The following is a 55,833-nucleotide window of genomic DNA, read 5'->3' on the forward strand; positions in this document are numbered from 1 at the left end:
CAAAATCTCTTTCCCTGTCCTATGCTTGAACAGGTGACCGATGCTTAAGGAAAGAGGTGGCTATGGGTAACGAACAAAACCGGCGCGATGAACCAGAGCGTGAGCAACCCCAGCGGCAGCGCGAAGAGGAAAAGCCGCAGACCTGGAAGCATCCGGACGACGGTACGGAGCTTTCCGAGCGCGATCAGGAGTTTCCGCTCAAGCCCTGAGCAACCTGTCCGCCTGTGATGCTGACTTATCGGCAATTAAGCGCATAGACGGCGTGCGCCGCGCTTTCTACACTGCGACCTGTCTTGGTGAAACGGGCAGGCGCCGATGAATCGCAATGAATTACGCAAGGCCGACATCAATCTGATGGTGGTCTTCGAAGCACTGATGCTTGAGCGCAATGTGACGCGGGTGGCCGAAAAACTTTTCCTCGGCCAGCCGACCATCAGTTCGGCCCTGAACCGTTTGCGTACCTTGTTCAATGACCCATTGTTTATTCGTGTAGGCCATCGCATGGAGCCCACCGCGCGCGCCGAGGAAATCATTCAGCATCTGTCCCCGGCCCTCGATTCCTTGTCGTCGGCCTTGAGCCTGACCCACGATTTTGACCCTTCCATCAGCACCATGACGTTTCGCATCGGTCTGTCCGACGATGTCGAGTTCGGCCTGTTGCCTCCGTTGCTGCGCGCGCTGCGCCAGGAAGCGCCCCAAGTGGTGTTCGTGGTGCAGCATGTGGATTATTGGCGCATCCCTGACCTGCTGGCGTCCGGCGATATCACCGTTGGCATCACCCAGACCCGTGGCCTGCCGGCGAATGCCAAGCGCAAGTTGCTGCGCCATATCCGTCCGCGACTCCTGCGCGCGGATGCCTCGGACACGCCGCTGACCCTGGATGAATATTGCTCGCGGCCCCATGTGCTGGTGTCCCACACTGCCAACGTGTCGGGTTTTGCCGATGAGTGGCTGGCCGAGATTGGCCGTAAGCGCCACGTGGTTTTATCGGTACCGCAATACAGCGCGTTGCCGGCGTTGCTGGCCGGCACCGACCTCATCGCCAGCCTGCCGGACTACACCGCCGAAGCCATGGCGGTGTCGGGCAATCTGTTTTGTGAGCCGTTTCCGTTCGAGACACCAACGTTGGATTTGTCCATGGTTTGGCTCAGCCATGTGGACACCGACCCCGCCGAGCGTTGGGTGCGGTCGAGACTGGAGGCGTTCATGAGCGATAGAGGGTTGGGCGCCAAGGCGTGACGCTATATATTCAAGAATCTTCCTACAACAAGCCTCGGAGCAACCCATGCCGCATCTGCACCTGGAATACACCGCCAACCTGACAGACCTGACCGTCGATAAAACCCTGTTGCGGCTCAACAATGTGCTAATGGCGTCCGGGCAATTCGGCTCCGAGTTCGATATCAAAAGCCGTGCGGTGAAGCTTGAGCATTTTCAGGTAGGTACCTCCCTCAATCCGCGCGGCTTTATTGCGGTGAAGCTGTCATTGCTCAGCGGGCGTTCGCCGCAGGTCAAGCAGCAGCTGTCGGAAAGCCTGCTGGCGGTGTTGCAGGACCTTAGCCCGTGGCCCGAAGGCGTGCAGGTACAACTGAGCGTTGAACTGCGCGACATGGACCGCGATGCCTATAGCAAAGTCGCTATCGGCTAAGGCTTACAACAAGCCCTGATCGGCACATACCTTCACCACCTGCTCGCGAAACCAGGTATTGGCACTGTCCTGTTCACTGGTTTCGTTCCACTGCATATCAAGGGTGAACCCCGGCAATCCGTTGGGCGCCTCGCAATGGCCGAACACCGGCTCCGGCGCCAGTAGCTTTTGCACGCGGCGGGGCAGGGTGAGGATAAAGTCGGTGCCGGTGATCATCTTCAATGCCGCGCTGTAGCTGTTGGCACGGGCGACCACCTGGCGCTTGTGGGCCTGGCGCGCCAGCCAGCCGTCGATCATGTTGGTGTCGGAGGTCCACGGCGTGGGGAATACATGTCGCCGTTCGACGAAGGATTGCAGGCTGAATGCTGGCTCCCTGGGCGCTGAGCGTTTATCGAAGACACACACCAAATCGTCCTCCAGCAGCATCTGGGTCTTGAAGTCTTTGTGGGCGCGATGAAAATGCGGGCCGAAGCAGATCACCAAGTCCAGACGGCCTTCGCGCAGGTCATCGGCGGGGATGTCGGTTTCCAGCTTCTGCACATTGACGATCACCGGCAAGTCGGACCGGTCGAAGGTTTTCAGCAGGCGCGGCAGGATCAACTGTTCGAAGTATTCCGGTGCACATACGTTGAAGGTCACGGCTTTTTGCGTGGGGTCGAAGGCCTGGCCACCGGCGTGGCACAGGTTGATGCTTTCGAGGATCTTCTGCACATGGCCGTACATGGTGGTGGCCTTGTACGTAGGACGCATGCCCGCTCGGGTGTTGATAAACAGCTCGTCTTCAAAGCTGGTGCGCAGCTTCTTCAGGCTGTAGCTCACGGTGGACTGGCTGACGAACAGCGTTTCGGACACCTCGGTAACGCTGCTCTGGTCGTAGACGGCGATAAACACCATCAAGTCCTGCATATCGAGTTTTCTGAGCAAGTTACTGTTTAACATCGGTTTCGTCCGTAAACCCTTTGTACCGAACTCAGTACAAGACAGCCCAAAAGCTTAACGGAACGTGCGTACCAATAGAAAGCTCTGTAGGGCGTTTCTATGTTTGCAGTGGGACAAATACTGTTTGCAACACGACCTCAGCGGATATGTTGCGCGTAATGCCTCGGGTTGAAGCGCGTGACGATCAGCAACATCAATACGATCACCGCCGTCAGCGACCACCAGGCCCATTCGAAACTGCCCAGTTGGTCACGGATCATCCCGGCGATCAGCGGCGACAGACCGGCAATCAGGTAGCCGATGCCTTGCACAAAGGCAGTGAGGCCACCGGCACGGCGCGGGTTGTCCAAGTGATCGAGGGACAGGATCAGGCTCATGGGGAATAGGCCGCCGATGCCCAGGCCGAGCAGGCACGGCCACAGCAAACTGAGGGATTGCGGGCTGAGAATCAGGCCGCAGAAACCGATGATGATCAGCACCAGCAGCACGGCTACCACGCCGCGTTTGTCCTGGCGGCGGTTGGCGATGGCGGGTGTGATCAGGCCAGACACCACTTCCATGGCGGTCAGAAAGCCCAGCAGCAGACCGGCGTCCTGCTCGCTCCAGCCTTGCTCCACGTAGTACGGCGCCAGCCACGCGAGTACACACGTGTAGGACGCGGTGCCCAAGCCAAAAAAGATCGCCAGCAACCAGGCGCGGCGATTGCCGAAAAATGATTCCTGCGGGCCGGAACCGGCCTCGGGTAATGGCGGCATTACCGAGCGCTGGGCGTACCAGAACACCAAGGCGAGCAACGCCAGCACAGCCCAGATCGCCAGGCCGATACGCCAACTGCCGGTGTGCGTTTGCACGAAGGGCGAGAACGAAGCCGCCAGCGCCGCGCCACCCATGATGGCGGTGACGTACAGGCCCATGAACAGTGAAACGTTATCGCTGAAGCGCGACTTGATCAGCGCCGGCATCAACGCCTGGATCATCGCAATACCGATCCCCGCCGCAATCGCGCTGACGATCAGCTCCAGCGCCGAATCCAGGAACAACCGCGACAGCGTCGCCACGCCGATCACCAGCAGCGACAGGACAATGCTGCGGTGCTCACCAAAACGCTTGGCCAGGCCCATGCCAAAGAACATCGCCAGGCCCATGGTCATGACCGGCAACATGGTCAGCAACGCCGCGCTGCTGAAACTCAACGGCACATCGCCACGAATCGAAGACAACAACGGCCCCACGGCAGCCATCGACGGGCGCAGGTTAAGGGCGACCAGCACCACGCTGATCATCAGCCAAACGGCAGTGGTGGGTTTTGCGTGAACGTTTTCCATGGGCCTGCCTTGAGTGAACAAGGGTGAATCAGGCCACGCATGGGGCAGGGGGGCAAATGAGAAAGTCGCAGGCACTATCTAAAAATTGCAGTTCCCACAAACACCGCAAATCAAGATGTGGGAGGGGGCTTGCCCCCGATAGCCGTGTTTCAGTCTAAGCATCTGTAACTGATCCACCGCTATCGGGGGCAAGCTCCCTCCCACATGGGTCCACCTTCTACAGCAGGGGTTGCAGTGTCAGTTAGACCGAATGACGTGCTTTATCTCCTGAAACGCCGCTAACCCCCAAGGCCCCAGCTCGCGTCCGATGCTGCTCTGCTTGTAACCCCCCCACGCCGTCTGCGGGAAGATCACCTGCGGCGCGTTGATCCATACCAGTCCGGCCTGCAGGGCATTTGCTACTCGCTCGGCGCTCTCGACATCGGCGCCCACCACACTGGCCACCAGGCCGAAATCGCTGTCGTTGGCCAGGCCAATCGCCTCATCTTCAGTTGCGAAACTTCGTACACACAGCACCGGGCCGAAGATTTCCTCGTTCCATAACGCACTGTCCAACGGCACAGCGGTAAACACGGTCGGGCGGATGAAATAACCCCTGGCCAGATCCGCCGGACGTTCACCGCCACACAGCAACCGCGCGCCGTCCTCGATGCCTCGCTGGATATGCCCCACTACCCGCTGATACTGCGCACGGTTGATCAGCGCGCCCATTTCCACGTCCTCGGCAAACGGGTCAGCCACGCGAATCCCTTCAGCCCGCGCCCGCAAGCGTTGCAGGAATTCGTCCGCCAAGGTGTCGGCCACCAGCACGCGGCTAGTGGCAGAACACATCTGCCCGGCGTTGAAAAATCCACCGCCGCAGGCCAGTTCCACGGCCAAGTCGAGGTCAGCATCTGCCAGCACCAGCAACGAAGATTTGCCGCCCAGTTCCAGACTGACGCCCTTGATGGTTTCGGCGGCGCGTTGCATCACCTGCACGCCCACCGCATTACTGCCAGTAAAGGAGATTTTCGCCACACGACGGTCCGCTGCCAGCGGTGCACCGACCGCCAGGCCCGTGCCGCAGACCAGGTTGAACACGCCTGCGGGCAGCCCGGATTCGGCGATGATTCGCGCCAATTGCAGCTCTGCCAGGGGCGTGACTTCCGACGGCTTGAGCACCACGCAGCAACCGGAGGCGAGGACGGGGGCGAGTTTCCAGGCGGTGGTCACCATGGGGAAATTCCACGGCACGATCAGCCCCACTACGCCACATGGCTCGCGGCGCAGGCGAGCGCTGAACTCATCGCTGGGCAGTGCCACCGGCCGGTCTTGCCCGGCGTCCAGGTCCTCGGCAACACCTGCGTAGTACTCGAAGGTGGCGATCACGTCGTCCACATCGATGCCCGCCTCAAACAGCGGTTTGCCGTTGTTGCTCGACTGCAGGTGCATTAAGGCTTCGCGCTGTTCGCGCACGCCTTGGGCGATTTTGCGTAATAGGGCGCCGCGCTCACGGCCGGTGCTTTTTGACCAGCCGGCAAACGCCCGGCTGGCGGCATCCACTGCCTGTGTCACGGCAGCCATGTCCCCTACGCTGACCTGGGCCAAGCGGGATTCGGTCGCCGGGTTGATCACCTCCAGCACGTCGTGGCCAGCACGCCATTCGCCGTCGATATACACACCGTTCAATACTGCGTTCATACCGCGACCTCCTTCATCCAAAGCTCTTGGTCAATTTCAATCAGCGTCGGCCCCTGTCGATCAGAGGCGGCCAGCAATGCGTTGCGTAACGGCTCGATGCCCTCGATGCGTTCAGCCGCGCAGCCCAGCGCCTTGGCCACGCCGACAAAATCCGGTGTGTAGATGTCCACGCCGACCGGTTCGATGGCGCGGTTGACCATGTATTTCTTGATCTCCTCGTAGCCCTGGTTATTCCACAGCAACACGATGATCGGCGTGCGTGCCTCCACCGCGCTGGCCAGTTCCGGCAGGCTGAATTGCAGTCCGCCGTCACCGATCAGGCACACCACCGGTTGCCCATCGCCGCGCCCCAGCCAGGCGCCGATCGCGGCGGGCAAGGCGTAGCCCAAGGTGCCGTAGCCGGTAGAAGAGTTGAACCAGCGGCGTGGGTGGTCGAGGTTGAGGGTGAGGTTGCCGCTGTACACCGGTTGGGTGGAGTCGCCCACCATGATGGCGCCGGGCAACGTCTCCAGGATCGTACTGAGGAACAGGGTTTGCGCACGGGTGGCGGCGTCCCAGGATGGGGCCAATTCAGCCCACAAACGCGCGACGCGTTGGCTGCCCCAGTCGGTGTTGCGCAGGGGTAACTCCTTGCTGTCCAACTCGGCCAGCACGGCTTCGGTGGCGATCTGCGCATCGGCTACCAAGGCGACGTGAGGTGTGTAGTTGCGCACGGTCTGGTCCGGGTCGATGTCGATGCGCAGCAGTGCGCCGGGAATTTCAAACCCGCCCGCGAAGGTCACGTCGTAATCGGTTTCCGCAAGTTCTGTGCCGATGGCCAGCACCACATCGGCTTCGGCGACTAATGCGCGGGTGGCCACCAACGTTTGGGTGGAGCCGATCAGCAACGGGTGCGCGGCGGGCAGCATGCCTTTGGCGTTGATGGTCAGCGCCACTGGCGCACCGAGGGTTTCGGCGAGGCGGGTCAGCGCGGGCGCGGCATCGATGGCGCCGCCGCCGGCGAGAATCAACGGGCGCTTGGCGCACGCCAGCAACTGAGTCATCTGCTTGATCGCCGAGGGTGCGGCACCGGCGCGCGCGACGCTGATCGGCTTGCTGCCCAGCAGTGCGTCGGCGTTTTCCACCAGCACATCCAGCGGGATCTCGATATGCACCGGCCGCGGCCGGCCGGCCTGGAACAGTGCAAATGCCCGTGCCAGCACCCCGGGCAACTCCGCCGCCGACATCAAGGTATGGGAGAACGCCGCCACGCCCGCGATCATCGCGCTCTGGTTCGGCAGCTCATGCAACTTGCCGCGCCCGCCGCCCAACTGGCTGCGTGATTGCACGCTGGAGATCACCAACATCGGGATCGAGTCGGCATAGGCCTGGCCCATGGCCGTGGTGATGTTGGTCATGCCTGGGCCGGTGATGATGAAACACACGCCGGGCTTGCCGCTGGTGCGTGCATAACCGTCCGCCATAAACCCGGCCCCTTGCTCGTGGCGTGGGGTGACGTGACGGATACTGGAACGGGCCAGGCCGCGGTACAACTCCACGGTGTGCACGCCGGGGATGCCAAACACCTGTTCAACGCCATAGCCTTCCAAGAGCTTCACCAACACTTCGCCGCAGGTCGCCATACAAGTCGCTCTTGTTATTGATTCGAGGCGGTATTGGAACGGCTGGCCCGTAGCGGCAACAATCGATAAAAAGTCATACTAGCCATGTCCTCACGTCATGGCTGAGCCCGATGAAACGTCTTCCACCACTGCCCGCGCTGCACACTTTCTGGGTCACGGCCCAGTGTTGCAACTTCACCCGCGCCGCCGAGCAACTGCACATCACTCAGGGCGCGGTGAGCCGGCAGATCGCTGGGCTGGAGAGCCACTTGGGTTACGCGCTGTTCCAGCGCCAGGCACGGGGCTTAAGCCTGACCGAAGAGGGGCGCGAGTGGTCGGTGCGTGCGCAGCAGGTATTTGGTTTGCTTGGTGATGCGGTGGAGCAGATCGGCAGTCGCCGCCAGACCCTGCAGCTCAAGGCCTCCACCTGTGTGATGCGCTGGTTGCTGCCGCGCTTGATGCAGTGGCAAAAGGAGCGCCCGGACGTGCCGGTGGAGCTCACCACCACTGTGGCTTACACCGTGAACTTTCGCCGCGAGCAGTTTGACGCAGCGGTGATCTACGCACCCATTGCCGAACAATCAGCCGAGGCGCGGCATTTGTTCGATGAGCAACTTACGCCCGTTTGCGCGCCGGGGTTATCGGATGCCTTGCACACGCCGCAAGACTTGCAGCACCAGGTGCTGCTGCATCCCACGCGGGATGAACGGGACTGGGCGTTATGGTTGAAGGCTGCTAACACGCGCTTGAGCAATTTGAGCCAAGGCCATCATTTCGAAACGCTGGACTTGGCGATGACGGTGGCCTCCCAGGGTTCCGGGGTGGCGATAGGCGACAGTGCGTTGATTGGCGAGGATGTGAAGGCGGGGCGGTTGGTGATGCCTTATGAACTGCGGGTACCGACGGGGATGGGGTATTACCTGGTGTATCCGCCGGGGACGACGCCGTCGACCGGGCTCGAAGCTCTAATGGATTGGTTAGTCAGCCAGGCACAATCTCCAGAACACTGAAGGGCAAATGTGGGAGGGAGCAAGCCCCCTCCCACAAATGTCAGTAACCGACGGTGAAACGCTGGCGCGAGTGCTTCGGTGTTTCCACTTCGTCAATCATCGCGATGGCATAGTCGGCAAAGCTGATCGAGCTTGTACCTTCGCTGCTCACCAGCAAATCATCCTGGCCCAGGCGGAATTTACCGGTGCGCTCGGTGCCATCGAACAGAGCCGAGGGCGACAGGAAAGTCCAATCCAGTTCTTGTTCCTGACGCAGGGTTTCAAGGAATTCAGCTCCTGCGCTGGCCTCTGCCTTGTACTCAGCAGGGAAACCTTCGCTGTCGATCACGCGACCGCCACCCGGCAGCAACAGCGAACCCGCACCGCCCACCACCAGCAAGCGTTTGACACCGGCCTTTTTCACCGGCCCGATCACGGCGCTGGCGGGCAGGGTGGCGAAGTGCGCGGCACTGATCACCACGTCGTTGCCGCTGATGGCCTGTTGCAGGGCATCGGCGTCCAGCGCGTCCACTTGTTTGACAGTGACGTTCGGGCGCGCTGCCAGTTTGTCGGTGTTACGCGCGATGGCGGTCACGCTGTGCCCACGACGCAACGCTTCTTCCAGCAATTGGCTGCCGGCACGGCCCGTAGCCCCAATGATTGCGATCTTGCTCATGACGTTCTCCAGTACGGTTAAGGTTTGAGAGTTTTCACCACTTCATTTCGCCCTTGGCGACTTTTGCGCTCAGTTCCAGGGAGCTTTCGTCCGCCAGGGTGGGGTAACGCTTTTTCATGGCCGCGATGAGGGCGGCGGAGTCTTTGGCCTTGGAGGTTTCTACGTCGAAGGCCTTGATGTAGTCGGCAGTAAAGGTGACCGACGCCACGGACGGCGTACCCAGGTAGTGACCCGGAATCACGGTACGCGGTTTCAGGTTTTCGATGCGTTGCAGGGTGGCCAGCCAGTCTTTGTGGGATTGCGCGCCCTGGGTATCTGCCATCCACACATGGATGTTTTGGGCAACCACGACGCCACCGACCACCGCCTTGATCGACGGGATCCACACAAAGCTGCGATCCGGCTGCGGGCCGTCCAGGCCGATAACGTCCAACTGTTTCCCTTCAAGGGTCAGGCTATGGCCTTGCAGCACCTGTGGCACGATGGTTTTAGCCGGTTTGTCGGCGCCCATTTTCGGGCCCCAGAACTCAAGTTTGCCGGCCACGGTGGCGTTGATGTGGTCGACCACCGGTTGCGGAGCCAGCACCTTGGCGTCCGGGAACGCGGCCGTCAGGGTGTCGAGGCCAAAGTAGTAATCCGGATCGCCATGGCTGATGTAAATGGTGGTCAGGTGTTTGCCGCTGGCGCGGATCTTTTGCACCAGTTGCTCGGCCTGGCCCTTGCCGAATTGCGCGTCCACCAGGATCGCGTCTTTGGCGCCGCTGACCAGCACCGAGGTCACCGGGAAGATCGCCGCTTCGCCAGGGTTGTACACGTCGAGGGTCAAGTCGGCCGCAGAGGCATGGGCGGCAAAGGCCAGGGCGGCGGTGGCTAGGGTCATGCGCTTGAGGGTTGAAAGCATTGGGCAGCTCCAGCAATCGGTTCAAAGGATGCACAGAGCTTAGTTGCACTAAACGAGACTAAAAATGCGATGCTGGAACATAGTTTGTTTCTGAAATCGGGCAAATCATGGATCGTCTTCAAGCAATGCGCGTGTTTGTCACCGTGGTGGACCTGGGCAGCCAGTCCGCCGCCGCGGACCATCTGGACCTGTCGCGGCCGGTCGTATCGCGTTACCTCGCCGAGTTGGAAGACTGGGTCGGCGCGCGCCTGCTGCACCGCACCACGCGCAAACTTAGTCTTACGGCGGCGGGCGGTGAGACCTTGCCGCGCTGCCGCCAATTGCTGGAGTTGTGCGGCGACATGCAGGCCGCCGTCAGTGAGCCCGATGACGCGCCCCGTGGCCTGCTGCGCCTGAGTGTCAGCACCTCGTTCGGCCAGGCGCAATTGGCCGAGGCGATTGCCGAGTACGTCAAACGCTACCCTTTGGTCACGGTCGACCTGCAAATGCTCGATCGCACGGTGAATCTGGTGGACGAGCGCATCGACCTGGCCATCCGCACCAGCAATGACCTGGACCCGAACCTGATCGCACGGCGCCTGACCGTCTGTCGCTCGGTGGTCTGCGCCACCCCCGCGTATCTGCGTGAGCATCCGGCCCCACAAAAAGTCGAAGATCTGGTCCGGCACAACTGCCTGACCCACTCGTACTTCGGCAAAAGCCTGTGGCATTTCGAAGAAAGTGGCGAGCACGTGTCGGTGCCGGTGCACGGCAATATCACCGCCAACGAGGCCAGCACGCTGCTACGCCTGACGCTGGCCGGCGCTGGGGTGGCGATGTTGCCCAGCTACCAGGCCGGCGATCACATTCGACGTGGTGAGCTGGTGCGCCTACTGCCCCGCGCCGAACCCCGGCAGATGAACATCTACGCGGTCTACGCCTCACGCAAACACATGCCGTCGGCGTTGCGCAGCCTGCTGGATTTTCTGGTGGTGAGGTTCCCTGAAGAGCCTGCGTGGGACATCGGTCTCTGAGGCGACATAACCCTGTTGAATGTCGTCCAATAATGGCAACTCGCCCTGACTGGCCTATGCTTTAAACAGCGTCATGTAGATCCGTCCAGAGGTCTCTGTCATGAGCATAAAAACCAGAAAGTACCTGATGATTTTCACTCTCTGCGCCTTGGCCAGCGCACTGTACGGGACTGCCGCCTACCGTGTGGAGCAGACCCGTATGCAGCCGACCTTTGCGATCAGCTGCAATCAGGACCAATGTGTCCCCCACACCGGCAGTTTCAGTGCGCTCAGGTAGTGGTCGATTCGGCCTTGAGTTGCTCGCGAAACGCCTTGGGTGAGAATCCGACCCGGCGGCGAAACAGCCGGGAAAAGTTAGTCGGGTCGGAAAACCCCAACACTTCCGACATTTCATTGATGGTCATGCTGGTGTAAGTCAGCAGGCGCTTGGCCTCCAGCAACTGGCGGTCATGCATGATCTGCAGGGCGGGCTGGCCACCGAGTTCCCGACATGTCCCATTCAGATGTGAGACCGAGATACCCAGCTTGTGGGCCAGATCCTCAATCTTTGGGTGCTCACGGTAGTGCTGTTCGACCAATTGGGTAAACCGCCGGAAATACTCGCGGCCTCTTGGCGCGCGCGGATGGCAACGCTGGATGGCCTGACGGCTGATCCACACCAGCAGCACGCTGACCAGGGCGTGCATCATCATGTCCCGGGCCGGTTGCTCTTCTGCATATTCGTCCTGCAGGCGGGCGAATTGGCTATTGAGGTAGTCACTGTCCTTGCCCGCCGGGTAACTGCCCAGGGTCTGCAAACCGCCGGCCGTTGCGCCCAGTTGGGCCTGCAAGTGGCTCACGAGTGGCGCCGAGAGTGTCACTACATAACCTTCGACATCTTCGGCAAAGCGAAACCCATGCACGCACAACGGCGGCAATATCTGCAGCGTGGCTTCGTTGAGCGTGGTGCGCTGACCTTCTATTTCCAGTTGAGCCTGGCCTTTGTGCACGTACAACAACTGGCACAGATCCGCGTGCCGGTGGGGCTGGATTTCCCACTGGTATTCCCGGCTGCGGCGGGAAATGGTTTCGCAGTGCAACAAATCGGGGGTCGGCCATTGCTGGTTTTCCCCGTAAAGCTTGAAGACCGGAATCGCGGTGTTGGTCATGGTTTCAATCCGATACTCAGGACGGTTGTGCGGTAATCGCCCAAATTGGCAAAAAGCGCAGGGTTTGTCGCAGTTTTCACCTTCTTATGCCAAGCACTCAAGTGAAAAATGTCAGCCACAAGACCAATGACAACTCTTTCACTCAATCCGTTCGAGTGGAACTTGCGGGCCATAAAAATAATGAAAACGCTGAAAACCCAAGTCGCCATTATCGGCGCCGGTCCTTCCGGACTGTTGCTCGGCCAACTGCTGCATAACGCCGGCATCGAGACCTTTATTCTAGAGCGCCAGAGCGCTGACTACGTGCAAGGCCGCATCCGCGCCGGGGTGCTGGAGCAAGGCATGGTCGACCTGCTGCGCCAAGCCGGCGTTAGCCAACGCATGGATGCCGAAGGCCTGGTACATGATGGCTTCGAGCTCGCGCTCGACGGACATCTCACCCATATCGACCTCAAGGCGCTGACCGGCGGCCAATCGGTGATGATCTACGGCCAGACCGAAGTCACCCGCGACCTGATGGCCGCCCGCTCGGCTGCCGGCGCGGTTACGCTCTACGACGCGCGTGACGTGCAGCCCCATGATCTCAAAAGTGATCGACCCTGGCTGACCTTCGAACACCAGGGCGAGGCGTTCCGTCTGGAATGCGACTACATCGCCGGCTGTGATGGCTTCCACGGCGTGGCGCGTCAGTCGATCCCCGCTGAATCACTGAAAATCTTCGAGCGCGTGTACCCCTTTGGTTGGCTGGGCATTCTCGCCGACACCCCGCCGGTGCACGACGAACTGGTGTACGCCAAACACCCCCGCGGCTTTGCCCTGTGCAGCATGCGATCGCCGACCCGCAGCCGCTATTATCTGCAAGTGCCGGCTGAAGAACCGTTGGATGAATGGTCGGACGCACGCTTTTGGGCTGAGCTGAAAACCCGCCTGCCCAGCAACCTGGCCGAGCAGTTGGTCACCGGGCCGTCGATTGAAAAGAGCATCGCGCCGTTGCGCAGTTTTGTGGTTGAACCGATGCAGTACGGGCGCCTGTTCCTGCTGGGTGACGCTGCGCATATCGTGCCGCCCACCGGCGCCAAGGGCCTGAACCTGGCGGCCAGTGATGTGAGTACGCTATTTAGGATCATGCTCAAGGTGTATCGCGAGGGGCGCGTGGATTTGTTGGAGCGCTATTCCGCCATCTGCCTGCGCCGGGTGTGGAAGGCCGAGCGGTTTTCCTGGTGGATGACCTCGATGCTGCATCAATTCCCGGAGGCGGACGGCTTCAGCCAGCGCATTGCCCAGAGCGAACTGGAGTACTTCATCCACTCCGAAGCCGGGCGCAAAACCATCGCGGAAAATTACGTCGGGCTTCCTTACGAGGCTATCGAATAGCCTGCTATCGTATTGAGCATTGCCGTGGGCCGACTTTTCCCACGGGCCTTGCTTGAAGGTTCTGTCGTGACTCAGCTCAATCAGCCCGCGCCACCGCTTCCCGCGGTGCGCAGTATTCTCGCCTCGTTGATGATGGCGATCTTCCTCGGCGCACTGGACCAGACCATTGTCGCCGTGTCCATGCCCGCTATCTCCGCGCGGTTCCACGACGTCAACCTGCTGGCCTGGGTGATCTCCGGCTACATGGTGGCAATGACAGTGGCGGTGCCGATCTACGGCAAGCTCGGCGACCTGTATGGGCGCCGGCCGATGATGCTGATCGGCATGGGCTTGTTCACCGTGGCGTCGCTGTTTTGCGGCATGGCGCAAAGCATGGAGCAGTTGGTGCTGGCACGGGTGCTCCAGGGGATTGGCGCTGGCGGCATGATCTCGGTGAGCCAAGCGATCATCGGCGACATTATTCCGCCCCGTGAACGTGGGCGTTATCAAGGCTATTTCAGCAGCATGTACGCAGTGGCCAGCGTGGCCGGTCCGGTGTTGGGCGGCTACATGACCGAGTACCTGTCGTGGCGTTGGGTATTCCTGATCAACCTGCCGCTGGGCGCTGGTGCCTGGTACGTGGCCCATCGCACCCTGGTGGGGCTGCCTGTGCCGCAGCGCAAGCCGATCATCGATTACCTCGGCACCGTGTTGATGATCGTTGGCCTGACCGCCCTGTTGCTGGGTATCACCGAAATTGGTCAGGGTCATCATTGGCGTGACAGTGGGGTGCTGGGGCTGCTGGCCTGCGCGCTGGTGGCATTGACGTTGTTCGTGTGGCACGAGCGCCGTGCGCGGGAGCCGTTGCTGCCGATGCACTTGTTTGCCAACCGCAGCGCGGTGCTGTGTTGGTGCACGGTGTTCTTCACCAGCTTCCAGGCGATTTCCCTGACGGTGCTGATGCCCCTGCGCTTTCAGACCGTGACCGGAGGCGGGGCCGACAGTGCCGCCTTGCACTTGTTGCCACTGGCCATCGGCTTGCCCATCGGCGCGTATTCCGCAGGGCGCATGACCTCGGTGACCGGACGTTATAAACCGATGATCCTTGGCGGCGCACTGTTAAGCCCGCTGGCGATCCTGGGCATGGCCTTCAGCGCGCCCCAGGACGTAGTGCTTACCGGCGTGTTCATGTTGTTGTGCGGGATCGCCGGTGGGATGCAATTCCCTACCTCCCTGGTGGGCTCGCAAAACTCGGTGGAACAGCGCGGCATTGGCGTCGCCACCAGCACCACCAACCTGTTCCGTTCCCTTGGTGGTGCGGTGGGCGTGGCGTGCATGTCGGCGCTGCTGCTGGCGTTGTTGCAGGATTCGAGCTTCGCTCACTTGGCCAGCGGTTCGCTGGTGGCCGAGGGCAGCTCCGGCAATGTGCTGTTGGATGGCCTGAACGCCGCTCCCGGCCCGGCGCAAGATGCACTGCGCGGGGAGCTGGCGGTGACGTTCCGACATTTGTTGATGGTGAGTGCGGCGGTGTCGTTGCTGGGGTTGGCGGCGGCGATTGCGATGCCTAACCGGGTGCTGCGCGGTCGGGAGGATAAAGTTAAGTAACTGACACGATAGCGATCAAAGTGTGGAAGGGGGCAAGTCGAACCGCCCCTCCCACATTTGACTGCATTCCAGTCCAGATCACGGGCTGTAGTAACCCACCGCAACCATGAAATGCCCGGCCTTGCGCACATAGGCATGCTTGTTCTCAATCTTGTCGGTCACCGGGTTTTTCCAGCGGTACTTGTATTCCCCCTGGTCCTGCTCCGCCATCAACTTGAGGATCGGCTCGCCCACCGGCTTGCCGTCCGGGTCCTTGATCTTGCTGAAGTCAGTGTTGACCAGCCGCAGGTTGGTGCCGTGCGCCACGTAACGTTGGGTGTTCAGGTCCACCACAAACACGTAGAGGTCATCCTGCAGGAAGCCGCCCTGCAATGAGTTGATGGCCTTGAGCGTACCGGGTTCATCCTTGAGCAGCGCGTTGACCGCTTTGTTGCGCAAGGCTCGCGCCTGTTCCGGCGTGGCCCGTGGGAGGTAGTAGCCCACGGCCAGGATGCGATCACCCACCCGCTGATAAAACACATGTTTGCGCTCTACCTTGCCGTCGTTCCAGTTCTGCCAACGGTAATCGGCCTGCTGGATACCCTGGTCTTCAGGCACCTTGAGGGCATCCTTGAATGACTGGCTCAGGTCCGGCCCCAATACCTCGTTAACGTCCCGGCCGATCAACGCGGAGGAGGGGCCACCACTGGCCAGTAGCACGCCCTTGGTATCGATCACGAACACATAACGGTCCTGGTCGATAAATTCCCCTTGGCGGCTGAACACGGCGAGGGCTTTGTCGCCATTGGTCTTGTAGTAAGCCAGGGCTTTTTCCAGCAGGGCCTTGGCCGCCTGGGCGTCCTCATCCTGAGTCGTTTCGGCGTGCACCTGGCTGAAACACAACAGCAGCAGCCAGGTGATGCGGAGCAATCCCTTCATGTTCCGTCCTCGTTCTTATTGGTGTGACAAGAGCGTAGTCGGCCTTAGCTCACGGCGCTGCCAACCATTGGTCGACAATGCCCTGGTACACACCGGTCGCGACACTCAGGTGCAACCACTGGTCGACATAGCTTTTCCAGGCCACATCATCGCGGGGCAGCAAAAAGGCCTTTTCGCTGTACTGCATTTGCCGCTCAGGGTTAACCGCACACAGCCCGGGCTTCTGCTTCTGCTGGTAACGGGCTTCGCTGGCGTCGGTGATCATTACGTCCGCCTTGCCGTCGAGCAGTTCGTCGAAGATGGTCACGTTGTCGTGCAGGCGGATCTGCGCCTGGCCCAGATGGGCGCGGGCAAACACTTCATTGGTACCGCCCGCCGGTTCGATCACGCGCACCTGTGGCTGGTTGATCTGCTCGACGGTCTGGTAGCGCTGTACATCGGCGCAGCGCACCAGCGGGATCTTGCCGTCAACGCCGAGGGACTGGCTGAAAAAGGCTTTTTTCTGACGCTCCAGCGACACCGAGATACCGCCCACGGCGATATCGCAGCGTTGGGCGAGGAAGTCCGGCATCAGGGTTTTCCAGGTGGTGGGTACCCAGGTGATTTTCGCATTGAGGCTCTTGGCCAGGGACTCGGCCATGGCAATGTCGATGCCTTCATAGGTGCCATCTGCGCGCAGCTTGGTGTAGGGCGTGTAGTCGCCGGTCGTGCACACGCTGAGGGTGCCGCGCTGGAGCACGTCGTCGAGGCGTGACGGGGCAGTGTCGGCCAGGGCGCTGGTGGCCAGGCTCGCAAGTACACACAGGGCGAAGGGAGCTTTCATGCGGTCGAGTCCTTGGGGCATGGTCGGGGCGGTCATTATTTCCAGCGCGGGGCAGGGTGGCAAGGCGTGGCGAATGTTTAGCGTGGGTGTAACCAAACTCCGTCATCCCTGAATTTAATAGCGTATCCAGGCGTGTGAGGCTGCGGGCATCTTCATCACCGTGATTCCCCCATGGACGGTTCCGCCGCCACCCACCTCGCGACACTGCCGTCCATACTGGCGTTCTGGGCGCTGTTCCACTGTCGGCATGCGCGCCCGCCGGATTCCTTTCTCCTACGTTGATCTACCCCATGGATGACGCGGCCCCCTGCGCATCTGCCCGGCAGCGCCTGTGCGCCTGCCTGACGAACACGTATGAGAAACCCAATGAGCGATTTCGCGCGCCTGCAAGAAGCCCAGTCCTTCCTTGAGCAACACCCGGACATCGAGATGTTCGAGCTGTTTATCCTCGACAACAATGGTGTACCCCGCGGCAAGTTGCTGCACCGCGATGAACTGCTGGCGGTGTATGAAAGCGGCCGGCCCCTGCCCAGTACGATCCTCGGCCTGACCATCAATGGCGACGACGTGGAGAACTCTGGTCTGGTGTGGGAGGTGGGAGACATCGACTGCCGCGCCTATCCGGTCAGTGGCAGCCTGCAACCTATGCCGTGGCGGTTGATCCCGACCGCGGCGGTGCAAGTCAGCATGCACCCCACCGAAGGTTTGCCCGCCACCGTGGCCGACCCTCGGCATGTGCTGGCGAAGGTCATCGACGGGCTTAAAGCCGATGGCTATTACCCGGTGATGGCCGCCGAACTGGAGTTCTATTTGCTGGACCAGAAACCCGACAGCCACGGCCGCCCGCAACCGGCGCGGGATGTGGACGGTGGTCGCCCACGCTCGACCCAGGTCTACGGCCTGCGCGAACTGGAGCAGATCGAACCCTTCCTCGCCGACCTGTATAGCGCCTGTAAGCTCCAAGGCATCCCGGCGCGCACGGCGATCTCCGAATACGCTCCCGGCCAAGTGGAAATCACCCTGGAACACCGCGCCGACGCCCTGCAAGCCATGGATGAAGCGGTGCGCTACAAGCGTCTGGTCAAGGGCGTGGCACACAAACACGGGATGGCTGCCTGCTTCATGGCCAAGCCCTTCGACGACCTGGCGGGCACCGGCATGCACATGCACGTCAGCCTGGCGGATGCCCAAGGCAATAACCTGTTCGCCAGCGAGGCTGCCGACGGCACGCCGCTGCTGCGCCAGGCCGTGGGTGGCATGCTCAGCACCTTGCTTGATTCGCTGCTAATGTTTTGCCCCAACGCCAACTCCTATCGCCGCTTCCAAACCAACAGCTATGCGCCCCTGGCCGCCACGTGGGGCGTGGACAACCGCACCGTCAGCCTGCGCGTGCCCGGTGGCCCGGCAAATTCCCGGCATATCGAACACCGCATCTGCGGCGCTGACGCCAACCCATACCTTGCCGCTGCCGCGATCTTGGCGGGTATTCATCGCGGGATCCGCGAACAGCGCGACCCGGGCGCACCAGTGGAAGGCAACGGCTACGCCCAGGCCACGGAATTTCTGCCCACCGACTGGCTCACCACCCTGCGCGCGCTGGAAGCTTCAAGCTGGGCGCGCGAGACGTTTGGCAGTGAGTTCCTGGGGGTGTACCTGGCGGTGAAGCGCGCTGAGTATCGGCAGTTCATGGGCGAGGTGGGCGAACAGGATTGGCGTTGGTATCTGCATCAAGCCTGAATGGATTGAAGGGCGTGGAGGCTTCGACCTTTTTTTCACGTTGCGGTGGTTAAGCTGCGAATCAAGGTCGTTCACCACTGTTTAAATCCAATGAGCCCGTGATGTCGCCACAACCACCATCCTCCATCGAGATCGAATACGCAGAGCGCTGTGGCCTTGAACATGCCAAGGTCTGTGCGGACACGCGCCCACCCGGAATGCTGCGGCGCCTTGCGTCATGGCGCGACGAGTGGTTGGTTCGCCACGCACTCAAGGTTGCCGGCGAACCGGGGCTGATCCTCGACCTGGCCTGCGGCTCGGGACGGTTCTGGCCGGTATTGGCCGAGCATATCAACCGGGTGATCCTCGCCTCGGACAACTCCCAGGACATGCTCGACCATGCGCGCACCCACCATCCGGCGACGCTGCTAAAGCGGATCAAAACCTTTCAGGGTTCGGCGTTTTCCATCGGCTTGTCGGCAAATGCGGTGGATTGCATCTTTTGCCTGGAGTTATTTCGCCATGTGCCCAGCAGCGAAGGACGTCTGGCGTTGCTGCGGGAGTTTCACCGCGTCAGCCGCGATACGGTGATTGTCTCGGTCAATTCGCGAACGGCGGTAGACGACGAGTTTCGTCAGGCTGGCTTCAAGGTCCTGAACCAGCAGGAATTCATGCCAGGCTCCAGCCTGTGGCGCGTCTATGTGCTTCGTAAGAAAGGATAACTCTGGCCTGTAGGGCTATTCTTCATCCCCTGTCTGAGTTTTCATGGTTGCCAGTGCACTGCGGATGCTCGCTAGCCTCTTTCGCGATATATACTGCGCGCCATTCTTCAAGGGAGAGCCGTGTGGCCATCGATATTCACTGGATCTGCGACAACGATAGCCTCGGCCAGCATTGCGCCGAATGGCAGCAGTTGCCATTCGTCGCCCTCGACACCGAATTCATGCGGGTCGACACCTTTTATCCCATTGCCGGGCTGATCCAGATTGGTGATGGCGTACGCGCTTACCTGATCGATCCCCTGACCATCGACAACTGGAAACCCCTCGCCGATCTGCTGGAAAACCCTGCCGTGATCAAGGTGGTGCACGCCTGCAGCGAAGACTTGGAAGTGTTGCTGCGCCTGACTGGCAGCCTGCCAGTGCCGTTGTTCGACACCCAATTGGCCGCCGCTTACCTGAATCTCGGTTTCTCCATGGGCTACTCGCGCCTGGTACAAGCCGTACTCGACATCGAGCTGCCCAAGGGCGAGACCCGCTCGGACTGGCTGCAGCGGCCGTTGTCCGAAACCCAGATCAGCTACGCCGCCGAAGACGCGGTACACCTGGCCGAGGTCTACATTCGCCTGCGCCCGCAGCTATCAGACGATAAATATGCCTGGGTGCTGGAAGATGGCGCCGAACTGGTGGCCAACCTGCGCCGGGAAGTCGACCCGTACGAGGTGTACCGCGACGCCAAGCTGGCGTGGAAACTGTCCCGCGCTCAACTCGCCGTACTGCGTGAACTGTGCGCCTGGCGCGAACAGCAAGCCCGCGCCCGTGACCTGCCGCGCAACCGCATCGTTCGTGAACACTCGTTGTGGCCCCTGGCCAAATCCCAGCCGGATAACCTCGCCGCCCTGGGCAAGATCGAAGACATGCACCCGCGCACCGTGCGTCAGGATGGCCAGTTCCTGCTGGACCTGATCAAACGTGCCGGCAGCGTGCCCGCGGACCAATGGCCGCCGGCTGTGGCTGAACCGCTGCCGGTGGATGCCGCCACGCTGATCAAGCAACTGCGCGCCCTGGGCCAGACATTCGCCGAACGCCTGGAAATGGCGCCGGAACTGATGCTGCGCAAGAAAACCCTCGAAGCCTTGGTTAAAAGTGGCTACCCCGATGGGCCTTATAAATTGCCAGACTCGCTGCGTGGCTGGCGCCGCGAGTTGATGGGCCAGGCGCTGCTCGACAGCCTGGCCACTGCCGGAGAACAGCCTTGAAACGTATTTGCTCCATCTACCGCAGCTTGAAAAAAGACGGCATGTACCTCTACGTGCTCAAGAGCGATGCACTTGAGCGCGTGCCGGAGCCATTGATGGTCGCCTTCGGCAAGCCGCATCACGCCTTCGACATGGTGCTGACACCAGAGCGCAAGCTGTCGCGCGAAGACATCGTCGTGGTCCTGGAAAACCTCGATAAGCAGGGCTACCACCTGCAAATGCCGCCGGCCGAGGACGAGTACATCGAACACTTGCCCGAAGAGCTGCTGCGTCGTAACGACCCGATGTAATCGGTCAGTGCCCGCTTCAGGGCACAGGTTTCAATGGAATCGTATTAGTGGGCGGTGGCCGTAAGGAAGCGGGCGGCCGTCTGCACTGTTTTTGAAAGGTTTGAACCATGCGTGTTCTGATTGCTGAACAGGATCACCCGCTCTACGCCCAACTGCTCAATGACGTGGCGCCGGACCTTGAGGTGCTCACCAGTGGCGACTCGGCCGAACTGTCTCGTCTGGCCGCCGATTGCCCGGTCTGGCTTGGCCAACCGGACCTGCTGGCCACTCTGTTGCGCCAGGGCCACCAACCACAATGGCTGCAATCGACCTGGGCCGGTATCACCCCCCTGCTGGCCGAAGGCTTGCCCCGCGATTATCGCTTGACCCGCGCCGTCGGTATTTTTGGCCAGGTCATGGCCGAGTTTGTCCTCACGTATATGCTCGGCCACGAACGCGAAGTACTGGCGCGGTTGGTCAGCCAGGTCGAGCGCAAGTGGGACAGCCGCACCGGCCAGAGCCTGGCGGGGCGTAAGGTGTTGATTGTGGGCACCGGCGATATTGGCCAGAGTGTGGCTGAGTTTCTGGTGCCGTTTGGCGTCAAGCTGTATGGCATTGCCAGTACTGAGCGTGAACAGGCCCCGTTTATCGAAGTGGCCGGGCTTGATCAGATCGGGCGTCTGGTCGGTGAGGTGGACTACGTGATCAACCTGCTGCCCAACACGCCGAACACCCATGACCTGTACGACGCCGCGCTGTTCAAGCAATTCAAGCCGACGGGCTTGTTTATCAATGTCGGCCGTGGTGTGGCGGTGGTGGATGCTGATCTGGTCGAAGCCCTGAAGGAAGGGCACCTGGCCGGCGCAGTGATCGACGTATGTCGCCAGGAGCCACTGCCGCAGCGTCATCCATTCTGGACCGCCTGGGGGTTGCTGTTGACCGGGCACAGTTCCGCACCCACGTCGCCGCCGATGATGGTGGAGTTGTTCTTGGAAAATATCCGCGCGTATAAGGCCAAGCAGGCATTACGCGGAGAAGTGGATTTCGAGCGCGGGTACTGACGCCACCGCGCCGCTCGCTGGGCCTACATAAAACCTGACAGTCAGGATGGAACCGCATTGACGGCGCGTTCCACCCAAGGGCCGCAAAGGGCGCAAGGTCGCGCCTTTAACGGACTCCTTTTGGCTAAGGACAGGTATTTCCATGACGCCCCTTATTTCCCCCGCTGTTCAGCCGCGCCCGATGGCGCCCGCCCACCACAATGACGTAACCCGCACCCCCGACCGCGAGCCTGACCCGTCGCGTCCGGTCGATGTCCCTGCACCGCTTGAAGACTTGTCCGGCTTTGACCTGACGCGTAGCGACCATTGGGGGCAACCGCCTTCGGTCGTCATCCAACGATTGGCCAGCCATTTACTCGAAAAAGGCGGTGCCAGCGTTCAAGCAGCCCACCAGGCCGCGTATCGCTTACTGATCAATTCCGCACCTGAATATTTGGTCAAGGACATTCCCGCCAGCGTGACCTGCGCCAGTGTGCTCTGGGCTCAGTTGGCGATGGCTGTGGGCAGGATCGAAGCTCACGCGCCAGGCCGCACGCTCGGTATGGGGTATGCCGAAATTTTGCTGAACGCCGAATCGCTCACCCTTGACGCTGCCACTCGCCAGCGCATCGATGGGCAGGCCCTGACGGAGTGGGGCGTGGCCAACGGTGTGCTGACCCGCACCGATGAGATGCCATCGGCCAGTGCAATGGAGCGCCTGAGGGCGGCCTACAACGAACAGCTCAGCGCGCTGAAAAGCACCAGCGCCCTACTGCAAACGCCAATCCCCAGCCGCAGAGCCATGGCGCTGGCCCTGCTTGAGCGGGCGTTTCCTGACGTCGACCCGAGCCTCTTCGAAGTCAGGCATTTTCAAAAGGCCAGGCTCACCAAAGGGCGCCCAGGCATCCATCCCGGCTCACGCTCTATGCTGGATATCGTCATGCACGGCGGTCCATTGGCGACCGATGAGCATTGGGTGAGCAATAACAAACGCCTGCCCATTGACCGTTTTTGCAGCCTTTACCAACAAGGCAAGCTGGAGGTCGCCAGCGCATTCACGAAGGCCTACGACCAGGCGATCAGCGCCCATCAAACCGGGCAACAGAGTCGCGTGCGGCAGATGATCGCCACGTTGCCCCTGGAGGACCGCAATAACCTGGAGTTCGGCAAGCTCGAATTCTTCCACACCAACCAGTACACAATCGCCAAAGACCTGTTTACTCCGCCGGCGCTGCACGTGCGCGGCCATACGCTGGAGGTGAAGGCGACTCGAAACGGCGAGGTCAATCTCTATACCCTCGACACGCGAATCGGCACCGTTGAGAAAGAAAACTTTCTATTGCGCCGACGTACTCCGCCTTACACCGCTGCGAATATGGAATCGCGCGATGCGAATATTCTTTCTAGAACCGTTCAGTTTGAGCCCGACAGCGATTTCCCGGCGCAACCCCAAGGCACCCAAGCCTCTGACAGTCTCAACTCGCGGCGCAGCCATGCCATTGCTGATGTGTTCGTCAAATCCCTCGACCTGAACAACGACGATCTGATGAACGAGGCCCGGGGCCTGACGTCCTTTGATCAAGACAGCGCCCGCAATGAAGCCATTGGTGAATTCTTCCTGAACTTGATCCCGTTGCGCTCGGCTATCGTCAACTTCCAAAACGGCAACATTGGGCAGGGCGTGTTCGACCTGGGCCTGGATGCGGTTGGCCTGGTTACGTTGGGCGCCGGCAAAGCCGTGCAGGCGGGTAAGGTGCTGGGCGGCGCCTTGACCACTGCGCGCCAGGCGGCCAAGGCGGTGAGGTTTGTTGGCGCAACGGCGGTGGAGGCCTTCAACCCCTTGAGCGGCGTCGGCGATCTGCTGGTGAGCGGCGGCAGGTGGGTGACCAGGGGCAGTGCTTCTGCCGGTGAGCTGAGCAATGGGCTGTTTCGTCATTACAGGGCACCGGAGTCGAGCCTCGCCGGGCTCTCGCGCAATAATCAGGGCGTGTACGTTGCTGCCGACGGCCATCGCTCGTATGTGCGCCATCTCGACGCTTCCGGCCAGGCTGGCGTTTATGAGGTCCGGCAGGTGTCCCGCGGCGCGGACGGCAGCGTGCAGGCGCGGGTGTACCACAACAACCGGCAAACTCCGTTGTTACTCGAACGTGTGCAGGATGACCAATGGCGGCGACTGGGTGCGCGGGGCGGCCAGCCGGTTGCGGTCAAAGCCGATCTCGGCCCCGAAATCGGCCGTGGGGGCGAAGGCGTGGTGTATACAAGCCTCGACGGTAAGAGTGTTTATAAAGATTTGGGGCCGACCCGCTTGACCTCGGTAGAGGGCTACGTCGACATGGAAGTGGTCAATTTGAACAAGTACTACGGAGAGGGCTTTGCCGAGGTATTGATCGAGGACGGCCGCAAATACATAAAGATGGGCAAAGTTGACGGGGTTGATCTTGCCCATGTCGAAAAAGGCAGCCTGCCCGCCGAAGCACGTTCGTTACTCGACGACGCGGTAGCGCAAATGGAGGCCAGGGATATTTTTCATAACGACCCGCAGTTGAGTAACTTCATGTACTCAAAAACAGACAACAAGCTCTATCCCATCGACATGAACGGTATGCCCGCCGAGTTCATGGTGCCGGCGGTCAAGAACGCGTATGACCGGCAAATCACGCAGCTGCGCTCGGCGTTCAGCGAACTGATCGCCCGGTAGTCCTCAAGAGACACCCTGCCGCGTTCAGGCGGCAGGGTACTGGCTGTCAGAGGCCGAAATCACCTTCGGACACCAGCTCGCTCAGCGGCTTGCGCGGGCTCGGCACTTCACGCCCTTGCAGGTACTCCGGCAGGGTCGACTTGTCTCCCAGCTTGCCAACGGCCACGGCCGCGTGCAGCGCGTAACCTTCCGGAATCTTCAACTCCTTGCGTGTCAGCTCCTGATCGAAACCGGCCATGCCGTGGGTGTGCCAGCCACTGAGGCTGGCTTGCAGTGCCAGGTGGCCCCAAGCAGAGCCAGTGTCGAAGGTGTGCCACAGCGCTGGGGTTTCTTCGGTGGCACCGGGAGCGACGAAGTCGGTTTTCGAGGCGATGATCACCAGGGCCGAGGCATGCTGCGCCCAACCGCGGTTGAATTCATTGAGCAGGCCCAGGAAACGTTCCCAGTCCGGCGTGTCGCGGCGCGCGTAGAGAAACCGCCACGGCTGCGAGTTGTAGGCCGACGGCGCCCAGCGTGCGGCTTCGAAGAAACTCAGCAGCGTCTCTTTCGAGATGCTCTCGCCGGTGAAGGCGCGGGGCGACCAGCGGTCGGTGAACTGGGTGTGGATCGGATAGTCGGCAACACGTGTCATGAGCAGGTCCTGATCGTCAATTCGGCGCTCAAAGCTACTGCGCGCCCGCTAGACTGACAAGTGTTGTAACACCGCCAGTCGTAAGCGCTTGGTTCCAAGGGGCTTGGGCACTAGACTGGCGGCCTTTTCACCTACCGATACTGATGCAGAGCCATGGCCGCCAAAGTCGAACCTTTCTGGATACGCAAAACCCTTGAACACCTCGACCAGGAGGAGTGGGAGTCATTATGCGACGGCTGTGGCCTGTGCTGCCTGCAAAAGCTTGAGGATGAAGACGACAACAGCGTCTATTACACCCGTATCGCCTGCAAACTGCTGGACCTGAAAACCTGCCAGTGCACCGACTACCCCAACCGCCGCGCCTCGGTGCCCGACTGCATCCAGCTCACCCCAGGCCAGGCCGATCAGTTCAAATGGCTGCCGCCCACCTGCGGCTACCGCCTGGTCAGCGAGCGCAAGGATTTACCGCTGTGGCACCACCTGGTCTGTGGCGACCGCGACGCCGTGCACCACGAACGCATTTCCCAGTCTGGACGCATGCTCAGCGAAGGCAGCGTGCCTGAAGACGACTGGGAGGATTACCTGATCTTCCGCGCAGGCTGAAAAAGGAGTGTGTATGAAGGTGGGAACCCAGCTGGCGGCATGCCTGGTGCTGCTGGCGCTGAGCATGCCTGCGTGGTGCGCCAGGAAAGTCGACCTGGATTATCACGTTAAATTGCTGCCCCAGAGCGATCAGGCTGAAGTACGCCTGAGCCTGTCACAAGGCTCGGCCGTGCGCAGCCTGGACTTTGACCTGGGCCCGGCAGGCAGTTACAGCGACTTCAAGGCCGACGGCCAGTGGAAGGTCAGTGGCCAGCGGGGCGTGTGGCAGCCCAGCGCCGACAAGGCCAGTCTGACCTACCGCGTGCACCTCACCCAGGCGCGCAAGCCGGGCAGCTATGAAGCACGTATGACTGCGAGTTGGGCGCTGTTTCGCGGCGAAGACCTGGTGCCGACCGCGCGGCTCGACCAGCAGGATGGCGTCGAGTTGATCTCGCGCCTGGTGTTCGAATTGCCTGCGGGCTGGAAAAGCGTCGAAACCGCCTGGCCCCGTATCGGCAAGAATAAATTTCGCATCGACAACGTTTCCCGCCTGTTCGACCGGCCCACCGGCTGGATGCTCGCGGGCACGCTTGGCAGCCGCCGCGTGCGCCTGGGCGAAACTGAAGTCACCGTGGCGTCGCCCAAGGGTCAGGCCATGCGCCGCATGGACGTGCTGACGTTGCTGACCTTTGTCTGGCCCCAGGTCGAAGCCGCGTTCCCGCGTCATCCGGCCAAGCTGTTGGTGGTGGGCGCCAGTGATCCGATGCGCCGTGGCGTGTTCTCGGCGCATGACTCGATCTACCTCAACAGCCGCACACCGCTGGTCAGCGAAAACGGCAGCAGCCCGTTGATTCGTGAAGTAGTGCAGGCGATCGGACGTTTCAACGATCACGACACCAGTGACTGGATCAGCGAAGGGCTTGGGGAGTATTACGCCATCGAACTGGTGCGCCGTGCCGGTGGGATCACCGATGAGCGGTATCAGGCGATACAGGCGCGGTTGAGCAAGGAGGGCAAAGATGTCACGACGCTACGCGGCGAGCATGTCAGTGGTGCAACCGTGTCGCGGGCAGTGGTGATATTGCAGGAGCTGGACAGCGAGATTCGGGTGAAAACCCATAATAAACGCTCGCTGGATGACCTCGCGCAAGCGGTGATGCGGGCGAACAGCATTACGACGGCGGAGTTCGTGCAGCTGGCTGAGAGCATTATTGGCGAGTCGTCGGTTGTGCTGGATACCAAGCTACTGCGCTGATTTTCAACCTCTGCATCAATCAACATGTGGGAGGGGGCTTGCTCCCGATAGCGCTGATTCAGGCACAACATGTGCTGACTGACATTCTGCTATCGGGAGCAAGCCCCCTCCCACTTTTGGATCTCTAACCTACCGAAAGCCAGGTTCAGCCTGTGGTTTTAACGGCCTTCTCAGCCGCCACTTCCGCCTTGGTCTTCAGGTTTTTCAGCTCTGCACCTGCACGCTCGATCTTCGTACGCACGCTGTTCATTTCCTGGCGACCCTGTTCCAGCTTGTCCTTGAGCGAGCTGTGCCCGGTAAAACCACGGGCCAGTGCCACACCGCCAATCGCCACCTGGATCAAACCGAAAATCCCGCCACGGCGCAGGCCTTTGCCGACCATCATCACGCCACCGGCCACCGAGCCGATGCGTTCCCAGCCGTGGACGTTTTGCGTCGGCTGGCTCTGGAAGGGCGTGTGCTCGATGATAGGTCGCACGTTTTTGCTGTCGCTCATGATCTGTCTCCAACAAGGGCAAGTGTAAGTAGCTGACTGCTGGCGGGCGTCGGATGTTCCCAAAAAATCAATACTTGGGGCCCGAACGGGTGTTGTTGCCCTTGGCCAGGCGGTCATAGAGCACCACGTTGACCGTGGCGGCCAGGTTCATGCAGCCGGTGGTCGGGATGTAGACCACGTCTTCGCACCAGTCCCGGATCTCCTTATCCAGCGAGCCGTCTTCCGGGCCGAAGATATACAGCGCGCGGTCGGGGTGGGTGTACTCGGGCAGGGGACGGGCGCCCTCCACCAGTTCCACGGCGACGGGGATACAGCCCAGGGGCAGGATTTTTTTCAGGTCATCGATGCCGATCAGCGGAATATCGTGATGGACCTTCTTGGTGTCGGTGATGAAGTCCCGGGCGCGCTCGTAACGCACGCCGGTGTAGAACACCGAGGCCACGCCGTAGCAACCGGCGGCACGCATGACCGAGCCGACGTTTTCGGGGGATTTGGGGTTATACAGACCGATGCAGCTGTAGCGTTTATTGCCCACGGGGAAGGGTGCCTTGGAGAAAAGCGGCGATTATACGGCTTGAAGGTGATGTATTGCTTGGGCTAACGCTATCGGGAGCAAGCCCCCTCCCACATTTGAAAGTGTTCACAACTCAAAATGTGGGAGGGGGCTTGCTCCCGATGACGCCAGGACAGACGACGACACTCTTCAGTCGTCTTTCTTCATCAACCCCGCCAGCGCCGCAAACGGGTTATGCGTGGCCTTGGCAATCGTCGGGCTGCTGGTGGAGCCTTCGCCGAAGTACTGCTGATCGGTGTAGCGCGAATGTTCGTTGTCGTGGCAGTACAGGCACAGCAACTCCCAGTTGGAGCCGTCCTGAGGGTTGTCATCATGATTGTGGTTGCGGTGGTGTACGGTGAGTTCGCTCAGGCGCTTGCCGGCGAATTCACGGGCGCAGCGGCCGCACACGTGGGGGTACATCTTGAGGGCTTTGTCGCGGTAGCCCATTTCCCGGTCACGCTGGGCATCGGCGAGGATGCGGTCCAGCTTGGCGGTGTGGGAGGGCGGGTTGGTCGAGCTCATCATGGCTCCTGGCTATTTTGTGGGTCACGGATAACGTTGATTCTAGCCGTCGGCGGGCGTTTGTAGTATCGGTTCATTCATTTCACAAGGATCTGAAACCTATGCGTTGGTACACATGGACAATTGCACTGCTTTTCTGCGCGCTGGCGGCTCAAGCCCAGGCGTTTTCGACGCCCAAGCCCGGGCAGGTGATTGAGGTCACCCTTGAACAGTTGCACCCGACCCAGGCCGTGGTGGGTTTCGACCAGATCTACTACAGCCTCGGGCTGTTCGCCGACAAACCCACCAAGGCCTTTGATGAATTCTGCGAAACCAACGGTCAGGGCGAGGCCGACAAGGTACCCAAGAACGCCAGCCTGCTTGCGCCTTCCAGCTTCACGTGCAAAGACCCGGTAGGCACTCATCCCGAGGACATGAAAACCGTGGTGGTCGGCCCTGGTGGCCAGTTGTACCTGACCGACGGTCACCACAGTTTCACCACCCTTTGGCAAACGCCGGGTGCCGGCCCTCAGTTGAAAATGTGGGTCAAGGTGACTGACGATTTCAGCAACAGCCCAGACCTCGCCACCTTCTGGCAGCGTATGGAAGCGGCGCGCAAGGTCTGGCTCAAGGACAATCGGGGCCAGACCCTGCCGCCTACGCAACTGCCTGCTCACCTGGGCTTCAAGAATCTGCAGGACGACACCTTCCGCAGCCTGGTGTATTTCACCCGCAAGGCCGCCTATGGCAAGCCGGATGGCGGCGAGATCGCCCCGGAATTCCTGGAGTTCTATTGGGGTAACTGGCTGCGCACGCAAATTGATCTGGGCCAGTACAACCTGGACAAAAAAGGCGGCTACAAGGATGCGATCGAAGCGGTCGCCAAGCGCATGGTCAGCCTGGCGCCGGGATCACCGGTGGGAGGCAGCGGTTTTACCGCCCAGCAACTGGGTGGGATGACCCAACTGGATCGCGATGAGCTGCAGAAGACCTTCGACAAAAAAGTCCCGTACGTGATCGACTACCGCAAATCCCACAACTGACAGGGATCAAAATATGGCAGGGGGCTTGCCCCCGATAGCGTAGTGTCAGTCACCAAATGTTTTGACTGAACCACCGCTATCAGGGGCAAGCCCCCTGCCACATTGGATCTCCAGTGGTTTGGTTAATGGTGCTCAGCCCTTGAGCTTCTCCGCAATCCAGATGGTGTGTCGGGTGCCCTTGTTGCCATGGGCAAATACCTGCACTTCCTCGGCCTTGAAACCGGCCTTGCGCAGTTTGTCGCTGAACAGTTTGTCGGCACTCGCTGACCACACCGCCAGCACGCCCTTGGGCCGCAAGGCCTTGGCGCAGGCGGCCAGGCCACCGGCAGAGTAGAGCCAGCTGTTGGCCTTTTGCGTGAGGCCTTCGGGGCCGTTGTCGACGTCGAGCATGATCGCGTCAAAGCCTTGGGGCTCGGCTTGCAGCACCTTGGCCACGTCTTCCATGCGGATCACGGTGCGCGGGTCCAGCAGTGGGCGCCCGGATTTTTCCCCCAGCGGCCCACGGTTCCATTCCACGACGCCCGGCACCAGTTCGGCGACAACCACTTCGGCAGTCTTGCCCAAATGCTTGAGGGCCGAGGCCAGGGTAAAGCCCATGCCCAAACCACCAATCAGCACCCGTGAATCAGGACGACCGGCAACTTTGCGGCAGGGAATTTCTGCCAGCGCATCTTCGGAGCCGTGCATGCGCGTGTTCATCAACTGGCCGCCGTCACCACCCTGGATCTTGATGACAAAATCCTCGCCGTATTCGAATAGGCACAAGGCACCGCCGTTGTCGGGGATCGGGGTGGTGTCCAGCAGAACGAAACGTTTCATGGAAATCTCATTGGGAAGGGCATTCTTGCGCGGTTGGGAGTAGCCTTACGACATTCCGGTCAGGCCATGGAGCCATCGATGAAGTGCAGCATTCTAACGGTCATTGTGTTGAGCGCGCTCGCATTGGGTGCGGCGCAGGCTCAGGAGTTGCAAACCGTACCGGTCGCGCCCGCGCCAACCCCCGGTGCACCGGGCACGCCGACGCCGACGCTGTATCCCCAAGTCAGCCCGCCAGCGCTGCCCAAGACCAACGGCTCGCCGCCCTTGGCGCCCATCGTGTTACCGACGCCACCGAAGGACCAGACGGTGCCCGGCCTGCAGCAGAACGACAGCAAACCAAAGACCCCCGGCGGTTAAAACTGTTGCGACAGTAACTGCCCATCAGCCATGCGCAGGCGCTTGGACAGGGCAATCGCAATCGCGCGGATGATCTTCGCGGCCACCCGCGGGGTTTCGTTGAGCATCTTTTCCAGGGAGTCCTTGCCCAAGTTCAACAGCACGCAATCACTGGCAGCCACGCAACTGGCGGAGCGACGCTCGCCGTCGAGTACTGCCATCTCACCGAAAGCCCGGCCGCTGCGCAGGGTGGCGATGGTCAGGCGCTGGCCGTCGTGATTGGTTTTCTGCACCGCCACCTGGCCGCTATGGATGATGCACATGAACGTGCCGGCATCGCCTTCGAGGAAGATCGCTTCGTCCTGGGCAATGCTGCTGATATTGAAGTAGCCGGCGGCGACGTGAAAATCTTCCGGCAACAAAGGGTCGAACAGGCCGCAGTCCATGAGCATGTCGCGGATTTCGGTATTCATTAGCGTCGGTAGTGCCATGGCTGCAATCTTGGTCCATCAATCAGTAGGCGGTCCTGTGTTCAGACAGGCCCGCCGCGCTAAGTTCCTAAATAAACCCCAGCGCCTTGAACACAAATGCATATTCGAGCGCTACGTCACGTAATCCTTGGTAACGACCGCTCATCCCACCATGGCCGGCACCCAGTTCGGTTTTGAGCAACAGCAGGTTGTCGTCGGTCTTGGTGTCACGCAGCTTGGCCACCCACTTGGCCGCTTCCCAATACTGCACGCGGCTGTCGTTGTAGCCGGCGATCACCAGCATGTGCGGGTAGGCCTGGGCCTGGACGTTTTCGTACGGCGCGTAGGCCTTGATGCGCTCGTACACCTCGGGCTCCTCGGGGTTGCCCCATTCGTCGTACTCGGTGATGGTCAACGGCAGCTCCGGGTCGAGCATGGTGTTGAGCACATCAACGAACGGCACTTCGGCAATCGCCGCCTGGAACAGCGCCGGACGCTGGTTGAGCACCGCACCGATCAACAGGCCGCCGGCACTGCCGCCGCTGATGGCCAGTTGCTTGGAGGTGGTCAGGCCTTGAGCGATCAGGTGTTCGGCGCAGGCGATAAAGTCGCTGAAGGTGTTCTGCTTGTGTTCCTGCTTGCCATTGCGGTACCAGGCTTCACCCAGTTCGCCGCCGCCACGCACATGCGCGATGGCAAACGCCACGCCGCGATCAAGCAGGCTCAGGCGTGCGTGGGAGAACCACGGGTCGAGGCTCGAACCGTAGGCGCCGTAGCCGTAAAGGTACAGCGGTGTGGTTTTGCCGAGTTGGTCGCGCTTGACCACCAGGCTGATCGGCACCTGGGTACCATCGGCGGAGGTGGCCCACAGGCGTTGGCTGACATAGTCATCGGCATTGAACACGCCGAGTACCGGGGTTTCCTTCAGCACCTGCTGCGCACCGCTGGCCAGTTCCAGCTGGCGTACCTGGGCCGGACGGTTGAGGGCTTCGTAGCGCAGGCGGATCTTGTCGCTGACGAATTCCAGGCTGTTCTGTACGTAGAGGCTGTAGGCGGCGTCAGGTAATTCCACGCGATAGGCAGGCAGGCCCTCGGGGTGCACTTCGATCACCGGCAGGCCGCCGATGCGCAGGCTCAAGGTCATGGCGCTGGTGTTCAGGCTGACGCCGTCGAGCATCACCTCATCGCTGTGGGGGATCAGGTTCTGCCACTCATCCTCGGTCGGCACGTCGCCAATGTCGGTTGCGACAAACAGGGCGTAGTTGATGCCATCACGGTTGCTACGGATAAACCAAGTCCAGGCGCCATTCAGTTGGCCGTGGTCGACATCGTATTCGTGATCGTCGACCCGTGGCGCCAGGCAGGTGAAATCCTGCTGCGGTTGGTTGGCGTCCAGGGCCCAGACTTCGCTAGTGGTCTTGCTGCCCAGGGCCACTAGCAACTGGCGCTCGGAGCTGGAACGGTAGCAATGCAGGAAGAAACGCCCGTCGGGCTCATGGAACACTTCCTGCGCCGCCGTGCCGTCCAGGCGATAGCGATAGAGTTTGTGGGGGCGGTGCGTTTCGTCCAGTTCGCCAAAGAACAGGGTCAGGCTGTCGTTGGCCCAGGTCATGCTGCCGTCGCAGTCCTGGAACTCCAGTTCGCTGACCTTGCCGGTTGCCAATTCCTTCACGAACAGGGTGTAGATCTCTTCGCCGGTGGTGTCCAGGCTGTAGGCCAGGCGATTGTGGTCGGGGCTGATGCTGAATGCGCCGAGGGAGAAAAAGCCACCGTTGGCCAGTTCGTTCGGGTCCAGCAACAGCTCTTCACTGCTGTCGTCCACCACGTTGCTGTCATCGGCCGGACGGCGGCAGCGGTAGTGACGGGCGTACTCGTCACCGGCGGTGGTGCGGGTGTAATAGAGGTACGGGCCCCACGGCGAGGGCAGGGACAGGTCGGTTTCGAGAATGCGGCCCTTGATCTCTTCAAACAGGCTTTCGCGCAAGGCTGCCTGATCGGCGAGCTGGGCTTCCTGCCAGGCGTTTTCGGCCTTGAGGTAATCGAGTACTTCAGCGCTGTCGCGTTCTTGCAGCCAGGCGTAAGGGTCTTGGCCAGGGGCCTTTCGGGCAATCGGGGGCGTCGATACAGGCATGGATTATTCTCTATCTGGCGGACGGTGGCAGGCTTTGCAGCCGCGACACGCAAAAGCCGTTATCATAGCCGCCTGTTTGCCTACCTTGCCATGGACACCATGACCGAGAACGACTATCTGACCGCTTGGGGCCTTTACGCCTTCGCCGCTTTGGGCTGCCTGTTGGTGTGGTGGCGCATGACGCGCTGGATGTGGCGCTGGTTGCGCGAGCCGCTGCAATTGCTGATGGCCGTGTTGCTGTTCAGCCCGACCATCGTAGACCCGGTCAAGACTCAGTTCGCGCCGGCCGTGGCAATTACCGCCCTGGACCTGGTGCTCAAGGTCGGCAATAACGCCTGGCGGGCTATTTCCGATTTGTTCATGTACACCATGATCGCCTTTGGCGTGTACCTGGTGATTGTGTTGATCCGCTGGCCCATCGAGCGCGCCGCCAATGCGCGTCGTGAGCGCAAGGCCGCCACCGATGCAGCCCTGGCCGCTGAGCCGGCGGAAGAAGACGACGAGCCATTCCGCCGTCCGGCGCCTGTCAGTGGCATGCGGGTCGAACCGCGCCTTTAACGTTGCAGCGAGAGCCCTGGCATGTGTGAATTATTGGGCATGAGTGCCAACGTCCCCACCGATATCGTGTTCAGCTTTACCGGGCTGATGCAGCGCGGTGGGCGCACCGGCCCCCACCGCGACGGTTGGGGCATCGCTTTCTACGAAGGCCGTGGTCTGCGTCTGTTCCAGGACCCGGCCGCCAGCAGTGAATCGGAAGTCGCGCTGCTGGTGCAGCGTTATCCCATCAAGAGCGAAGTGGTGATCGGCCATATCCGCCAGGCCAACGTGGGCAAGGTGAGCTTGGCCAATACGCACCCGTTCGTGCGCGAACTGTGGGGCCGCAACTGGTGTTTCGCCCATAACGGCCAACTGGCGGACTTCAACCCCCGCGCCACCTTCTACCGCCCGGTCGGCGATACCGACAGCGAAGCGGCCTTTTGCGACTTGCTCAACCGCGTGCGCGAAGCCTTCCCCGAGCCGGTGGACATCGAACAGATGCTGCCGGACCTGATCGCCGCCTGTGCCGAATACCGCAGCAAAGGCGTGTTCAACTGCCTGCTCAGCGATGGCGACTGGTTGTTTTGCTACTGCTCGACCAAATTGGCGCAGATCACCCGGCGTGCCCCGTTCGGTCCGGCGCGCTTGAAAGATGTCGACGTGATCGTCGATTTTCAGGCCGAGACCACACCCAATGATGTAGTGACGGTAATCGCCACCGAGCCGTTGACCGACAACGAAAACTGGACCCGTTACGAACCGGGCCAATGGAGCCTGTGGCGACGCGGTGAATGCGTCAGCCAGGGCATTACTGAGTAAGGATATCGACCATGTTGCTCAGCTATCTGCGGTTGGTGCTGTTTGCCATTGGCCTGTTGGTCGGCGTGCAAGTGCCGGGATTTATCAACGATTACGCCAAGCGCGTCGAAGCCCACTTGATAGAGGCCCAGACGGGGCTGAGCGGGTTTGAAACCACCGCGCGGCAGTTCTTCAACGGTGATTTGAAGGCGTTGGTCGCGCATTACCGCGCCAGTGACGACCCGGTTTTCCAGAGCGACGCCAACAGCCTGGGCGCCATGCTTGATCGCCAAGTTGCGTTGGACAAGCAATTCCAGGCCATGCAAGGCCCGTGGTACATCCGCGCGTTGCAAGTGGCGGTGGCCGCCGACCCGGATATCCGCCAGGAAACCTGGAACGGTTACAGCTATCAGATCCTCCTGACCCCAGAAGCCATGGGTTGGGGATTGGGCGGGGCGATGCTGCTGTCGTTTGGATTGGAATGCCTGTTCCGCCTGATCGACTGGGTCGTGTTGGGCGGCAAGCGCCTGCGCCAGAGCCGGCCGATTGAAGAGCGGGACCTGAAAGGTCTCTAACGCCCAACTCGGTCAAATGTGGGAGGGGGCTTGCTCCCGATAGCGGTAGGTCAGTCAATACTTCAGGTACTGACCCACCGCTATCGGGAGCAAGCCCCCTCCCACAGTTTTAACCGGGTTTCGTCAGGGGGCCAGCAGCATCCGCTCTTCGCCGACTTCCTCGGCATAGCGGGCAACGACCTTCTGGCACAGCCCGACAATCTCCTCCACCAACTCCACCCCCACCCGCCACGACACCACCACCTGCAGGTTAGGCAGTTTCTGCGCCATCGATAACATTACCAATTCCCCGCGCGCCAGTTCCTCACTGACCAGCACCGGCGGCAGTGCGCCAATGCCGAATCCATCGCGCAACAACCGCGTAATCGCAGACACCGAATTCACACAGTTCATCCTTGGCGCGGCTACGCCGTTGGCCTGCATCAGGCTCAGCACATCCTGATGTGGGTGCGAGTTTTTCGAGTAGGTGATGATCCGCTCCTGAGCCAGTTCGGCGAGGGAGGCGTAGTCGCGGTTGTAGATCGATTGGCTGGCGACGATCCAGGCCATGGGATGGCTGCACAGTTCCAGGCTGCGCACGGTTTCCAGGCGCACCAGGTCGGTTTGCAGGATCAGGTCAAGGAAGCCTTTTTGCAGTTGATCGCTGAGGTTAAGCGCGGTATCAGCGACCAATTCGATTTCGACCAAGGGGAAATGGTCCATCAGTTCCGCCACCAACGGGCTCAGCCAAGTGTGAATCACCGTGTCCATCGCGCCGATCCGAATGCGCCCGACCTTGCTGCTGGTGGTCTCCAGAGACTGCTTCAGACCCCGCATGGTCACCATCATCTGCTCGGCATAATCGAGCACCTTCAAGCCTTCCGGGGTCAGGCTTACGCCTCGAGAATCACGCAAAAACAGCTTCACCCCCAGCTCGCTTTCCAGCACGGCGATGCGGCTGGAGATCGAGGCCTGGGTGGTGAACAGCTTCTCGGCAGTCAGGCGAAAGCTCTTGAGCTTGGCCACCCAGACGAAGGTTTCGAGGAACTTCAAATTCATGGGATCAACTTTTTCTTATGCATGGATCGGTTTTTATTAGTTGGACGCCGTACCGGGCAAGCGCCAAAAATCGAGCGTATTCCACGATGAGCGTCGTGGGGGTGTCAGGACAGGTTGCACGTTCTGCGTTAAAAATCCCACACTGCAAAAAAATAAGTCCTACAGGAGCGCCAGACCGTGAGCCGTCTTTTACTGAATTGCGATATCGGCGAAAGCTTTGGTAACTGGACCATGGGTCTGGACGCCGAGGTCATGCCGTTCATTGATTGCGCCAACGTGGCCTGCGGCTTTCATGCCGGCGACCCAAGCATCATGCGCAAAACTGTTAGCTTGGCGCTCAAGCATGGCGTGCAGGTGGGGGCGCACCCGGCATACCAGGATTTGCAAGGCTTCGGCCGCCGTTCCATGGCCTATTCCCCTCAGGAAATCCAGGATCTGCTGCACTACCAGATCGGCGCCCTCGACGGCATTTGCCGTGCCCAAGGCGGCCGCGTCAGCTACGTCAAACCCCATGGCGCGATGTACAACGACATGATGGCCAACCCGAAACAACTGCGTGCGGTCATCGAGGCGGTGGCCGCTTATGGTGACTTGCCGCTGATGTTGCTGGCCACTCGCGATAACAGCGCAGCCCAGGCATTGGGCGATGAGTATGGCGTGACCCTGTGGTTTGAAGCATTCGCCGACCGCGCCTACGACAATAACGGCCACTTGGTTTCCCGCCAGTTACCCGGCGCTGTGCACCACGACGCCGACACGATCATCCAGCAAGCCCTGACTATTTCTCGTGGCGAACCGTTGACGGCCAGCGACGGCAGCGCCCTCGTACTAAACGCCAATACCCTGTGCGTGCATGGCGACAACGCCAGTTCAATTGCTGCCGTGCAGCGTATCCGCGAGGCGTTGAAGCCAGCATGAAGCCGCGGATTGAAGTGGTGGCCATCGACTGCCTGATGGTGCGTCTGTTCGATGCGATTGCAGAAGCCAACATGCCGTGGATGCTCGCCGCAGCGCAACGCTTGCGAGAAGGGTTCGGCGCTGCATTGGTGGATCTGGTGCCGTCCTACACCACCTTGATGGTGCATTACGACCTCATCGCGCTGAGCCCTGCCCAGGCCCGAGAGCTGATCGACCACGCCCTCACCGACTTGCAGCCGCAGGCTCAGGGAAGCGGTCAATGCCATGTGCTGCCGGTGTGGTACGACCTGAGCGTCGGTCCGGAACTGACCTTGCTCAGCCAGCGCAGTGGCCTGGCCGTCGACGACGTGATCCGTCTCCACAGCGCCCACGAATATCAGGTGTTCGCCCTTGGCTTTGCCCCCGGTTTTGCCTTTATGGGGTTGGTGGACGAAGTCCTCGCCAGCCCACGCCTCAGCACACCGCGCAAACGCGTGGCGGCTGGCAGTGTGGGGATCGCCGAGCGCCAAACGGCTGCTTACCCGGTGGTTTCTCCGGGTGGCTGGAACCTGATCGGTCGCACCCCCGCCAAACTCTTCGACCGCGCGCGCGACGGCTACAGCCTCATGCAACCTGGCGACACGGTGCGCTTCGAAGCGGTCAGTCGTGCCGAATTTATCAACCTGGGTGGCGATGACACGCCGTTGGAGGCGCAGGCATGAGCCGCTTGATCATCGAGGCCAGCACGCCGCTGTGCCTGTTGCAGGACGCCGGTCGTTTTGGCGTACGCCACCTGGGCGTGACCCAAGGCGGCGCGCTGGATTGGGTGTCGATGTCGTGGGCCAATTGGCTGCTGGGCAATGCGCTGGACGCACCGGTGGTGGAAATCACCCTCGGCGGCTTTACCGTGCAGGCCGAGGAGTATTGCCTGCTGGCCTTGGCCGGTGCGGACCTGGGCGCGTATGTCGATGAACGCCCTATCAGTCCGGGACGCAGTTTTATCCTGCAAAAAGGCCAGCGTTTGCGCTTTACCCAGCCGTTCAACGGTGCGCGGGCGTACCTGGCGGCACCCGGCGGGTTTGATGCGCCGGATGTGCTGGGCAGTTGTGCGACGGTGGTGCGTGAAGCACTGGGCGGGCCGGACGGATTCGGCAAAGCGTTGGCCGAGGGCGGGCGGTTGGCCTATTCCGGGACGGGCGGCGCGATGAAAGTCCTGAGTGCACAGGCGTTGCCCGCCAAGGCGCCGCTGGATGTGATCGTCGGTGCACAAATCGGCCAGTTCAGCGGCCAGAGCCTGTTCGATGCCTTCAATACCGATTGGGCCCTGGACAGTCGCGCCGACCGCATGGGCATGCGCTTGCTCGGTACGCCGTTGCGGTACCAAGGGCCGTCGCTGATTTCCGAAGGTATCCCGTTGGGTGGCATCCAGGTGCCGCCGGATGGGCAGCCGATTGTGTTGCTCAATGATCGGCAGACCATTGGCGGTTATCCGCGTCTGGGGGCGTTGACGCCTTTGTCGCTGGCGCGGCTGGCGCAGTGTTTACCGGGAGAAAAGGTGAGGTTGGTACCGGTGGTCCAGGAAACGGCGCATCGGCAGCATGTCGAGTATTTGCGCCGATTTACATAACACCGCAATTTAAAATGTGAGAGGGGGCTTGCTCCCGATGACGATGGTTCAGTCACTGATGTGTTGACTGAAACACGGCTATCGGGAGCAAGTCGAATCGTCGCACCGCCCCTCCCACATTAGATCTCCTGCATTATTTGGCTCGGCGTTTATTTGGAGAGGAAGCGCATCCCTTCTTCCAGCCCGCGCAATGTCAGCGGATACATCTGATCCTCCACCAACTCCCGCACAATCCCCGTTGACGCGGTGTAACCCCACGTATCCTTGGGATACGGGTTTATCCAGATCAGCTTTTTGTACTTGGCCATGAAGCGCTGCATCCACACATACCCCGGCTCTTCGTTCCAGTGCTCGACGCTGCCGCCAGCCTGGGTGATTTCATACGGTGCCATCGATGCATCGCCGATAAAGATCACTTTGTAGTCGGCGCCGTACTTGTGCAGCAGGTCTTGAGTGGAAGTGCGCTCCGAGGTGCGGCGCTGGTTGTTCTTCCACACCGACTCGTACACGAAGTTGTGGAAGTAGAAATATTCCAAGTGCTTGAACTCGGTCTTGCAGGCCGAGAACAGCTCTTCGCAGATCTTCACATGGGCGTCCATCGAGCCGCCGATGTCGAACAGCAGCAACAACTTGATGGTGTTGCGCCGTTCCGGGCGCATCTGGATATTCAGCAAGCCGGCGTCGCGGGCGGTGTGGTCGATGGTGCCGTCGATGTCCAGCTCTTCGGCCGCACCCTGGCGCGCGAACTTGCGCAGGCGGCGCAGGGCGATCTTGATATTGCGCGTGCCCAGCTCAACCTGGTCGTCGAGGTTCTTGTACTCGCGCTGGTCCCAGACTTTCACCGCCTTGCCCTGGCGCTTGCCAGCGTCGCCGACGCGAATGCCTTCGGGGTTGTAGCCGCCGGAGCCGAACGGGCTGGTGCCGCCGGTGCCGATCCATTTGTTGCCGCCGGCATGGCGTTCTTTCTGTTCTTCCAGGCGCTTTTTGAATTCCTCGATCAGCTTGTCGAGGCCACCAAGGGATTGGATCTGCGCGCGTTCTTCATCGCTCAGCGAACGCTCGAATTCCTTGCGCAGCCAGTCTTCGGGGATCAGCGCCTGCAAATGGTCGTCGAGCTTTTCCAGGCCGTTGAAATAGGCACCAAACGCGCGGTCGAACTTGTCGAAATGCCGCTCGTCCTTGACCAGGATCGCCCGGGCCAAGTAGTAGAACTCGTCCATGTCGGCGAAGGTCACGCGCTGCTTGAGCGCGTTGATCAGGTCGAGCAGCTCGCGCACGGACACCGGCACCTTGGCGGCGCGCATCTCGTTGAACAGGTTGAGCAACATTAGCGATTACCGCGACGGCTCATGAACGCCAGACGCTCCAGCAGTTGCACGTCTTGCTCATTCTTGACCAAGGCACCGGCCAGCGGCGGGATGGCTTTGGTCGGATCGCGCTCGCGCAGCACCGCTTCGCCGATGTTGTCGGCCATCAGCAGCTTGAGCCAGTCCACCAGTTCGGAGGTGGATGGCTTTTTCTTCAGGCCCGGTACTTTGCGCACGTCGAAGAACACGTCCAACGCTTCGCTGACCAGGTCCTTCTTGATGTCGGGGTAGTGCACATCCACGATCTTTTGCAGGGTGGTGCGGTCGGGGAAGGCGATGTAGTGAAAGAAGCAGCGGCGCAGGAAAGCGTCCGGCAGCTCTTTTTCGTTGTTGGAGGTAATGATGATGATCGGGCGTTTCTTGGCCTTGATGGTCTCGTCGATTTCGTAGACGTAGAACTCCATCTTGTCGAGTTCTTGCAGCAGGTCGTTGGGGAACTCGATGTCGGCCTTGTCGATTTCATCGATCAGCAGGATCACCCGTTCTTCGGATTCGAACGCTTCCCATAACTTGCCTTTTTTCAGGTAGTTGCGCACGTCGTGCACCTTGTCCACGCCCAACTGCGAGTCACGCAGACGGCTGACCGCGTCGTACTCGTACAAGCCCTGATGGGCCTTGGTGGTGGATTTGATGTGCCAGGTGATCAGCTTGGCGCCGAAGGATTCGGCCAGTTGCTCGGCGAGCATGGTCTTGCCGGTGCCCGGTTCGCCCTTGACCAGCAACGGCCGCTCCAGGGTGATGGCGGCGTTGACGGCCAGTTTCAGGTCATCGGTAGCCACATAGGCCTGGGTGCCTTCGAACTTCATCGGTGTTTCCTCGCATTCATCAATGCCGGGACTATACCGCGCAGCCCCGGCGACTGTGAACGCAGACGAGTTATTCAGTCTCTGAATGACCAATGTGGGAGGGGCTTGCCCCCGATGGCAAGGTTTCAACCAACCGACTCATTGGCTGATCCGCCGCCATCGGAGCAAGCCCCCCCTCACATTTTAATCTGCGCTGGGTTTGGGCTGTTCATAGCGCGCATTGAACGCCTGGATAAAACCATTGCGCAAAATCGCTAAAAACGCAGAGAACGCGCTGGCATCCTTCTGATGCACGCTGCCACTGAGTTCGACGCGGGTGGCAAATTGGTTTTTCTGTTGGTTCTTGAGCACGGTTTCGCTCGCACCCACCACGGCCTCCCAGATCGAACGGAAGATGTTCTTGTCCTTGTTCTCCACGTCTTGCTGCCAGTCAAACACCTGCACATCCCTTAGCAGCGGTTTGATATAGCCAGTCAGTTGGCCTTTTTCGGCCTGGGCTTCGATGACTACATCGCCGGTGCCGGCCTTGAAGTCGAACTTACCGTAGGCCGAGGCAAAGTCATTCATGCGCTTGAGTTGCAGGTCTTTGGCGCGGAAACGAAATTCGAAGTTCTCAAAATTGCTCAGCGGGTCGAAGGTGGCGCTGGCTTCCAGCGGGGCCTGGCCTTGCAGCAGGGCTTTGCCGTCGAAGCGGGCGTCGCGCTTGCCTTTGACGTCAACGACGTTGGTCAGGTTATAAAAGCTGGCGTTGACGTTGGTCGCGTCGATCTTCACCACGGGTTTGGAACTGAAGTTATGGAAGGCAATCTTGCCCTCTTCGATACGCACTTCATCAAGGGTGATCGGCGCCAGCTTGCTCAACTGCTCGCGCCAGTCGGTGCCTTTACCGGTCTGGGACGCCTGCTTGTTAGCGCCGCCGTCGACGAAATTCACTTCAGGCTCGATAAAACGCATTTTGGCGACCACTGCATGGTCGTACCACAGCGAATGCCAGCTCACCGCCAGGTCGATCAGCGGCGCCTTGACGAACGGTACCGGCACTTTGCCGTCGACCTTGACGATCTCAAGGCCGTTAATCCGGTAGGCGCCGCGCCACAGCGCCAGGTCCACGTCGGTAATTCGGCCTCGGTAATCGCCCATGTCGGCGAGCTTGTCATTCAGATAATTACGCACTAAGTAGGGCAGGGCGATGCTTAAGGCAACCATGACCACCAGCAATCCGGCGACGGTCCATAGTGGCCAGCTGTAGCGACGTTTCATCGGGCAGTTCTCCTTGCAGGTAAAACATGGACTGCCGCGAGCCGAGCAACGTTCCTCTGACTGGACGCTTTGCAGTACGAGGCATACCCTTATTGCCTTCTTGAAATTGCCTATAGGACCCGTCATGAGCCGCATTTTTGCAGACAACGCGCACTCCATCGGTAACACGCCCCTGGTGCAGATCAACCGGATCGCCCCCCGTGGCGTGACCATCCTGGCCAAGATCGAAGGGCGTAATCCGGGTTACTCGGTGAAGTGCCGCATTGGCGCGAACATGATCTGGGACGCAGAAAGCACCGGCAAACTCAAACCGGGCATGACCATTGTCGAACCCACATCTGGCAACACCGGCATCGGCCTTGCGTTTGTCGCCGCCGCCCGTGGTTACAAGCTGCTGCTGACCATGCCGGCGTCGATGAGCATCGAGCGCCGCAAGGTGCTCAAGGCGCTGGGCGCCGAGTTGGTCCTGACCGAGCCGGCCAAAGGCATGAAAGGCGCTATCGAAAAGGCCGGCGAAATCGTCGCCAACGATCCAGCCACCTACTTCATGCCGGGCCAGTTTGAAAACCCGGCGAACCCCGAGATCCACGAGAAAACCACCGGTCCGGAAATCTGGAACGACACCGACGGCGCGGTCGATGTGCTGGTAGCGGGCGTGGGCACCGGCGGCACCATTACCGGTGTGTCTCGCTACATCAAGAACATTGCGGGCAAGCCGATTCTGTCGGTAGCGGTGGAGCCGATTGTGTCGCCGGTGATCACCCAGGCGCTCGCCGGTGAAGAAATCAAGCCCAGCCCGCATAAGATCCAGGGCATCGGCGCCGGCTTTGTGCCGAAAAACCTCGATCTTTCGATGGTTGACCGCGTCGAGTTGGTGACCGACGACGAATCCAAGGCCATGGCACGGCGCCTGATGCAGGAAGAGGGAATTCTGTGCGGTATTTCCTGTGGCGCAGCAATGGCCGTGGCCGTGCGCCTGGCCGAGAAGCCGGAAATGCAGGGCAAGACCATCGTGGTGATCCTGCCGGACTCCGGCGAGCGCTACCTGTCGAGCATGCTATTCAGCGATTTGTTTACCGAGCAGGAAAACCAGGCCTGATGAGCGTTTGGGGTTGATGTGTGTCAGCCCCGTTACCCTGGGCCTTCTGCATACTGGCCCAACTGTTTATCATGGCTGGCTGCTACGTCTGGTTTCCCCGTGACGGGAAGTTGTTGGCCAGACGCTTATTTCCAGGAGTTGCTGCATGACCTTTTCTTTGGCCGCCAAACTGTCGGTGTTGCTGCTGTTTATCGGTAGCACGCTGTATGTACACCTGCGCGGCAAGGCCCGTTTACCGATGTTGCGCCAGTTCGTTAACCATTCGGCGCTGTTCGCCCCCTATAACGCCTTGATGTACCTGTTCTCGGCCGTGCCGTCCAAACCTTACCTGGACCGCAGCAAGTTTCCGGAACTGGACGTGCTCAAGGACAACTGGGAAGTGATCCGCGAAGAGGCCATGCACCTGTTCGACGAGGGTTACATTCGCGCCGCCGAAAAGAACAACGACGCCGGTTTCGGTTCGTTCTTCAAAAAGGGTTGGAAGCGTTTCTACCTCAAGTGGTACGACAAACCCCTGCCATCGGCCGAGGCGCTGTGCCCGAAAACCGTGGCCTTGGTGAGCAGCATTCCTAACGTCAAAGGGGCGATGTTTGCGTTGTTGCCGGGCGGCAGCCACCTCAACCCGCACCGTGACCCGTTTGCCGGTTCCCTGCGTTATCACTTGGGCTTGTCCACGCCGAACTCCGACGACTGCCGCATCTTCGTCGACGGCCAGGTGTATGCCTGGCGTGACGGTGAGGACGTGATGTTCGACGAAACCTACGTGCACTGGGTGAAGAACGAAACCGAGAAGACACGCGTGATCCTGTTCTGCGACATCGAGCGCCCGCTGAGTAATCGCGTGATGACCCGCGTCAACCGTTGGGTCAGCAAGCAACTGGGCCGCGCCACCGCGCCGCAGAACCTGGATGACGAGCGCGTCGGCGGCATCAACCAGGCGTATGCCTGGAGCAAGACCTTCAGTGACAAGTTCAGTGGTGTGGTCAAACAGTGGAAGCGCAAGCATCCAAAGGCTTACCGCATTGCGCGGCCGGTGCTGGCAGTGGTCGTTCTGGTGCTGTTGTGGAAGTGGCTGTTCGGCTGATCTGAAGCGTTAAACGCGGTCAAAGTGTGGGAGGGGGCTTGCTCCCGATGGCGGTATGTCAGTCAAAACATCTATGACTGATCCAACGCTATCGGGAGCAAGTCGAATCGTCGCACCGCCCCTCCCACATTAGTTCTCCATTGCTTTTGAGATCGCCTTACGACGCAATCAACTGCCGCAGCACATAGTGCAAAATCCCCCCCGACTTGAAGTATTCCACTTCATTCAAGGTGTCGATCCGGCACAGCACGTCGACCTTCTCGCGGCTGCCATCCTCGCGTGTAATCACCAGCGTCAGGTTCATCCGCGGCACGATCTCCACCTCGCTCAGCCCGAGAATATCGATCTTCTCCTTGCCCGTGAGCGTCAGCGCCTTGCGGTTCTGATCCAGCTTGAACTGCAATGGCAACACACCCATGCCCACCAGATTGGAACGGTGGATCCGCTCGAAGCTTTCGGCGATCACCGCCTTGACCCCCAGCAGGTTGGTGCCTTTGGCCGCCCAGTCACGGCTGGATCCGGTGCCGTACTCTTGACCTGCAATGACCACCAGCGGCGTGCCCGATGCCTGGTATTTCATTGACGCATCGTAAATCGGCATCTTCTCGCCGGTGGGGATGTACAGCGTGTTGCCGCCTTCTTCGCCACCGAGCATTTCATTGCGGATGCGGATATTGGCAAACGTGCCGCGCATCATCACTTCATGGTTACCGCGGCGTGAGCCGTAGGAGTTGAAGTCCCGCGGTTCGACGCCTTGCTCGCGCAGGTAGCGGCCAGCGGGGCTGTCGATCTTGATATTGCCGGCGGGGGAGATGTGGTCGGTGGTGACTGAATCGCCCAGCATCGCCAGCACGTTGGCGCCCATGACGTCTTTGATCACCGGCAACGGGCCGTCGATGTCCTCGAAGAAGGGTGGATGCTGGATATAGGTGGAATCCTTCTGCCACACGTACGTCGCGGCCTGGGGCACATCAATGGCCTGCCACTGCTCGTCGCCGGCAAACACCTCGGCGTATTCCTTGTGGAACATGCTGGTGCTGACCTGCGCCACGGCGTCGGCAATTTCTTTGCTGCTTGGCCAGATGTCCTTGAGGTAGACCGGGTTTCCGTCCTGATCGTTACCCAACGGCTCGCTGCTGATATCGATGCGCACGGTGCCAGCCAGCGCATAGGCGACCACCAGCGGCGGCGATGCCAGCCAGTTGGTTTTCACCAATGGGTGCACGCGGCCTTCGAAGTTACGGTTGCCCGACAGTACCGAGGCCACGGCGAGGTCGGCCTTCTGGATGGCTTTTTCAATAGGCTCGGGCAATGGCCCGGAGTTGCCGATGCAGGTGGTGCAGCCATAGCCCACCAGATCAAAGCCGAGGGTGTCCAAGTATTGAGTGAGGCCTGCCGCCTTGTAGTAGTCGGTGACCACCTTGGAGCCGGGAGCCAGTGAGGTCTTCACCCACGGTTTGCGCGTGAGGCCTTTTTCCACGGCTTTTTTCGCCACCAGCCCGGCGGCCATCATTACGCTGGGGTTGGACGTGTTTGTGCAGGAGGTGATGGCGGCGATCACCACCGCGCCGTTTTTCAGCCGATAGGTCGTGCCTTCGTACTCGTAGTCTGCTTCGCCCACCAGGTCGGCGTTGCCCACGGCCACACCACCGCCGCCTTCACTTTCCAGGCGGCCTTCTTCCTTGTTGGTGGGTTTGAATTGCAGGTCGAGGAAGTCGCTGAAGGCCTGGCCGACATTCGGCAGGGCCACACGGTCCTGTGGACGTTTTGGCCCAGCCAGGCTGGCTTCGACGCTCCCCATGTCCAGGGCCAGGCTGTCGGTGAACACCGGTTCCTGACCGGCATTGCGCCATAAGCCTTGGGCCTTGGTGTAAGCCTCGACCAGTTTCACGGTTTGCGCCGGACGACCGGACAGCCGCAGATAATCCAGGGTGACGTCATCCACCGGGAAAAATCCGCAGGTGGCGCCATATTCCGGGGCCATGTTGGCGATGGTGGCGCGGTCGGCCAGGGGCAGATCGGCCAGGCCGTCGCCGTAGAACTCGACAAATTTACCCACCACGCCTTTTTTGCGCAGCATCTGGGTCACGGTCAGCACCAGGTCGGTGGCGGTGATGCCTTCCTTGAGTTTACCGGTGAGCTTGAAGCCGATTACTTCCGGGATCAGCATCGACACCGGCTGGCCGAGCATCGCCGCTTCCGCTTCGATGCCGCCCACGCCCCAGCCCAGTACGCCGAGGCCATTGATCATGGTGGTGTGGGAGTCCGTGCCGACCAATGTGTCGGGGAAGGCGTAGGTGCGGCCGTCCTCGTCCTTGGTCCAGACGGTGCGGCCAAGGTATTCCAGGTTGACCTGATGGCAGATGCCCGTGCCCGGCGGCACCACGCTGAAGTTGTCGAAGGCGCTCTGGCCCCAGCGCAGGAAGGCGTAGCGTTCGCCATTGCGCTGCATCTCGATATCGACGTTTTCTTCGAAGGCGTCGGCATTGCCGAACTTGTCGACCATTACCGAGTGGTCGATCACCAGGTCCACGGGGGAGAGAGGATTGATGCGCTGCGGGTCGCCCCCGGCCTTGGCCACGGCGGCGCGCATGGCGGCCAGGTCGACTACGGCGGGTACACCGGTGAAGTCCTGCATCAGCACGCGGGCGGGGCGGTACTGGATCTCACGGTCGGACTGGCGCTCTTTGAGCCAGGCAGCAATGGCCTTGAGGTCTGCGCCGGTGACGGTCTTGTTGTCTTCCCAGCGCAGCAGGTTTTCCAGCAGCACCTTGAGCGACATCGGCAGCTTATCCAGATCGCCCAGGCTCTTGGCGGCTTCGGGCAGGCTGAAATAGTGGTAGGTCTTGTCGTCGATTTCTAAAGTTTTAAGGGTTCTCAGGCTATCAAGGGATGACATTACATGACTCCTTATGGTCCGCACGGCTACGGACCTGACGGGACGAACAGAGCTTTAAAACTAGCGCTGTTTTCATTAGCAGGCTAATAACTGGACTCTATGGGCAAGTCCAAGGTTCCGAACTCGGCTATCATGCGCGCGTTTTCATGACAGGCATTGCGATCGAGCAAGCCAGTTGCCAGGAGATTCAATGAACACCCTTTTTATGCACTGCCGCCCGGGTTTTGAAGGCGAAGTCTGTTCCGAGATCGCGGAACACGCCGCGCGTCTGAACGTTTCCGGCTACGCCAAAGCCAAGACCGGCAGCGCCTGCGCCGAATTTGTCTGCACCGAAGAAGACGGCGCCCAGCGCTTGATGCACGGCCAACGCTTTGCCGAGCTGATCTTCCCGAGGCAGTGGGCGCGCGGGGTGTTTATCGACCTGCCGGAAACCGATCGCATCAGCGTGATCCTCGCTCACCTGCGTGAATTCCCGGTGTGCGGCAGCCTCTGGCTGGAGATGGTCGACACCAACGATGGCAAGGAACTGTCGAACTTCTGCAAGAAATTCGAAGTGCACCTGCGCAAAGCCCTGCTCAACGCCGGCAAACTGGTGGACGACCCGAGCAAGCCGCGCTTGCTGCTGACGTTCAAGAGTGGCCGCGAAGTGTTCATGGGGCTGGCCGAGTCGAACAACTCGGCGATGTGGCCGATGGGCATTCCACGCCTGAAATTCCCGCGCGACGCGCCAAGCCGCTCAACCCTCAAGCTGGAAGAGGCCTGGCACCACTTTATCCCCCGCGATCAATGGGACGAGCGCCTGCACGGCGACATGACCGGCGTCGACCTCGGTGCCGCGCCGGGCGGCTGGACTTGGCAACTGGTCAACCGCGGCATGTTGGTGACGGCCATCGACAACGGCCCCATGGCCGAAAGCCTGATGGACACCGGCCTGGTGCAGCACCTGATGGCCGACGGTTTCACCTTCGTGCCCAAGCAACCAGTTGACTGGATGGTGTGCGACATTGTGGAGAAACCCGCACGCAACGCCGCGCTGCTGGAAACCTGGATTGGCGAAGGATATTGCCGCGAGGCGGTGGTGAACCTGAAGTTGCCGATGAAGCAGCGTTATGCCGAAGTGAAGCGTCTGCTGGAGCGCATCGAAGAGGGTTTCAAGGCGCGCGGCATCCGCGTGGAGATCGGTTGCAAGCAGCTTTACCACGACCGTGAGGAAGTGACGTGCCACCTGCGTCGACTGGTGGATGCGAAGAAAACCAAGGCCCGTTAACGAGGAGTAATCAATGAGCGATATTAACGACAGCCCCGTAGACGGCGTTCTCGATGCAACAGGCCTCAACTGCCCGGAACCGGTGATGATGCTGCACCAGCACATCCGCGACCTGCCGGCAGGCGGCTTGCTCAAAGTGATCGCGACCGACCCGTCAACCCGTCGCGATATTCCCAAGTTCTGCGTGTTCCTTGACCACGAATTGGTGGATCAGCAGGAGCAGGCCGGCACCTACCTGTACTGGATTCGCAAAAAGGCCGACTAAGCGCGCGCCTTATCCGCCCGGATACGCCGGCGTGCACTGCGCGCCAGGCGTACCAGCAACATCCCCGCCGCACAGCTCAGGCCCACGATCAGCCCTTGCCACAAACCGCTTGGGCCGCTGGGCGCGCCGAGCCAGTCAGTCAGCCCTAGGGCGTAGCCCACCGGCAATCCCACGCCCCAGTAGGCGAACAACGTCAGCACCATGGTCACCCGGGTGTCCTGATAGCCACGCAATGCGCCAGCGGCAGTGACCTGGATCGAGTCCGAGAACTGAAACAGCGCCGAGAACACGATCAGCGTCGACGCTAAGTGGATCACCACCGGGTCCGGGGTATAGATCGTCGCGATCTGCTCGCGAAACAACAGCATCAGGCTGCACGACAGGCAGGCATATGCCAGCGCGGTGCCCATGCCGACCCCGGCGGCGAAGCGCGCTTCACGTGCTTCGCCACGCCCCAGGGCCTGACCGACGCGCACGGTGACGGCCATGCTCAGGGAGTAGGGGATCATGAACACCAGGGAGCTGACGTTCAGTGCAATCTGATGCCCGGACACCACCGTGGCGCCGAGGCTGCCGAGCAACAGGGCGATCACTGCAAAAATGCTCGACTCGGCAAAGATCGCGACGCCAATCGGCAGACCAATCCCCAATACACGCTTGATCACAGCCCATTGCGGCCAGTCAAAGCGCTTGAACAATTCACTGCTCTGATAGGCCGGGCCCCAGCGCGTCCAGACGGCCAGGCCGAGCATCATCACCCACATCGCAATGGCCGTGGCCCAGCCACAGCCCACGCCGCCCATGGCCGGCACGCCAAAGTGGCCGTAAATGAAGATGTAGTTCAGCGGAATATTCAGCGCCAGGCCGACCAGGCCCATGACCATGCTCGGTCGCGTACGGCCAAGGCCATCGCTGAAACAGCGCAGCACGTAATACAGCGCAATCGCTGGCATCCCCGCGGCGATGCCGTGCAGGTAGCCCATGGACGGCACGATCAGGTCAGGCTCGACCTTCATGGCATGCAGGATCGGTTCGGCGCACAGCAGCAGCAATCCTCCGAGGATCCCCACGACCACCGCCAGCCACAAGGCCTGGCGCACCAGCGGTCCGATTTCGCTGAATTTGCCGGCACCGTAGCGCTGAGCGACTTTTGGTGTGGTGGCCAGCAGCGTGCCGCTCATCAGCAAGTACACCGGGATCCAGATCGAGTTGCCCAACCCCACTGCCGCCAGGTCCTGGGGGCTGACACGTCCGGCCATCACCGCGTCGACAAAACTCATGGCGGTGGTAGCCAGTTGGCCGATCATGATTGGCAGAGCGAGCGTCAGCAGGTCGCGCACTTCCCGACTGATACGGACGGGGCGGGTGAGGGGGGTGGCGGCAGTGTTCACGTGCGGGTGTCCAATAGAAAATAGCGCAAGGACGGCGGATTCTACGCCTTGACGCCATGGTCAGGAAAAAACCTGTGTTAGGGATTTGTAAGCGACCTCTCAGGGCACCGCATATCCCTGGTGGGAGGGGGCTTGCCCCCGATTGCAGAGTGTCAGTCACTGGATAGTCGCTGACACACGGCTATTCGGGGGCAAGCCCCCTCCCACATTGCAGATCGCATCCCTGTACACTGCTGATCCGCCAAAGGAGCCTGCCATGCTGATTGTTGCCGACGAAAATATCCCGCTGCTCGATGCCTTCTTCCAAGGATTTGGCGAGATTCGCCGGGTGCCCGGCCGTTCCCTTGATCGCGCCACGGTCGAGCAGGCTGACGTACTGCTGGTGCGCTCGGTGACTAACGTCAATCGCGCGTTACTGGAGGGCTCAAAGGTGCGTTTTGTCGGCACCTGCACCATCGGCACCGATCACTTGGACCTCGACTACTTCAAGCAGACCGGCATCCAATGGTCCAGCGCGCCCGGCTGCAATGCCCGTGGCGTGGTGGACTACGTGCTAGGCAGCCTGCAGACCCTCGCCGAGATTGAAGGCGCCGACCTCAACCAACGCACCTATGGCATTGTCGGCGCCGGTGAAGTGGGCGGGCGGTTGGTCAAGGTGCTCAAAGGCCTGGGCTGGAATGTCCTGGTGTGCGACCCGCCGCGGCAGATCGCCGAAGGGGGCGACTATGTGAGCCTGGCGCAGATCATCGAGCAGTGTGACGTGATCAGCCTGCACACGCCTTTGACCAAGTCCGGCAATGGCTCTACCTGGCATTTATTCGACCGTCAGCGCCTCGAACAACTCAAACCCGGCACTTGGCTGATCAACGCCAGCCGTGGCCCGGTAGTGGACAACGCCGCCCTGCGCGAGGTGCTGTTGGAACGCGAAGACCTGCAAGCGGTGTTGGATGTGTGGGAAGGCGAGCCCGAAGTGGATGTGGACCTGGCCGACCTATGCGTGCTGGCCACACCGCATATCGCCGGTTACAGCCTGGAAGGCCGCCAGCGCGGCACGGCGCAGATCTACCAGGCGTTTTGCGCGTACCTGGGTCAGGAACCGAGCATTCAGTTGAGTGAGCTGTTGCCTGCGCTGTGGTTGGCTGAAGTGCACTTGAATGCCTCGACCGACCCGGCCTGGGCGCTGGCGACCTTGTGCCGCAGCGTGTACGACCCGCGCCGGGATGATGCGGATTTCCGTCGTAGCCTGGTTGGAACTGTGCAAGAGCAGCGCAAGGCGTTCGACCTGCTGCGCAAGCACTATCCCGAGCGTCGCGAGATTGATGGCTTGAGTGTGCGCATCAATGGGGAGTCGGCGGCGTTGTCGAAGATCGTGTCCGCACTGGGCGCGGTAGCTGTTTAAGCGCCCATAAAAAACCCGGCCATCAAGGCCGGGTCTGAAAGAGCTTGGGCGCTTCAGCCTTGCTGGGCAGGCTTGACCAGTTTTTCTTCCAGTTCGCGGCACGCTTGCTGGATCATTTCTTCGGTGATCTGCACCTCATGGCCTTGGGCGTCGATGACGGAGCAAGGCAACTGCTGGGGTTGGCGGATCACTTCAATTTTGGCATCGCTGCTGTTTTGCAAGGTCATGGCCTGTCTCCTCATCAGGTTGTATACCTACTTTAAAACCCCCGCGTGACCGCGCTGTTACAACTCCCTGCACGACCACCGGTTCGAATACTCAGTCCACCAGAAACGGCGGCCGATTTCCAGCCGGGCATTAGACCGATAGCCTCTAGGGATGAGTATCGGCGGGCATAATTAACCTGACTCATTGTTATTTGCCCAAGTTCCCCCAATGTTGGGTACAGGTTCCTCATCGGTGATGCCCCTATGTTCTCAACCCGTCAACGCCGCGCGATTCGCCTGGCCAGCCGTTTTATCGCGCCATACCGCTGGCAGGCGCTGGGTGCTTTGCTGGCGCTGATCGTTACCGCCGGGATTACCTTGTCCATGGGCCAAGGCATTCGCCTGCTGGTGGACCAGGGCTTCATGACCCAATCGCCACACCTACTCAACCAGTCCATCGGCCTGTTCATGATCCTGGTGCTTGGCTTGGCGGTGGGTACTTTTGCGCGGTTTTACTTGGTCTCCTGGATTGGCGAGCGAGTGGTGGCGGATATTCGTCGGCAGGTGTTTAACCACCTCATCTACCTGCATCCCGGCTTCTATGAGAACAACCGCAGTTCGGAAATCCAGTCGCGGCTGACCACCGACACTACCTTGCTGCAATCGGTGATCGGCTCGTCGCTGTCACTGTTCCTGCGCAATGCCTTGATGGTCATTGGCGGCATCGTGTTGCTGTTCGTCACCAACCCCAAGCTCACCAGCATCGTGGTGGTTGCATTGCCGCTGGTGCTGGCGCCGATCCTGATTTTCGGGCGCCGCGTGCGTAGCCTGTCTCGACTGAGCCAGGACCGCATTGCCGATGTGGGCAGTTATGTCTCCGAAACCCTTGGCCAGATCAAGACCGTGCAGGCCTATAACCACCAGGTTCAGGACGAGCAGCGCTTTGCCGTGACCGTGGAAGAAGCCTTTGCCACCGCGCGCAAACGCATCGCCCAGCGCGCCTGGCTGATCACGCTGGTGATCATGCTGGTGCTCGGTGCCGTGGGTGTGATGTTGTGGGTCGGCGGCATGGACGTGATCAGTGGGCGCATTTCCGGCGGCGAACTGGCGGCGTTCGTGTTTTACAGCCTGATCGTCGGCAGCGCGGTCGGCACCCTGAGCGAAGTGCTCGGTGAGCTGCAGCGTGCAGCCGGTGCAGCTGAGCGGATTGGTGAGCTGTTGCAGTCGACTAATGAAATCCAGGCTCCGGCAACCGATACCGTGAAATTGCCCGAGCGGGTCAGTGGCCGTATGGAGCTGCAAGATCTGCGCTTTTCCTATCCCTCGCGACCTGACAGCTACGCTATCGACGGGTTGAACCTGACCATCAACCCCGGTGAAACCCTGGCACTCGTCGGACCGTCCGGCGCGGGTAAATCGACGATCTTCGACCTGCTGCTGCGTTTCTACGATCCGCAGCATGGCCGAATCCTGCTCGAAGGCCATCCGCTGACCGACCTCGACCCCCTGGACCTGCGCCGCCACTTTGCCCTGGTGTCCCAGAGCCCGGCGTTGTTTTTCGGCAGCGTCGAAGAGAACATCCGCTACGGCAATCCCTCAGCTACCCGCGAGCAAGTCGAAGCCGCTGCACGCATCGCCCATGCTCACGACTTCATCTTGCAAATGCCCGACGGCTACCAGACCCACCTCGGTGATGGCGGGCTGGGCCTCTCTGGTGGCCAGCGCCAGCGCTTGGCCATCGCCCGCGCGTTGCTGGTGGACGCACCAATCCTGCTGCTGGACGAAGCCACCAGCGCTCTGGATGCGCAAAGTGAACACTTGATCCAGCAGGCACTGCCTCAATTGATGCAGGGCCGTACTACGCTGGTGATTGCCCACCGCCTGGCGACGGTGAAGAACGCCGACCGCATTGCGGTAATGGACCAAGGCAAACTGGTTGCGGTGGGCACGCATCAGCAGCTGATTGCGGGCAACCCGTTGTATGCGCGGTTGGCGGCATTGCAGTTCAGTAGTGGTGCGCAAGCGCAATGACCTGCTATGCCTGGCGCCAGTGCTAACGGAAGTAGACAGGTTTGTACCAAACCCTAGTGTCCACATAGTGTTTGGGCTCGCCCGGAAGCGCCACGTTCATCTTTATCTTGCTACCGTGAGTCTTGACAACGTGCTGGGTGACTTTCCCTACAAAGGCCTGATACATGTTCATATCTGCCAGCCGCTCGGCGTTTTTAGCAGAGATGCCGGGGCTGATCTCGTTGATCCGCGCAATCAGGTCGTCTCGCGCGGCCGTCAATGACGTAGAGCCGTGTTGGATTGAAACCGAGCCCTCGAACGCCTTCACCGGCCGGTTGATCTCCTTTTGCAGCAAGCTGCCGAAGGCGCGACTGCCACCCTCGCCAGAGTAGCAAACCAATAGCCGCACATTGTTAAAGGCGCTGGGGTCGACGCCTTTCGTGTTCAACAAAGCGACCAAGTCTTTGGCCGAGTACGCGGTATTGTCGATAACGATGCTGCTTCCACGGTTCAAAAATCTGTCCAGTCGGCTGCGCTCAAGACCGTGGGCGACAATATTCAGGCGATCAACACCTTTATAGGTGTCGACGAACACATGCATTTCATTGGCCACAAGTTTGAGGTCTTTCATCGTGCCTTTCATTTGTATGACGTTGTCATAGGCCAGACTTTTTTCGAAAGACACAGGTGAAGTTGCAGGTTGACTGCCTGTTGCGGCTGAAATTGGCCGATGATTGTCGGGTGAGAAGTTATCCAGTTTCTTCCCGTAAGCTGTGTTTTTATTCACGTCATAGTGCAGCCAGTGACCGGTTTTGTTATCCAGTTGGGCGGTTACTCGGCTGGGTTCGAGTGCACCGGGGGCGCGATAAGTGCCTTCCGCTATGTCGGCTCGTTCGGCAAACGCGCGCAGTTGAGCGTGATCCATCGTGCTCTGCGACAGTTGCCGTGCATTAAGGGGTTTCGTGCCTGCGGCCAGCCGGGCACTGCTGGCCGGCGCGCCCGAGGCCTTACCCAGCACGCCGCGACCTATTCGGCTGCTCGCCATGGCCACCCGGGTCGCGCCTCTGGGACCGCCAACGGCACTCGCGCCTCTGCCCAGGGCCGAGCCGGTCAAGTACATCACTCCGTCAAACAACAGATCTCCCAGTGCCGCCAAGGGGTCTCCATTGATCAGGTTTTTAACGGCAGACGCCCCAGGTATTAGCCCTACAATTATGTTAAACAGGGCTTTTTCCTTATCGGCCTCTTCATCGAATGTTGTGATGCTTTTGGTCAGTTCCAGTAGTTGCTCAAAGTTTGATTCCGGGTTGGAGTAATTGACTACCGTATTACTGATATAGGCACTGCGCGCGCTGCTGAACGAGGCAGGGATGGTCACTGGCAATTGCCGGGCCCGTTGTTGTACTGCATCTTGGGAGGCGCTTGGTTTGACTTCATGGATCGCCGTATTTGTCCATTTTGAACCTTGATGGCTGGGCACCTTGACCCAATCTCCTTGGGGGCCTTCCTTAAAGTTTGTCTTCAGATCGTCACGTTTATTTATCTGGCCTTTTTGCGCTGATATTTCATAAAACTCCAGGTTCCCGTCGCGCTCGGTCTGGAAGATCAGTGCCTTTTGCTCTTTCGGCTGGCTGGGTACTTTATCTTCGTCATTAATTGTGAAACCTGGGAGGTTGCTTTCATAACGGCTGACCTGACCCTCTATGAATATACGAATGCTGCCAAACTCAAGATTCTTGCGATCTTCCAGAGGAAGTTTCGCAAGCTGGTTTTTTATCACGCTCGCCTGTGCTTTTTTGGTGCCTTCCGTGTAGTCGAAAAAGGCTTGCTTATGGAGGGATTTTGCGTCTGGCAAGTGAGCAAGACGGGCAATCATGCTGGGGGCAATCGTGTTGTTATCGGATACCCAATTAGAAAACGGATTGACTTCGGGTTTTGAAAGATAAAAGTCCAGTAGCGAATATTTTGGCTGCGTGGAGCTAGCAAGATTTCCGTGGCCTCTGCCGCGGGGGCTGTTATCGCGAAAGCATTTAAGTTCGTAGGGAAGCCCCTCGCCGAATTGTTGCTTGAGTTGCTGTAGCGCCACATCGCGTTGGGTCGGCACCTTACTGGCAAGTTGCTCGACGGCTTGTTGCAACGTTGAAGTTTTGTCAGCGAGCGCGCGCTGG

General features: G+C 60.4%; 53 protein-coding genes (1 of these 53 only partly in view). 29 read left to right on the forward strand and 24 right to left on the reverse strand.

The genetic code is table 11. From position 1 onward, the window contains the following. Positions 1-62 precede the first annotated feature (62 nt). The 3 genes from CKW32_RS28255 (at position 63) to CKW32_RS03830 (ending at position 1,648) form a co-directional block, all read left to right on the forward strand. Positions 63-209 (forward strand): hypothetical protein, encoded by a 147-nt coding sequence (locus CKW32_RS28255; protein ID WP_177434248.1) that lies wholly within the window; start codon positions 63-65, stop codon positions 207-209. 106 nt (positions 210-315) lie between these two features. Further along, positions 316-1,239: a LysR substrate-binding domain-containing protein gene (locus CKW32_RS03825; protein ID WP_017526706.1), complete on the forward strand. Its 924-nt coding sequence runs from the start codon at positions 316-318 to the stop codon at positions 1,237-1,239. Between the two features lie 46 nt (positions 1,240-1,285). Continuing rightward, positions 1,286-1,648 (forward strand): 5-carboxymethyl-2-hydroxymuconate Delta-isomerase, encoded by a 363-nt coding sequence (locus CKW32_RS03830; protein WP_032888675.1) that lies wholly within the window; start codon positions 1,286-1,288, stop codon positions 1,646-1,648. A gap of 3 nt (positions 1,649-1,651) precedes the next feature. Here the strand turns inward: CKW32_RS03830 and CKW32_RS03835 are convergent, their stop codons facing one another. From CKW32_RS03835 to CKW32_RS03850, 4 genes are all read right to left on the reverse strand, one after another. Next, complete coding sequence (locus CKW32_RS03835; RefSeq protein WP_095184081.1) at positions 1,652-2,587, reverse strand: LysR family transcriptional regulator; 936 nt, start codon at positions 2,585-2,587, stop codon at positions 1,652-1,654. Positions 2,588-2,724: 137 nt separating this feature from the next. Next, positions 2,725-3,912, reverse strand: coding sequence for a CynX/NimT family MFS transporter (locus tag CKW32_RS03840; RefSeq protein WP_095184082.1), 1,188 nt, complete (start codon positions 3,910-3,912; stop codon positions 2,725-2,727). A 237-nt stretch (positions 3,913-4,149) separates the two neighbouring features. Beyond that, positions 4,150-5,592, reverse strand: coding sequence for an aldehyde dehydrogenase family protein (locus CKW32_RS03845; protein WP_095184083.1), 1,443 nt, complete (start codon positions 5,590-5,592; stop codon positions 4,150-4,152). Further along, positions 5,589-7,214 carry a 5-guanidino-2-oxopentanoate decarboxylase gene (locus CKW32_RS03850; protein WP_095184084.1) on the reverse strand — a complete coding sequence of 542 codons (1,626 nt, stop codon included), beginning with the start codon at positions 7,212-7,214 and terminating at the stop codon, positions 5,589-5,591. Before CKW32_RS03850 ends, CKW32_RS03845 begins: the two co-directional genes overlap by 4 nt. A 110-nt stretch (positions 7,215-7,324) precedes the next feature. On the opposite strand from CKW32_RS03850, the gene CKW32_RS03855 reads away from it, so the two are divergent. After that, positions 7,325-8,203 carry a LysR substrate-binding domain-containing protein gene (locus tag CKW32_RS03855; protein ID WP_095184085.1) on the forward strand — a complete coding sequence of 293 codons (879 nt, stop codon included), beginning with the start codon at positions 7,325-7,327 and terminating at the stop codon, positions 8,201-8,203. 40 nt (positions 8,204-8,243) lie between these two features. On the opposite strand, the gene CKW32_RS03860 is transcribed toward CKW32_RS03855, so the two are convergent. Together CKW32_RS03860 and CKW32_RS03865 are read right to left on the reverse strand one after the other, a co-directional pair. Further along, complete coding sequence (locus tag CKW32_RS03860) at positions 8,244-8,858, reverse strand: NAD(P)-dependent oxidoreductase (RefSeq protein WP_095184086.1); 615 nt, start codon at positions 8,856-8,858, stop codon at positions 8,244-8,246. Between the two features lie 34 nt (positions 8,859-8,892). Then, positions 8,893-9,759 carry an MBL fold metallo-hydrolase gene (locus CKW32_RS03865; RefSeq protein ID WP_095184087.1) on the reverse strand — a complete coding sequence of 289 codons (867 nt, stop codon included), beginning with the start codon at positions 9,757-9,759 and terminating at the stop codon, positions 8,893-8,895. A 107-nt stretch (positions 9,760-9,866) separates the two neighbouring features. Between CKW32_RS03865 and CKW32_RS03870 the strand changes: the two genes are divergently transcribed. Beyond that, a complete protein-coding gene (locus tag CKW32_RS03870) occupies positions 9,867-10,772 on the forward strand; it encodes a LysR family transcriptional regulator (protein ID WP_095184088.1) in 906 nt (301 codons plus the stop codon). 269 nt (positions 10,773-11,041) lie between these two features. Here CKW32_RS03870 and CKW32_RS03875 read toward each other — a convergent pair whose 3' ends face one another. Further along, positions 11,042-11,920, reverse strand: coding sequence for a helix-turn-helix domain-containing protein (locus CKW32_RS03875; RefSeq protein ID WP_032888697.1), 879 nt, complete (start codon positions 11,918-11,920; stop codon positions 11,042-11,044). A gap of 189 nt (positions 11,921-12,109) precedes the next feature. Here CKW32_RS03875 and pobA point away from each other — a divergent pair, with 189 nt between their 5' ends. Further along, positions 12,110-13,294, forward strand: coding sequence for a 4-hydroxybenzoate 3-monooxygenase (gene pobA / locus CKW32_RS03880; protein ID WP_177434253.1), 1,185 nt, complete (start codon positions 12,110-12,112; stop codon positions 13,292-13,294). A 66-nt stretch (positions 13,295-13,360) separates the two neighbouring features. Next, positions 13,361-14,878 (forward strand): MDR family MFS transporter, encoded by a 1,518-nt coding sequence (locus CKW32_RS03885; RefSeq protein ID WP_095184090.1) that lies wholly within the window; start codon positions 13,361-13,363, stop codon positions 14,876-14,878. 78 nt (positions 14,879-14,956) lie between these two features. Here CKW32_RS03885 and CKW32_RS03890 read toward each other — a convergent pair whose 3' ends face one another. Further along, positions 14,957-15,796 carry a cache domain-containing protein gene (locus tag CKW32_RS03890; RefSeq protein WP_032888706.1) on the reverse strand — a complete coding sequence of 280 codons (840 nt, stop codon included), beginning with the start codon at positions 15,794-15,796 and terminating at the stop codon, positions 14,957-14,959. A gap of 49 nt (positions 15,797-15,845) precedes the next feature. After that, positions 15,846-16,619, reverse strand: a complete 774-nt coding sequence (locus CKW32_RS03895) for a transporter substrate-binding domain-containing protein (protein ID WP_095184091.1) — start codon at positions 16,617-16,619, stop codon at positions 15,846-15,848. A gap of 366 nt (positions 16,620-16,985) precedes the next feature. Between CKW32_RS03895 and CKW32_RS03900 the strand changes: the two genes are divergently transcribed. From CKW32_RS03900 to CKW32_RS03925, 6 genes are all read left to right on the forward strand, one after another. After that, complete coding sequence (locus CKW32_RS03900; RefSeq protein WP_095184092.1) at positions 16,986-18,356, forward strand: glutamine synthetase family protein; 1,371 nt, start codon at positions 16,986-16,988, stop codon at positions 18,354-18,356. Positions 18,357-18,457: 101 nt separating this feature from the next. Further along, the gene (locus tag CKW32_RS03905; RefSeq protein ID WP_032888714.1) at positions 18,458-19,057 is read left to right on the forward strand and encodes a class I SAM-dependent methyltransferase; all 600 of its coding nucleotides are present in this window, start codon (positions 18,458-18,460) and stop codon (positions 19,055-19,057) included. 122 nt (positions 19,058-19,179) lie between these two features. Continuing rightward, positions 19,180-20,313: a ribonuclease D gene (gene rnd / locus CKW32_RS03910; protein WP_095184093.1), complete on the forward strand. Its 1,134-nt coding sequence runs from the start codon at positions 19,180-19,182 to the stop codon at positions 20,311-20,313. Continuing rightward, positions 20,310-20,603 carry a YcgL domain-containing protein gene (locus CKW32_RS03915; RefSeq protein WP_032888718.1) on the forward strand — a complete coding sequence of 98 codons (294 nt, stop codon included), beginning with the start codon at positions 20,310-20,312 and terminating at the stop codon, positions 20,601-20,603. The genes rnd and CKW32_RS03915 overlap by 4 nt, the downstream gene beginning before the upstream one ends. Positions 20,604-20,710: 107 nt before the next feature. Continuing rightward, positions 20,711-21,643, forward strand: coding sequence for a D-2-hydroxyacid dehydrogenase (locus CKW32_RS03920; RefSeq protein WP_032888721.1), 933 nt, complete (start codon positions 20,711-20,713; stop codon positions 21,641-21,643). Positions 21,644-21,785: 142 nt separating this feature from the next. After that, on the forward strand, positions 21,786-24,320 hold the full coding sequence (locus tag CKW32_RS03925) for a hypothetical protein (protein WP_143499317.1): 2,535 nt from the start codon (positions 21,786-21,788) through the stop codon (positions 24,318-24,320). A 46-nt stretch (positions 24,321-24,366) separates the two neighbouring features. Here the strand turns inward: CKW32_RS03925 and CKW32_RS03930 are convergent, their stop codons facing one another. Then, the gene (locus tag CKW32_RS03930) at positions 24,367-24,951 is read right to left on the reverse strand and encodes a nitroreductase family protein (protein ID WP_032888724.1); all 585 of its coding nucleotides are present in this window, start codon (positions 24,949-24,951) and stop codon (positions 24,367-24,369) included. Between the two features lie 153 nt (positions 24,952-25,104). Here CKW32_RS03930 and CKW32_RS03935 point away from each other — a divergent pair, with 153 nt between their 5' ends. Both CKW32_RS03935 and CKW32_RS03940 read left to right on the forward strand, forming a co-directional pair. After that, entirely contained in the window at positions 25,105-25,554 is a 450-nt protein-coding gene (locus CKW32_RS03935) for a YcgN family cysteine cluster protein (protein ID WP_003172524.1), read from the forward strand. Between the two features lie 13 nt (positions 25,555-25,567). Continuing rightward, positions 25,568-26,788: a hypothetical protein gene (locus tag CKW32_RS03940; protein ID WP_095184095.1), complete on the forward strand. Its 1,221-nt coding sequence runs from the start codon at positions 25,568-25,570 to the stop codon at positions 26,786-26,788. 145 nt (positions 26,789-26,933) lie between these two features. On the opposite strand, the gene CKW32_RS03945 is transcribed toward CKW32_RS03940, so the two are convergent. The 3 genes from CKW32_RS03945 to CKW32_RS03955 all read right to left on the reverse strand — a co-directional run bounded on the left by CKW32_RS03945 (position 26,934) and on the right by CKW32_RS03955 (position 28,362). After that, positions 26,934-27,284 (reverse strand): DUF2892 domain-containing protein, encoded by a 351-nt coding sequence (locus CKW32_RS03945; RefSeq protein WP_095184096.1) that lies wholly within the window; start codon positions 27,282-27,284, stop codon positions 26,934-26,936. A 67-nt stretch (positions 27,285-27,351) separates the two neighbouring features. Continuing rightward, a complete protein-coding gene (locus CKW32_RS03950) occupies positions 27,352-27,819 on the reverse strand; it encodes an RNA methyltransferase (protein ID WP_003189607.1) in 468 nt (155 codons plus the stop codon). Positions 27,820-27,987: 168 nt separating this feature from the next. Beyond that, a complete protein-coding gene (locus tag CKW32_RS03955; protein WP_003210675.1) occupies positions 27,988-28,362 on the reverse strand; it encodes a YajD family HNH nuclease in 375 nt (124 codons plus the stop codon). Between the two features lie 101 nt (positions 28,363-28,463). Between CKW32_RS03955 and CKW32_RS03960 the strand changes: the two genes are divergently transcribed. After that, positions 28,464-29,384, forward strand: coding sequence for a ParB/Srx family N-terminal domain-containing protein (locus CKW32_RS03960; protein ID WP_095184097.1), 921 nt, complete (start codon positions 28,464-28,466; stop codon positions 29,382-29,384). Between the two features lie 132 nt (positions 29,385-29,516). On the opposite strand, the gene CKW32_RS03965 is transcribed toward CKW32_RS03960, so the two are convergent. Next, positions 29,517-30,203, reverse strand: coding sequence for a spermidine synthase (locus CKW32_RS03965; protein ID WP_032888736.1), 687 nt, complete (start codon positions 30,201-30,203; stop codon positions 29,517-29,519). A 78-nt stretch (positions 30,204-30,281) separates the two neighbouring features. Between CKW32_RS03965 and CKW32_RS03970 the strand changes: the two genes are divergently transcribed. Next, positions 30,282-30,560: a hypothetical protein gene (locus tag CKW32_RS03970; protein WP_032888738.1), complete on the forward strand. Its 279-nt coding sequence runs from the start codon at positions 30,282-30,284 to the stop codon at positions 30,558-30,560. Here the strand turns inward: CKW32_RS03970 and CKW32_RS03975 are convergent. After that, positions 30,557-31,030: a cyclic nucleotide-binding domain-containing protein gene (locus CKW32_RS03975; RefSeq protein ID WP_032888741.1), complete on the reverse strand. Its 474-nt coding sequence runs from the start codon at positions 31,028-31,030 to the stop codon at positions 30,557-30,559. The genes CKW32_RS03970 and CKW32_RS03975 overlap by 4 nt on opposite strands. 67 nt (positions 31,031-31,097) lie before the next feature. Next, the gene (locus CKW32_RS03980; RefSeq protein ID WP_095184098.1) at positions 31,098-33,140 is read right to left on the reverse strand and encodes a S9 family peptidase; all 2,043 of its coding nucleotides are present in this window, start codon (positions 33,138-33,140) and stop codon (positions 31,098-31,100) included. A gap of 24 nt (positions 33,141-33,164) precedes the next feature. On the opposite strand from CKW32_RS03980, the gene CKW32_RS03985 reads away from it, so the two are divergent. From CKW32_RS03985 to CKW32_RS03995, 3 genes are read left to right on the forward strand one after another with little or no spacing between them, the layout of a single operon-like run. Beyond that, positions 33,165-33,698, forward strand: coding sequence for an MFS transporter (locus tag CKW32_RS03985; RefSeq protein WP_095184099.1), 534 nt, complete (start codon positions 33,165-33,167; stop codon positions 33,696-33,698). Between the two features lie 21 nt (positions 33,699-33,719). Further along, positions 33,720-34,496: a class II glutamine amidotransferase gene (locus CKW32_RS03990; RefSeq protein ID WP_024074057.1), complete on the forward strand. Its 777-nt coding sequence runs from the start codon at positions 33,720-33,722 to the stop codon at positions 34,494-34,496. A gap of 11 nt (positions 34,497-34,507) precedes the next feature. Then, positions 34,508-35,050 (forward strand): DUF2937 family protein, encoded by a 543-nt coding sequence (locus CKW32_RS03995; protein WP_032888750.1) that lies wholly within the window; start codon positions 34,508-34,510, stop codon positions 35,048-35,050. A 123-nt stretch (positions 35,051-35,173) separates the two neighbouring features. On the opposite strand, the gene CKW32_RS04000 is transcribed toward CKW32_RS03995, so the two are convergent. Next, complete coding sequence (locus CKW32_RS04000; protein ID WP_095184100.1) at positions 35,174-36,088, reverse strand: LysR family transcriptional regulator; 915 nt, start codon at positions 36,086-36,088, stop codon at positions 35,174-35,176. Between the two features lie 177 nt (positions 36,089-36,265). On the opposite strand from CKW32_RS04000, the gene CKW32_RS04005 reads away from it, so the two are divergent. Genes CKW32_RS04005 through CKW32_RS04015 form a run of 3 tightly spaced genes read left to right on the forward strand, consistent with a single transcriptional unit; the run spans position 36,266 to position 38,612 of the window. Beyond that, positions 36,266-37,006, forward strand: coding sequence for a 5-oxoprolinase subunit PxpA (locus tag CKW32_RS04005; RefSeq protein WP_095184101.1), 741 nt, complete (start codon positions 36,266-36,268; stop codon positions 37,004-37,006). After that, positions 37,003-37,707 carry a 5-oxoprolinase subunit PxpB gene (gene pxpB / locus CKW32_RS04010; protein ID WP_095184102.1) on the forward strand — a complete coding sequence of 235 codons (705 nt, stop codon included), beginning with the start codon at positions 37,003-37,005 and terminating at the stop codon, positions 37,705-37,707. Before CKW32_RS04005 ends, pxpB begins: the two co-directional genes overlap by 4 nt. Then, the gene (locus CKW32_RS04015; RefSeq protein WP_095184103.1) at positions 37,704-38,612 is read left to right on the forward strand and encodes a biotin-dependent carboxyltransferase family protein; all 909 of its coding nucleotides are present in this window, start codon (positions 37,704-37,706) and stop codon (positions 38,610-38,612) included. The genes pxpB and CKW32_RS04015 overlap by 4 nt, the downstream gene beginning before the upstream one ends. Positions 38,613-38,761: 149 nt before the next feature. On the opposite strand, the gene CKW32_RS04020 is transcribed toward CKW32_RS04015, so the two are convergent. The 3 genes from CKW32_RS04020 to CKW32_RS04030 form a co-directional block, all read right to left on the reverse strand. Further along, positions 38,762-39,940: a VWA domain-containing protein gene (locus CKW32_RS04020; RefSeq protein WP_095184104.1), complete on the reverse strand. Its 1,179-nt coding sequence runs from the start codon at positions 39,938-39,940 to the stop codon at positions 38,762-38,764. Next, a complete protein-coding gene (locus CKW32_RS04025; protein ID WP_003210690.1) occupies positions 39,940-40,785 on the reverse strand; it encodes a MoxR family ATPase in 846 nt (281 codons plus the stop codon). The genes CKW32_RS04020 and CKW32_RS04025 overlap by 1 nt, the downstream gene beginning before the upstream one ends. Before the next feature lie 183 nt (positions 40,786-40,968). Then, positions 40,969-42,045, reverse strand: a complete 1,077-nt coding sequence (locus CKW32_RS04030) for a DUF748 domain-containing protein (protein WP_032888766.1) — start codon at positions 42,043-42,045, stop codon at positions 40,969-40,971. Positions 42,046-42,169: 124 nt separating this feature from the next. On the opposite strand from CKW32_RS04030, the gene cysK reads away from it, so the two are divergent. Both cysK and CKW32_RS04040 read left to right on the forward strand, forming a co-directional pair. Further along, positions 42,170-43,144: a cysteine synthase A gene (cysK, locus tag CKW32_RS04035; RefSeq protein ID WP_032888769.1), complete on the forward strand. Its 975-nt coding sequence runs from the start codon at positions 42,170-42,172 to the stop codon at positions 43,142-43,144. Positions 43,145-43,289: 145 nt separating this feature from the next. Then, positions 43,290-44,228, forward strand: a complete 939-nt coding sequence (locus CKW32_RS04040) for an aspartyl/asparaginyl beta-hydroxylase domain-containing protein (RefSeq protein WP_032888770.1) — start codon at positions 43,290-43,292, stop codon at positions 44,226-44,228. A 157-nt stretch (positions 44,229-44,385) separates the two neighbouring features. Here CKW32_RS04040 and acnA read toward each other — a convergent pair whose 3' ends face one another. After that, positions 44,386-47,127, reverse strand: a complete 2,742-nt coding sequence (gene acnA / locus CKW32_RS04045; RefSeq protein ID WP_095184105.1) for an aconitate hydratase AcnA — start codon at positions 47,125-47,127, stop codon at positions 44,386-44,388. Between the two features lie 190 nt (positions 47,128-47,317). On the opposite strand from acnA, the gene rlmM reads away from it, so the two are divergent. Together rlmM and tusA are read left to right on the forward strand one after the other, a co-directional pair. After that, complete coding sequence (gene rlmM, locus CKW32_RS04050) at positions 47,318-48,394, forward strand: 23S rRNA (cytidine(2498)-2'-O)-methyltransferase RlmM (RefSeq protein ID WP_032888775.1); 1,077 nt, start codon at positions 47,318-47,320, stop codon at positions 48,392-48,394. A gap of 13 nt (positions 48,395-48,407) precedes the next feature. Then, entirely contained in the window at positions 48,408-48,659 is a 252-nt protein-coding gene (gene tusA / locus CKW32_RS04055) for a sulfurtransferase TusA (protein WP_032888777.1), read from the forward strand. Here the strand turns inward: tusA and CKW32_RS04060 are convergent. Next, on the reverse strand, positions 48,656-50,050 hold the full coding sequence (locus CKW32_RS04060) for an MATE family efflux transporter (protein ID WP_095184106.1): 1,395 nt from the start codon (positions 50,048-50,050) through the stop codon (positions 48,656-48,658). The genes tusA and CKW32_RS04060 overlap by 4 nt on opposite strands. A gap of 256 nt (positions 50,051-50,306) precedes the next feature. Here CKW32_RS04060 and pdxB point away from each other — a divergent pair, with 256 nt between their 5' ends. Beyond that, on the forward strand, positions 50,307-51,449 hold the full coding sequence (gene pdxB, locus CKW32_RS04065) for a 4-phosphoerythronate dehydrogenase PdxB (RefSeq protein WP_095184107.1): 1,143 nt from the start codon (positions 50,307-50,309) through the stop codon (positions 51,447-51,449). Between the two features lie 53 nt (positions 51,450-51,502). Here the strand turns inward: pdxB and CKW32_RS28260 are convergent, their stop codons facing one another. Next, positions 51,503-51,676 (reverse strand): PA1571 family protein, encoded by a 174-nt coding sequence (locus CKW32_RS28260; RefSeq protein WP_032888780.1) that lies wholly within the window; start codon positions 51,674-51,676, stop codon positions 51,503-51,505. 243 nt (positions 51,677-51,919) lie between these two features. Between CKW32_RS28260 and CKW32_RS04070 the strand changes: the two genes are divergently transcribed. Then, positions 51,920-53,686 (forward strand): ABC transporter transmembrane domain-containing protein, encoded by a 1,767-nt coding sequence (locus CKW32_RS04070; protein WP_095184108.1) that lies wholly within the window; start codon positions 51,920-51,922, stop codon positions 53,684-53,686. A 22-nt stretch (positions 53,687-53,708) separates the two neighbouring features. Here CKW32_RS04070 and CKW32_RS04075 read toward each other — a convergent pair whose 3' ends face one another. Beyond that, positions 53,709-55,833: the 3' portion of a hypothetical protein gene (locus tag CKW32_RS04075; RefSeq protein WP_095184109.1), read on the reverse strand. 1,772 nt of this gene lie beyond the right edge of the window; the window shows 2,125 of its 3,897 coding nt (coding positions 1,773-3,897); its start codon lies beyond the right edge, outside the window; its stop codon occupies positions 53,709-53,711.

This window comes from Pseudomonas sp. Irchel 3H9 (assembly GCF_900187495.1).
GTDB classification, from domain to species: Bacteria; Pseudomonadota; Gammaproteobacteria; order Pseudomonadales; family Pseudomonadaceae; genus Aquipseudomonas; species Aquipseudomonas sivasensis.

What these genes read in the sequence shown, in the direction of transcription:
- CKW32_RS03920 (WP_032888721.1), top strand. Translation starts at nt 20,711, where the DNA reads ATGCGTGTTCTGATTGCTGAACAGGATCACCCGCTCTACGCCCAACTG.
- CKW32_RS03925 (WP_143499317.1), top strand. Translation starts at nt 21,786, where the DNA reads ATGACGCCCCTTATTTCCCCCGCTGTTCAGCCGCGCCCGATGGCGCCC.
- CKW32_RS03860 (WP_095184086.1), bottom strand. Translation starts at nt 8,858, where the DNA reads ATGAGCAAGATCGCAATCATTGGGGCTACGGGCCGTGCCGGCAGCCAA.
- CKW32_RS03990 (WP_024074057.1), top strand. Translation starts at nt 33,720, where the DNA reads ATGTGTGAATTATTGGGCATGAGTGCCAACGTCCCCACCGATATCGTG.
- CKW32_RS03825 (WP_017526706.1), top strand. Translation starts at nt 316, where the DNA reads ATGAATCGCAATGAATTACGCAAGGCCGACATCAATCTGATGGTGGTC.
- CKW32_RS03980 (WP_095184098.1), bottom strand. Translation starts at nt 33,140, where the DNA reads ATGCCTGTATCGACGCCCCCGATTGCCCGAAAGGCCCCTGGCCAAGAC.
- CKW32_RS03895 (WP_095184091.1), bottom strand. Translation starts at nt 16,619, where the DNA reads ATGAAAGCTCCCTTCGCCCTGTGTGTACTTGCGAGCCTGGCCACCAGC.
- acnA (WP_095184105.1), bottom strand. Translation starts at nt 47,127, where the DNA reads ATGTCATCCCTTGATAGCCTGAGAACCCTTAAAACTTTAGAAATCGAC.
- CKW32_RS28255 (WP_177434248.1), top strand. Translation starts at nt 63, where the DNA reads ATGGGTAACGAACAAAACCGGCGCGATGAACCAGAGCGTGAGCAACCC.
- pxpB (WP_095184102.1), top strand. Translation starts at nt 37,003, where the DNA reads ATGAAGCCGCGGATTGAAGTGGTGGCCATCGACTGCCTGATGGTGCGT.
- CKW32_RS03960 (WP_095184097.1), top strand. Translation starts at nt 28,464, where the DNA reads ATGCGTTGGTACACATGGACAATTGCACTGCTTTTCTGCGCGCTGGCG.
- CKW32_RS03870 (WP_095184088.1), top strand. Translation starts at nt 9,867, where the DNA reads ATGGATCGTCTTCAAGCAATGCGCGTGTTTGTCACCGTGGTGGACCTG.
- CKW32_RS04020 (WP_095184104.1), bottom strand. Translation starts at nt 39,940, where the DNA reads ATGTTGCTCAACCTGTTCAACGAGATGCGCGCCGCCAAGGTGCCGGTG.
- tusA (WP_032888777.1), top strand. Translation starts at nt 48,408, where the DNA reads ATGAGCGATATTAACGACAGCCCCGTAGACGGCGTTCTCGATGCAACA.
- CKW32_RS04040 (WP_032888770.1), top strand. Translation starts at nt 43,290, where the DNA reads ATGACCTTTTCTTTGGCCGCCAAACTGTCGGTGTTGCTGCTGTTTATC.
- pdxB (WP_095184107.1), top strand. Translation starts at nt 50,307, where the DNA reads ATGCTGATTGTTGCCGACGAAAATATCCCGCTGCTCGATGCCTTCTTC.
- CKW32_RS03965 (WP_032888736.1), bottom strand. Translation starts at nt 30,203, where the DNA reads ATGAAACGTTTCGTTCTGCTGGACACCACCCCGATCCCCGACAACGGC.
- CKW32_RS03890 (WP_032888706.1), bottom strand. Translation starts at nt 15,796, where the DNA reads ATGAAGGGATTGCTCCGCATCACCTGGCTGCTGCTGTTGTGTTTCAGC.
- CKW32_RS03995 (WP_032888750.1), top strand. Translation starts at nt 34,508, where the DNA reads ATGTTGCTCAGCTATCTGCGGTTGGTGCTGTTTGCCATTGGCCTGTTG.
- cysK (WP_032888769.1), top strand. Translation starts at nt 42,170, where the DNA reads ATGAGCCGCATTTTTGCAGACAACGCGCACTCCATCGGTAACACGCCC.
- CKW32_RS03875 (WP_032888697.1), bottom strand. Translation starts at nt 11,920, where the DNA reads ATGACCAACACCGCGATTCCGGTCTTCAAGCTTTACGGGGAAAACCAG.
- CKW32_RS03900 (WP_095184092.1), top strand. Translation starts at nt 16,986, where the DNA reads ATGAGCGATTTCGCGCGCCTGCAAGAAGCCCAGTCCTTCCTTGAGCAA.
- CKW32_RS03865 (WP_095184087.1), bottom strand. Translation starts at nt 9,759, where the DNA reads ATGCTTTCAACCCTCAAGCGCATGACCCTAGCCACCGCCGCCCTGGCC.
- CKW32_RS03905 (WP_032888714.1), top strand. Translation starts at nt 18,458, where the DNA reads ATGTCGCCACAACCACCATCCTCCATCGAGATCGAATACGCAGAGCGC.
- CKW32_RS04070 (WP_095184108.1), top strand. Translation starts at nt 51,920, where the DNA reads ATGTTCTCAACCCGTCAACGCCGCGCGATTCGCCTGGCCAGCCGTTTT.
- CKW32_RS04000 (WP_095184100.1), bottom strand. Translation starts at nt 36,088, where the DNA reads ATGAATTTGAAGTTCCTCGAAACCTTCGTCTGGGTGGCCAAGCTCAAG.
- CKW32_RS03830 (WP_032888675.1), top strand. Translation starts at nt 1,286, where the DNA reads ATGCCGCATCTGCACCTGGAATACACCGCCAACCTGACAGACCTGACC.
- CKW32_RS03940 (WP_095184095.1), top strand. Translation starts at nt 25,568, where the DNA reads ATGAAGGTGGGAACCCAGCTGGCGGCATGCCTGGTGCTGCTGGCGCTG.
- CKW32_RS04030 (WP_032888766.1), bottom strand. Translation starts at nt 42,045, where the DNA reads ATGAAACGTCGCTACAGCTGGCCACTATGGACCGTCGCCGGATTGCTG.
- CKW32_RS03930 (WP_032888724.1), bottom strand. Translation starts at nt 24,951, where the DNA reads ATGACACGTGTTGCCGACTATCCGATCCACACCCAGTTCACCGACCGC.
- CKW32_RS03840 (WP_095184082.1), bottom strand. Translation starts at nt 3,912, where the DNA reads ATGGAAAACGTTCACGCAAAACCCACCACTGCCGTTTGGCTGATGATC.
- CKW32_RS03945 (WP_095184096.1), bottom strand. Translation starts at nt 27,284, where the DNA reads ATGAGCGACAGCAAAAACGTGCGACCTATCATCGAGCACACGCCCTTC.
- CKW32_RS03955 (WP_003210675.1), bottom strand. Translation starts at nt 28,362, where the DNA reads ATGAGCTCGACCAACCCGCCCTCCCACACCGCCAAGCTGGACCGCATC.
- CKW32_RS03850 (WP_095184084.1), bottom strand. Translation starts at nt 7,214, where the DNA reads ATGGCGACCTGCGGCGAAGTGTTGGTGAAGCTCTTGGAAGGCTATGGC.
- CKW32_RS03935 (WP_003172524.1), top strand. Translation starts at nt 25,105, where the DNA reads ATGGCCGCCAAAGTCGAACCTTTCTGGATACGCAAAACCCTTGAACAC.
- CKW32_RS03970 (WP_032888738.1), top strand. Translation starts at nt 30,282, where the DNA reads ATGAAGTGCAGCATTCTAACGGTCATTGTGTTGAGCGCGCTCGCATTG.
- CKW32_RS03855 (WP_095184085.1), top strand. Translation starts at nt 7,325, where the DNA reads ATGAAACGTCTTCCACCACTGCCCGCGCTGCACACTTTCTGGGTCACG.
- CKW32_RS28260 (WP_032888780.1), bottom strand. Translation starts at nt 51,676, where the DNA reads ATGACCTTGCAAAACAGCAGCGATGCCAAAATTGAAGTGATCCGCCAA.
- CKW32_RS03845 (WP_095184083.1), bottom strand. Translation starts at nt 5,592, where the DNA reads ATGAACGCAGTATTGAACGGTGTGTATATCGACGGCGAATGGCGTGCT.
- CKW32_RS04025 (WP_003210690.1), bottom strand. Translation starts at nt 40,785, where the DNA reads ATGAAGTTCGAAGGCACCCAGGCCTATGTGGCTACCGATGACCTGAAA.
- CKW32_RS03835 (WP_095184081.1), bottom strand. Translation starts at nt 2,587, where the DNA reads ATGTTAAACAGTAACTTGCTCAGAAAACTCGATATGCAGGACTTGATG.
- CKW32_RS04015 (WP_095184103.1), top strand. Translation starts at nt 37,704, where the DNA reads ATGAGCCGCTTGATCATCGAGGCCAGCACGCCGCTGTGCCTGTTGCAG.
- CKW32_RS03975 (WP_032888741.1), bottom strand. Translation starts at nt 31,030, where the DNA reads ATGGCACTACCGACGCTAATGAATACCGAAATCCGCGACATGCTCATG.
- rlmM (WP_032888775.1), top strand. Translation starts at nt 47,318, where the DNA reads ATGAACACCCTTTTTATGCACTGCCGCCCGGGTTTTGAAGGCGAAGTC.